General features: G+C 65.6%; 42 protein-coding genes (2 of these 42 cut by a window edge). 10 read left to right on the plus strand and 32 right to left on the minus strand.

All coding sequences use genetic code 11. From position 1 onward, the window contains the following. From I7X12_RS06340 to I7X12_RS06355, 4 genes are all read right to left on the minus strand, one after another. Positions 1–273 carry the 5' end (the start) of a lipoate--protein ligase family protein gene (locus I7X12_RS06340; protein WP_198063008.1) on the minus strand. It extends 537 nt beyond the left edge of the window, so the window shows 273 of its 810 coding nt (coding positions 1–273); the start codon lies at positions 271–273; the stop codon falls past the left edge of the window. 40 nt (positions 274–313) lie between these two features. After that, positions 314–643 (minus strand): hypothetical protein, encoded by a 330-nt coding sequence (locus tag I7X12_RS06345; protein WP_198063009.1) that lies wholly within the window; start codon positions 641–643, stop codon positions 314–316. A 258-nt stretch (positions 644–901) separates the two neighbouring features. Continuing rightward, positions 902–1,108, minus strand: coding sequence for a hypothetical protein (locus tag I7X12_RS06350; RefSeq protein WP_198063010.1), 207 nt, complete (start codon positions 1,106–1,108; stop codon positions 902–904). A gap of 839 nt (positions 1,109–1,947) precedes the next feature. After that, positions 1,948–2,613, minus strand: coding sequence for a helix-turn-helix domain-containing protein (locus I7X12_RS06355; protein WP_198063011.1), 666 nt, complete (start codon positions 2,611–2,613; stop codon positions 1,948–1,950). Positions 2,614–2,698: 85 nt separating this feature from the next. On the opposite strand from I7X12_RS06355, the gene I7X12_RS06360 reads away from it, so the two are divergent. Continuing rightward, positions 2,699–4,381, plus strand: coding sequence for an NADH-quinone oxidoreductase subunit D (locus I7X12_RS06360; protein ID WP_232343082.1), 1,683 nt, complete (start codon positions 2,699–2,701; stop codon positions 4,379–4,381). Positions 4,382–4,448: 67 nt separating this feature from the next. Here the strand turns inward: I7X12_RS06360 and I7X12_RS06365 are convergent, their stop codons facing one another. Further along, positions 4,449–4,868 carry a DoxX family protein gene (locus I7X12_RS06365; protein ID WP_198063012.1) on the minus strand — a complete coding sequence of 140 codons (420 nt, stop codon included), beginning with the start codon at positions 4,866–4,868 and terminating at the stop codon, positions 4,449–4,451. 313 nt (positions 4,869–5,181) lie between these two features. Here I7X12_RS06365 and I7X12_RS06370 point away from each other — a divergent pair, with 313 nt between their 5' ends. Next, a complete protein-coding gene (locus I7X12_RS06370) occupies positions 5,182–5,565 on the plus strand; it encodes a winged helix-turn-helix transcriptional regulator (protein WP_198063013.1) in 384 nt (127 codons plus the stop codon). A 32-nt stretch (positions 5,566–5,597) separates the two neighbouring features. Here I7X12_RS06370 and I7X12_RS06375 read toward each other — a convergent pair whose 3' ends face one another. Both I7X12_RS06375 and I7X12_RS06380 read right to left on the minus strand, forming a co-directional pair. Continuing rightward, positions 5,598–6,647 (minus strand): TrmB family transcriptional regulator, encoded by a 1,050-nt coding sequence (locus I7X12_RS06375; RefSeq protein ID WP_198063014.1) that lies wholly within the window; start codon positions 6,645–6,647, stop codon positions 5,598–5,600. 181 nt (positions 6,648–6,828) lie between these two features. Further along, positions 6,829–9,003 carry an ABC transporter substrate-binding protein gene (locus tag I7X12_RS06380; RefSeq protein WP_198063015.1) on the minus strand — a complete coding sequence of 725 codons (2,175 nt, stop codon included), beginning with the start codon at positions 9,001–9,003 and terminating at the stop codon, positions 6,829–6,831. A gap of 277 nt (positions 9,004–9,280) precedes the next feature. On the opposite strand from I7X12_RS06380, the gene I7X12_RS06385 reads away from it, so the two are divergent. The 3 genes from I7X12_RS06385 (at position 9,281) to I7X12_RS06395 (ending at position 11,471) form a co-directional block, all read left to right on the plus strand. Next, a complete protein-coding gene (locus I7X12_RS06385; RefSeq protein WP_198063016.1) occupies positions 9,281–10,189 on the plus strand; it encodes a serine/threonine-protein kinase RIO2 in 909 nt (302 codons plus the stop codon). A 363-nt stretch (positions 10,190–10,552) separates the two neighbouring features. Beyond that, on the plus strand, positions 10,553–10,879 hold the full coding sequence (locus I7X12_RS06390; RefSeq protein WP_198063017.1) for a hypothetical protein: 327 nt from the start codon (positions 10,553–10,555) through the stop codon (positions 10,877–10,879). Continuing rightward, complete coding sequence (locus I7X12_RS06395) at positions 10,869–11,471, plus strand: hypothetical protein (protein WP_198063018.1); 603 nt, start codon at positions 10,869–10,871, stop codon at positions 11,469–11,471. The genes I7X12_RS06390 and I7X12_RS06395 overlap by 11 nt, the downstream gene beginning before the upstream one ends. A gap of 847 nt (positions 11,472–12,318) precedes the next feature. Here I7X12_RS06395 and I7X12_RS06400 read toward each other — a convergent pair. Further along, positions 12,319–12,783, minus strand: a complete 465-nt coding sequence (locus tag I7X12_RS06400) for a hypothetical protein (RefSeq protein WP_198063019.1) — start codon at positions 12,781–12,783, stop codon at positions 12,319–12,321. Between the two features lie 306 nt (positions 12,784–13,089). Here I7X12_RS06400 and I7X12_RS06405 point away from each other — a divergent pair, with 306 nt between their 5' ends. Then, complete coding sequence (locus I7X12_RS06405; RefSeq protein WP_198063020.1) at positions 13,090–14,826, plus strand: transposase; 1,737 nt, start codon at positions 13,090–13,092, stop codon at positions 14,824–14,826. Between the two features lie 289 nt (positions 14,827–15,115). On the opposite strand, the gene I7X12_RS06410 is transcribed toward I7X12_RS06405, so the two are convergent. The 13 genes from I7X12_RS06410 to I7X12_RS06485 form a co-directional block, all read right to left on the minus strand. Further along, a complete protein-coding gene (locus I7X12_RS06410) occupies positions 15,116–15,679 on the minus strand; it encodes a DoxX family protein (protein WP_198063021.1) in 564 nt (187 codons plus the stop codon). A 154-nt stretch (positions 15,680–15,833) separates the two neighbouring features. Beyond that, complete coding sequence (locus I7X12_RS06415; protein ID WP_198063022.1) at positions 15,834–17,708, minus strand: glycoside hydrolase family 5 protein; 1,875 nt, start codon at positions 17,706–17,708, stop codon at positions 15,834–15,836. A 129-nt stretch (positions 17,709–17,837) separates the two neighbouring features. After that, on the minus strand, positions 17,838–19,712 hold the full coding sequence (locus I7X12_RS06420) for a hypothetical protein (protein ID WP_198063023.1): 1,875 nt from the start codon (positions 19,710–19,712) through the stop codon (positions 17,838–17,840). 190 nt (positions 19,713–19,902) lie between these two features. Then, complete coding sequence (locus I7X12_RS06425; RefSeq protein WP_198063024.1) at positions 19,903–21,510, minus strand: cellulase family glycosylhydrolase; 1,608 nt, start codon at positions 21,508–21,510, stop codon at positions 19,903–19,905. A 99-nt stretch (positions 21,511–21,609) separates the two neighbouring features. Then, the gene (locus tag I7X12_RS20570; protein ID WP_232343083.1) at positions 21,610–24,900 is read right to left on the minus strand and encodes a DUF4397 domain-containing protein; all 3,291 of its coding nucleotides are present in this window, start codon (positions 24,898–24,900) and stop codon (positions 21,610–21,612) included. Between the two features lie 33 nt (positions 24,901–24,933). Further along, the gene (locus I7X12_RS06440; RefSeq protein WP_198063025.1) at positions 24,934–27,498 is read right to left on the minus strand and encodes an endo-1,4-beta-xylanase; all 2,565 of its coding nucleotides are present in this window, start codon (positions 27,496–27,498) and stop codon (positions 24,934–24,936) included. A 28-nt stretch (positions 27,499–27,526) separates the two neighbouring features. After that, on the minus strand, positions 27,527–30,823 hold the full coding sequence (locus tag I7X12_RS06445) for a fibronectin type III domain-containing protein (protein WP_198063026.1): 3,297 nt from the start codon (positions 30,821–30,823) through the stop codon (positions 27,527–27,529). A 5-nt stretch (positions 30,824–30,828) separates the two neighbouring features. After that, the gene (locus I7X12_RS06450) at positions 30,829–32,334 is read right to left on the minus strand and encodes a GH12 family glycosyl hydrolase domain-containing protein (protein ID WP_198063027.1); all 1,506 of its coding nucleotides are present in this window, start codon (positions 32,332–32,334) and stop codon (positions 30,829–30,831) included. A 32-nt stretch (positions 32,335–32,366) separates the two neighbouring features. Then, positions 32,367–32,684 (minus strand): hypothetical protein, encoded by a 318-nt coding sequence (locus tag I7X12_RS06455; RefSeq protein ID WP_198063028.1) that lies wholly within the window; start codon positions 32,682–32,684, stop codon positions 32,367–32,369. Between the two features lie 41 nt (positions 32,685–32,725). Beyond that, positions 32,726–33,019, minus strand: a complete 294-nt coding sequence (locus tag I7X12_RS06460) for a fibronectin type III domain-containing protein (protein WP_198063029.1) — start codon at positions 33,017–33,019, stop codon at positions 32,726–32,728. 82 nt (positions 33,020–33,101) lie between these two features. Further along, positions 33,102–35,144 (minus strand): glycoside hydrolase family 5 protein, encoded by a 2,043-nt coding sequence (locus I7X12_RS06465; RefSeq protein WP_198063030.1) that lies wholly within the window; start codon positions 35,142–35,144, stop codon positions 33,102–33,104. A 31-nt stretch (positions 35,145–35,175) separates the two neighbouring features. Then, positions 35,176–37,938 carry a DUF4397 domain-containing protein gene (locus tag I7X12_RS20575; RefSeq protein WP_232343084.1) on the minus strand — a complete coding sequence of 921 codons (2,763 nt, stop codon included), beginning with the start codon at positions 37,936–37,938 and terminating at the stop codon, positions 35,176–35,178. 384 nt (positions 37,939–38,322) lie between these two features. Further along, complete coding sequence (locus I7X12_RS06485; protein ID WP_198063031.1) at positions 38,323–39,393, minus strand: TrmB family transcriptional regulator; 1,071 nt, start codon at positions 39,391–39,393, stop codon at positions 38,323–38,325. Positions 39,394–39,627: 234 nt separating this feature from the next. Between I7X12_RS06485 and I7X12_RS06490 the strand changes: the two genes are divergently transcribed. Further along, positions 39,628–40,218, plus strand: coding sequence for a 50S ribosomal protein L15e (locus I7X12_RS06490; protein WP_198063032.1), 591 nt, complete (start codon positions 39,628–39,630; stop codon positions 40,216–40,218). 122 nt (positions 40,219–40,340) lie between these two features. On the opposite strand, the gene I7X12_RS06495 is transcribed toward I7X12_RS06490, so the two are convergent. The 9 genes from I7X12_RS06495 to I7X12_RS06535 all read right to left on the minus strand — a co-directional run bounded on the left by I7X12_RS06495 (position 40,341) and on the right by I7X12_RS06535 (position 51,027). Continuing rightward, the gene (locus I7X12_RS06495) at positions 40,341–41,327 is read right to left on the minus strand and encodes a phytoene/squalene synthase family protein (RefSeq protein ID WP_198063033.1); all 987 of its coding nucleotides are present in this window, start codon (positions 41,325–41,327) and stop codon (positions 40,341–40,343) included. 221 nt (positions 41,328–41,548) lie between these two features. Next, positions 41,549–41,779, minus strand: coding sequence for a hypothetical protein (locus tag I7X12_RS06500; RefSeq protein ID WP_198063034.1), 231 nt, complete (start codon positions 41,777–41,779; stop codon positions 41,549–41,551). A gap of 214 nt (positions 41,780–41,993) precedes the next feature. Continuing rightward, positions 41,994–44,003, minus strand: a complete 2,010-nt coding sequence (locus I7X12_RS06505) for a serine hydrolase domain-containing protein (protein ID WP_198063035.1) — start codon at positions 44,001–44,003, stop codon at positions 41,994–41,996. Positions 44,004–44,186: 183 nt separating this feature from the next. After that, a complete protein-coding gene (locus I7X12_RS06510; RefSeq protein WP_198063036.1) occupies positions 44,187–45,500 on the minus strand; it encodes an RNB domain-containing ribonuclease in 1,314 nt (437 codons plus the stop codon). Between the two features lie 263 nt (positions 45,501–45,763). Next, complete coding sequence (locus tag I7X12_RS06515) at positions 45,764–46,060, minus strand: DUF7562 family protein (RefSeq protein ID WP_198063037.1); 297 nt, start codon at positions 46,058–46,060, stop codon at positions 45,764–45,766. A 259-nt stretch (positions 46,061–46,319) separates the two neighbouring features. Beyond that, on the minus strand, positions 46,320–46,742 hold the full coding sequence (locus I7X12_RS06520; RefSeq protein WP_198063038.1) for a DUF2267 domain-containing protein: 423 nt from the start codon (positions 46,740–46,742) through the stop codon (positions 46,320–46,322). A 67-nt stretch (positions 46,743–46,809) separates the two neighbouring features. Next, entirely contained in the window at positions 46,810–48,153 is a 1,344-nt protein-coding gene (locus I7X12_RS06525) for an MFS transporter (RefSeq protein WP_198063039.1), read from the minus strand. 410 nt (positions 48,154–48,563) lie between these two features. After that, positions 48,564–49,817, minus strand: a complete 1,254-nt coding sequence (locus I7X12_RS06530; protein ID WP_198063040.1) for a hypothetical protein — start codon at positions 49,815–49,817, stop codon at positions 48,564–48,566. A gap of 589 nt (positions 49,818–50,406) precedes the next feature. Beyond that, on the minus strand, positions 50,407–51,027 hold the full coding sequence (locus I7X12_RS06535) for a histidine phosphatase family protein (RefSeq protein ID WP_198063041.1): 621 nt from the start codon (positions 51,025–51,027) through the stop codon (positions 50,407–50,409). Between the two features lie 389 nt (positions 51,028–51,416). Between I7X12_RS06535 and I7X12_RS20855 the strand changes: the two genes are divergently transcribed. After that, entirely contained in the window at positions 51,417–51,938 is a 522-nt protein-coding gene (locus I7X12_RS20855) for an NUDIX hydrolase (protein ID WP_198063042.1), read from the plus strand. A 124-nt stretch (positions 51,939–52,062) separates the two neighbouring features. On the opposite strand, the gene I7X12_RS06545 is transcribed toward I7X12_RS20855, so the two are convergent. Then, positions 52,063–52,743: an HAD family hydrolase gene (locus tag I7X12_RS06545; protein ID WP_198063043.1), complete on the minus strand. Its 681-nt coding sequence runs from the start codon at positions 52,741–52,743 to the stop codon at positions 52,063–52,065. Positions 52,744–52,926: 183 nt separating this feature from the next. On the opposite strand from I7X12_RS06545, the gene I7X12_RS06550 reads away from it, so the two are divergent. Both I7X12_RS06550 and I7X12_RS06555 read left to right on the plus strand, forming a co-directional pair. Then, a complete protein-coding gene (locus I7X12_RS06550; protein WP_198063044.1) occupies positions 52,927–53,499 on the plus strand; it encodes an HD domain-containing protein in 573 nt (190 codons plus the stop codon). A gap of 306 nt (positions 53,500–53,805) precedes the next feature. After that, on the plus strand, positions 53,806–55,548 hold the full coding sequence (locus I7X12_RS06555) for a transposase (RefSeq protein ID WP_198063045.1): 1,743 nt from the start codon (positions 53,806–53,808) through the stop codon (positions 55,546–55,548). 367 nt (positions 55,549–55,915) lie between these two features. Here I7X12_RS06555 and I7X12_RS06560 read toward each other — a convergent pair whose 3' ends face one another. Then, positions 55,916–57,671: the 3' portion of an ABC transporter ATP-binding protein gene (locus I7X12_RS06560; protein ID WP_198063046.1), read on the minus strand. Its footprint extends 122 nt past the window's final position; 1,756 of the gene's 1,878 nt are visible here — the last part of the coding sequence; its start codon lies off the right edge, out of view; its stop codon occupies positions 55,916–55,918.

The following is a 57,671-nucleotide window of genomic DNA, read 5'->3' on the forward strand; positions in this document are numbered from 1 at the left end:
GATGTCGCCGAAGTCGTCGTGGTAGATGGCGCCGCCGCCGGTGGGACGGCGAGTGACCGTGATCCCCTCGCGCTCGCAAAAGTCCCAGTCGATGGTTTCGGGGTCCTGGTGATACCCCAGCGAGAGCGTGCTGGGCGCCCAGCGGTAGACTCGCAGCGTCCGGGTCCCGTCCTCGGCGGCCGACTCGGCGGCCACCTCGTCCAGCGCCATGTTCAGCGGCCCCGGTCGGGACTCCTCGGTGATCAGCCGCCAGTCCCAGTCGGCCAGACTCATGGGCGAAGTACGGACAGCGCCAGCAAATCGGTTGCGTTCGTCAGGCTCGATTGCGAGCGACCAGCGCGAGCGTCACGACGCCGGCGGCGAGCAGCGGTCCGCCGACCAGCGGACTCGTCAGCCGCGAGACGAGGAACTCGAGGAACTGGGACTGGTACGGCTGGACGACGACGAACCCGTAGCGGGCCGCGAGCGCCTCGGGCGTCCCCGCCGGGTTCGGCCACACCGGGTCGGGACCGACGCGGAGGAAGACGGCGAACAGGATCGACAGCGCCAGCAGGACGGCGCCGACGGCTCTGCCGTACGCGCGGAGGTACCAGCGACGGGGGTCCGCCGTGCCCGCTCGCGCGCCGGGCAGCTGGTGTCGCATGTGCGAGTCGACGGCCGCCCGCAGGATAAGTGTTCATCTCCCGTCAGAACGGTCCGGTGGAAGCGACGTTCGTCATGACCGCCGAGGATCGGCTGGCAGGGTTCGGGGCCGCCGTCGACGTGAAACAGAGACGCCGGCTCCTCGGCAAGCGCCATCTCCAGCGGCCCCGAACGAGACTCCTCGGCGATCAGCCGTCAGTCCCGGTCGGCCAGACTCACATCCGGGGTTGGCAGGGTGTCAGAAAACCGGTCGCGTTCGTCAGGCCCGGGCGCGGGCGTCCAGCGCGAGCGTCATGATGCCGGCGACGACGAACGGCCCGACGACCAGCGGACTCGTCAGCCGCGAGACGAGAAAGTCGGGGAACCGGAAGAGGACGGTCTGGGTCACGTCGAAGCCGAACATGCGGGCCCACTCTGCTTCGAACCCCGGCTCCAGCAGTGACACCGGCATTGCGGCCGCTACCATCCGGGAGTCGAAAGACAAGTATAGCGAAAACGTGACCGTCAGCGCGGCGAACAGTCTGGCGATCGCGCGTCCGAACGCGCGAACTGCCCAGTCGCGCCGCCCGTGTGCCTCGATCGGCGTCGCTCGGTTCATCGGTGGCGGGAACTGTCAGCCGAAGTTTATAAATGTCGGCCACCGGGGCGGCAGTGGTCAGTAGAGGTGATAGAGTGAGCGATTGCGGTTGGCGCGCGCTGTCGAGCGTGCCGAACGACAGTGAGGCCGCGAGTCGAAGCCGTGCGAGGGATGAGCGAACGAGCGCAGGCGCGTAGCGGTGCGGTCGGCGCGTGCTGTCGCGCGCTTTCATGCGCGCGACGGCACCGCGCGAGGGATGAGCGACGACAGGAGCGAATCGGCTGGGGAGGCTCGTGGTTGTCTGCGGTCGCTGGCGCGGTACGGTGGCGGTCGCTGGCGCGGTACGGTGGCGGTGCTGTGCGGTTGCGGTCCCTGGCGTCTCGGCGAACGGAGTGAGCCGAGGCTCGGAAGACGAACGCAGTGAGTCTTCCGGCGGACTGAACGGGCGAGGTGCGCGTGGCGGCGTAGCCGCCACGGACTGTGGCGGTCGGCGGAGCCGACCGCCCGCTCGCGCTTGTACAGTCGCCTGAGCGGGCACTATCCGCGCGGTGCGAGGCGCGCAGCGCCTCGACACGCGAACGGCGACCGAAGGGAGCCGTGAGCGAGCGCGCCGAGGGCTTTCACCGCCTGTTGTCGAGTGCGGTCGCTGTCGATCGACTTCCTTTCACAACTCATCCACCAGAAACCACTACTCGACTAGCACATCGAACCGAACGACGGACGACGACTCAGAATGGCCCCGTCGAGACGACGTTCGTCATAACGGAGCGCTCGGCGCGCCGGAGCAGTTCGGCGGCGGTGCCGGGCGCGCAGTCGAGGCGGTCGCCCACCTCTTCGACGCTGCCCTCGCTGGGGGTCTCGTAGTAGCCGCAGTCGACCGCGGCGAGGACGGCCTCGAACTGCCGGTCGGTCAGGTCCCCGCCGGCGTCCAGCCGGCGTGCGTCGTACTCGCCGACCTCCAGCACGTCGACGTCCATCCCCTCGGGTATCTCGTCGACGGCGGTCTGGAGCATCTCGGCCGGTCCCACCGCAGTGAGTCGGACCGTCCCGTCGGCGCGGTACTCGATGGGCATCAGACCGACCAGCCCCGGCTGAGTGAACGCGGCGACGAAGTCCTGACTGTGGTCCGGGATCCGCTCGCGCACGTAGAGGTAGAACGTGTCGTCGGGACACCGGGATATCTCGTAGGTCGAGACGTGTTCGACCTCGTCGAGGGTCGGCTCGTAGGGCTCGGGGTCGCCGTCGACGTGGAAGAGGAAGGCCGGCTCGTCGTCCAGCGCCGTGTTGTACTGGAGCAGCCGCGAGACGCTGTATCCCTCCCGCTGGACGACGAACTGGTGCATCGGGTGTCGCACCGCCGGTTCCTGGTGGACCGCGACGCGCAAGTACCGCATCGGACGATCGGTTTCACCGTACTGTCTTAAACCCTACCCACTCGTGAGGCCCAACGGCGATTGTCCGACCGCGCCAACGGCGCGTATGGACCAACGGCAGCGACAGGTGGGCGAGCCGCCCGAAAGCGCCACACCCGTTTCGGACGCCGACTCGCCGCTGGACGCCGCGCTCGCGGTCGTTCCCGACGACGCCGTCACCGACACCGAGGAGCATCTGAACGCGCCCGCGCTCGTCGTCCGCGCGGACCGCGTGCAGGCGACACTGTCGGCGCTGCGCGAGCGGGCGGGGTTCGACCACTGCGCCTGCGTCACCGGCCAGGCTTACGGCGATCGCTACGAGTCGATCTACCACCTCCGCAGCTACGACCACGCCCAGCGCGAACTCTCGGTGGTCGTCCCGACCCCCGCCGCCGACCCCACACAGGAGAGCGCGGCACCGGTGTACCCGACCGCGGACTGGCACGAACGGGAGGCCTACGATCTGGTCGGCATCGAGTACGAGGACCACCCCGACCTGCGGCGGATCCTCCTGCCCGAGACCTGGCAGGGGCATCCGCTCGATCCGGATTTCAGCGGCGAAGAACCGCAGATCGTGCCCTTCCGCGAACACGAGAACCCGCTGGCCGAGGACCATCGCGACGGCGACACCATGTACCTCAACCTCGGGCCACATCACCCGGCGACTCACGGCGTGCTCCGCGTGGGCGCCACGCTCGACGGTGAAAACGTCGCCGAGGTGACGCCCGACATCGGCTACATCCACCGCTGCGAGGAACAGATGTGCCAGCAGGGCACCTACCGCCACCAGATCATGCCCTACCCCGACCGGTGGGACTGGAGCGGCGCCGGCCTCTGCAACGAGTGGGCCTACGCCCGCGTCGCCGAGGCTCTCGCCGACATCGAGGTGCCCGAGTACGCCCAGGTCATTCGGACGATGAGCGCCGAACTGTCGCGGCTGCTCGGCCACTTCCTCGCGGTCGGCACCTACGCGCTGGACGTGATCGGCGAGTTCACCGCCTCGTTCATGTACGCCATCAAGGAGCGAGAACGCATCCAGTCGATTCTGGAGGATCTAACGGGCCAGCGCCTGATGTTCAACTACTTCCGACTCGGCGGGGTGGCGTGGGACCTCCCCGACCCCCGCTCGGACTTTTTCGCCGAGATCCGCGAGTTCGTCGACGACCTGCCCGAGCGACTCGCCGAGTACCACGACCTCCTGACCAGCAACGAGATCTTCCAGATCCGCACGGTCGAAACCGGCGAGCTATCCGCGGAGACGGTCAGGGCCTACGGCTGTACCGGCCCGGTCGCCCGCGGGTCGGGCGTCGACTACGACTTGCGCCGCGACGACCCCTACGGCTACTACCCCGAACTCGACTGGGACGTAGTCACGGAAGACGGGGGCGACAATTACGCGCGCGTGCTCGTGCGCCTGCGCGAGATAGAGCAGTCCGCCCGGATCATCGAACAGTGCGTCGACCTGCTCGAAGGGTGGCCCGAGGCCGAACGAACCGTCCAGGCGAACGTCCCCCGGACGCTACGGCCCGACCCCGATACGGAGATCTACCGCGCCGTCGAATCCGCCAAGGGCGAACTCGGCATCTACATCCGGAGCGACGGTACGGACGAGCCCGCCCGCTTCAAGATCCGCGGCCCTTCCTTCTCGAACCTCTCGGCGCTGGAGGAGGCCGCCCGCGGCGAGTACGTCGCCGACCTCATCGCCACCATCGGGAGCCTCGACCCTATCATGGGCGACGTGGACCGCTGAAGCGAGCGCCCGGCGGCCGCTCCGGACGACCGTTTCGACCATCGATCGGGACCGCCTGACGAGCGTTCTAAAAGAGTCCGACGCCGACCGCGTAGGGCCAGGCCTGCCCACCGACCGCCAGGAAGCCGAGGGCTGCGCCCGCCAGCGCGACGTTCTTCAGGAAGCCGGTCATCTCGTCTTGCGTCTGGTCCTCGGGCACCGCCCAGAAGTCGTGCATCGTCACCGCCGAGACCAGCAGGAAGGTCGCGAGCGCCCCGGCAGACAGCACCGGCGCGACACCGAGGGCGACGCCGGCCCCGCCCAGGACGAGCATGGCCCCCGAAGCGACCACCGAGAACGCCGGCGCGGGGAGACCCTTCATCTCGGCGTAGCCGGCCATCCCCTCGACGCCCGAGAAGTGATTGATCCCCATGAACGCGAGGACGCCGCCGAACAGCACTCGCGCCACCAGAAAGACCACCTCGCCGGCGGCCGACTCGACGACCATCAGGCCGTCACCCCCGTTCGAGTCGCGCCGTACTCGTCGTCCGTACTACCGTCGGGTACGCGTGCCTCTGACATCGAACACACGTACGACACCTGCACAAATATATTTTATCTGACACTCGTGTCACCGGGAGACGCGGGTGTTACCGGGCGTGGTCGGTGTCGCCGTGCCCGAGGTGGTGACTACGAGCGACCGGTCGCGGTCGAGGGTGTCGGAGGAGCGGATCCGAGTCGCACCTCGCAATCAGGTGTGTTAGTGATATCGGGTTCGTGAACGAACCGCCTAAGTAGGTGGGCGTGGTACGAAGCGATACATGGCGACGAACGCGAACTCCGAGGCGGCGAACCCCGAGGCCTGTCCGGTGGTCGACTCGCTCGAACAGATCGGCTCCCAGTGGCGGCTGGTCGTGCTGTACGACCTCCAGGACGGTGAGAAGCGATTCAACGAACTCAAGCGCTCGACCGGTGCGAGTTCGCGCACGCTCTCGCGCGTGCTCGACGACCTGCAGGAACTCGACCTGGTCGACCGCCGACTCGAGGAGGACGCCCCAGTCGCGACGTTCTACTCGCTGACGGCGAAAGGCGAATCGCTCTGCCCGGTCTTCGAGGCCATCGAGGGGTGGGCCGACGAGTGGCTCTGCGAGGACGCCGACGAGGCCGAGGCGATGGCGGCCGTCGAGGCCGTCGCCGGCGAGTAGCCTGACGACGGCGGACGCGTTCTCGCAGGTTTTCACTCCTCGACCGGACGGAGTCGGACGGACGTGCCCCGGTAGTCTTCGAGGTAGCCGCCGGACGCGCCGACGCTGACGGTTCCCTCGTCGGTGTCGAGGACGAGGCCGTTCTCCAGCGTGAACTGGTTGGTCGCGGGGTCGACCAGCGCCTGACGCACGTCGTTGACGCGGCCGACGACGCGCTCGCCGGCCTCGGTCTCGACCTCGGCACGCAGTTCGGTGCCCGTCCGTCGGTGGCGGATGGCGGTGAAGGTCGCTTTGCGGAACCACTCGAACGTCGCCGGCAGTTCGACCGGGTCGGCGACGTGGACCTCCCACGGGAACGGCCAGTAGGCACCGAGGAACGTGGCGATGACCGCACCGGTCAGCCCCCACTCGGAGACCCAGACGACGCCCTCCTCGAAGTACGCGCCGTCGAACACGTCGGGACTGCCGATCGTCGCCCGCTCGTCGTCGACCGCGTAGACGAACGCCATCTCGTCGCCCCAACAGCGCACGACCGTCGCGAGCCCCGCGTACCGCTCGGCCGCCGCGTCGATGTTCTCGACCTCGGCGACCAGCAAGAGCACGAGCGCCCCGCGCTCGCGGGCCGCCCGGAGTTGGGTCTCGATCTCGGGGACTACGTCGGCCGGCACGGAGACGAGCACCTCCGACTCGGCGCTCTCGATGTCCTCACGCAGGTTCTTGAGCGCCTTCCGCCGTGATTTGGCCATCTCGATCTCCGAGGTTCGAGGCCTGGTCTCGGTGAAGCGCTCCTCCAGTCCGGGCGTCATGGCGTCGATACGCTCGGAGATGTCGGCCATCGCCTCCCGTGGCGCGAGCGCGCGGATCGTCGTCGGCGAGACGTGGTCGTTGACTCGCACCAGCCCCCGCCCCTCGAGGCGCTCGGCGATGTTGTACACCGTCCGCCGGGTGACGCCCGCCTCTTCGGCGACAGTGCTGGTCGTCGCCTCCCCCAGCCCCAGCAGCGCCAGATACGTGTTGATCTCGTTGTCCGAGAGCCCGAACACCCGCAACTGTTCGCGCAACGCCGCGTCGTCGGTGTCCATTTGTGTCGATATCACGCTCGCGACTAATCTGTGTGACGTTCGGCGGGAGTTCGACCGGCCACCGCGACACCACGAGTGGGAGCGATGCGTGGCGTCGCGGTCGCCGGAAACCCCGTGACAAGGAGTTGGGAGCAGTACTGCGGCGATGCCACCGGCCGACGACGGCGGTGTCCCTACACGGCTATCCCTCCTCCGGCGGTTCGAACTCGGTGTCGTAGCTGGCCTGTGCGATGCCGCCGAGCACGAGCACGTTCTCGATGCCGAACGAATGCTCGTAGTCGAACGCCCGTGCCGAGGGGCCGGGCCAGTCGAAGTCGCGAACGTTACCGAACGACCCCTGCATGTACTGGTGGAACGGGAAGTGGGGAACGTAGAAGTTGTAGTACTTCGCGCAGGTGCGATACAGCTGCTGGCGCTCGGCCTCGCTGTTGCCCGGCTGTCGGATCGCGTTGACCGTCTCGACGAGGTTGACTTCGGTGGCGCCGTCGAGATCCGGCGCTTTCCCGGCCTCGTCGGGGGCCTCGAAGGCACCGGGTTCGTCGGGGATCTGCTGGACGATCGGTTTCCCCTGTGTGTCGACGGTGTCCTCGGGCTTGGCGTCGAACGGGTCCGGAGCGGTGGGACTCCCGGCGACGAGCGCCTCGTCCCACCACGCGCCGCGGTCGTGATAATATTGGAACACGTAGGGGTCGCCGTGCCAGTACAGCGACGACTCGTAGTTCAGCCCGCCGTTGGGGTCGAGGTTGTTCGACCACGTCGACCACCCCTGCGTGGAGAAGTTGACGCCGAAGCCCCAGTTGGCCAGGTTCGCCCGGATCGTCTGAGCCGCCTGCACGTGCTCGGGGATCGTCGACGTGGCGAACAGATCGATCGACGCGGCGTTGCCAGACGGGTCGACCCACTGGCCACCCTGTTTCGTGTACCCCGCACGGTTCATGTACTCCGTGGCCGTCTCCACGTTCGACCCTCGCGAGTACGTGTGCAGGCTATCGAGGAACTCCTGAGAGAATATCGCCTCCGACTGGGCGTCGAGCAGGAAGGTGTCGTTTGCGAGCGGCTGTGCGCCGCCCTGTCCCCAGCCGTTGGCCGAGACGGCGTTCCAGTCGACCGCCTCGACGAGCGCGCGGCGAACCCAGAGGTTCTGGAGGTGGGGGTTGTTCCAGTTGAACTTCCACATGTCACCGCCGGTCGCACGCAGCCAGCGGGTGAACTCCTGCATGTAGTCGGGCAGTACCTCGCGGTTCAACGACGCGCCGGGCGACACGTCCCCCACGTTCACGTCCAGCACGCCTTCGGTCTGCAGGGTCTGCGCGCGATCGCCCTCGGCCCAGTAGATCGCGAGCTTCTCGACGTTGGTGTGCTCGGCGTTGGGGTGGTCGGGGTCGAGATGGAGAACCATCCGCTCGGATCCCACGTCGTCCATCGACTCCAGCCGGTACGGTCCCGTCCCGGCGAGGTACTCGTCGGTCCCGCCGGCCAACGCGATACGGTCGAGTGAGACGCGGTCGCTCTTCAGCTCGTCGGTGACCGACGTGGCCCGGTCGCGCGAACCGGCGTCGCGGTACTGCTCCAGGTACGGCTCGGTGAACGACGGGTGCAGCGGCGGGTCACCGTCGACCGGCCCCGCGTACGTCGACAGGATGTTGCTCGCCGTCGGGTCCGGGTCCTGCTCGGGGACCGTCCCCTTGTCCGTCCACTGGTGGAGCGTCCACTGGTCCTCGGCGCGCTGGTTGAACGTGGCTTCCTCGGAGAACTTGTTCCCCGCCTGGAAGAACTCGACGTGGTTGTGTTTCTCGCGGGCGACCGCGTCGTGAGCGTCACCCGACCAGTAGGCCGACCGATCGTCGTGGTGGTCGTACCAGTCGTGTGGCGGCTCGACCTCGGTGCCCGAGATCCACGTCATGATCTCGATCTCCTCGTGGTCGGGCTTGTGCGGTGTGGGGATCGTCGTCCCACTGTAGGACAGGTTCGTGGTGTGGACGTTGCGGAGCCCGTGCAGGTCGGACATCCAGAGGTCCCCAGCGGTGTTGTCCTGGGGCGTCCACGGGTTCCAGTCGAACACGTCCGGCGAGTTGGCGTGCGCGTAGGCGATGGTATCGACCACGGGCTCGCGGTCGGTCGCCGTCGCCGTCGGCGTCGCCGTACTCTCCGCTCCGTCACTCACCGTATCGTCCGGCTCGATCGGCTCCACCGTGTCGTCGCTCGATCCCGCCGGCGTCGCCGTCGAGCCGCCCTCGCTCGGACAGCCGGCCAATCCAGCCGCGCCCAGCCCCGCGATCACCTGTGCGTACCGGCGACGCGAGACACCGCCCGCCGACTCGCCGTCCGCCTCGTTACCCTCGTGATTAACTACCATGATTCGTGCCCTACTGTGGGCCACCCCTTGAAATAATTTCTGGAAGAAATCTTTTTTCGGGATGTTTTCACCCCGCTCGTCCGAGCGTTCGAGCCTGAAAAACGGCGATTCCGCACACCGGGTTTCGGTTCCGGCTACCGCGAACGAGCGGTCGACGTGCCGTTGGCCCGTTCGTTCGGGTCGATGGGCGAGCGATTCGATATCGCGGTATGTGATTTATCGGCCGATCGTGGCCGACGCGTCGGGCTTTTCCCTATCGACGGAGTACGGGCGGGTGATGGTCCAGAACGTGGCATCCGTGATAGCCGACCTCGAACCCGAGGACTTCTATCTGCTCTCGGGGGTCGAACAGGGGATGCGCTTCTCGGAGTACGTCGACCGCGAGAAGTTGCCCGAGTACACCCGCCTGTCGGCCGAGGACGTGGACTACAGGCTGGACCGCTGTGAGGACCGCGGGCTGGTCGAACGCAAGACGATCCAGTACGAGGGCTTCAAGCTCACTTTCGAAGGCTACGACGCGCTCGCGCTGCACACGTTCGCCGAGCGGGAGACCTTCGACGGCGTCGGTGCCCCCCTCGGCGTCGGCAAGGAGAGCGACGTGTACGAGGTGCGTTCCTATCGCCCCCTGGCGTTGAAGTACCACCGCGAGGGCTACACCAACTTCCGCGAAGTGATGAAAGAGCGCGACTACACCGCCGATCGGGACCACGTCTCCTGGCAATACACCGCGCGCAAAGCCGCCGAGCGCGAGTACGACGCCCTCGAAGCGCTGTACCCCGACGTGTCCGTTCCCCAACCCGTCGACCACAACCGTCACGCGCTCGTCATGGAGAAGGTCGACGGCGTCGAGCTCTCGCGGACGAAGCTCACCGACGCGCAAGTGGTCCCCGTCATGGAGCTGATCCTCGCGGAGATGGCGACCGCCTACGCCGAGGGGTACGTCCACGCCGACATGAGCGAGTACAACGTCTTCGTCACCGAAGCGGGCGTCGTCGTCTTCGACTGGCCCCAGGCCGTCCCCACCGACCACGAGAACGCCCGCGAACTCCTCGAACGCGACGTGGAGAATCTGGTGGGCTACTTCGCCCGCAAGTACCCCAGCCACGTCGACGAGATCGACGTGCCCGGCCTCGCGGCGGCGCTAGCCGACGACTCGTTCGAGTCGGCCGCCGAATTCGCCGAATAAGGACCGTTCGCCGCCGGTTCGTCCATTTTAGACCGTTCAAAAGCGACAGAAACCTGTTGCCGTTTCCTACCCGTAAACCATATCTCGCGATACCAAATCGACTCGGCGTCGTCGTCACAAGTTCCGAATGTAGAAATCTACAAAGCACCAACCGCCCAACAATATCTAAGTCATCACCGGCTCAGAGAAGTCCGATAGCCCGGTCAGGCCCCTCATTAGTCAGAATACTGTGATACTGTATAGAGGATCGACGCCGATCACATATTGGGATGAAACTCGCGTGACTGAGACACCGAAAAGAGATGTACTACCAAGTCCTTACACGTCATAACATATAACTCCCTGCGCGGCGAACGCTTCTCTATGAGCGGTTCAAGCTACGATAAAACGATTCAGTTCCGTGCCGGGGCCGAAAAAGAGGCTGCGGAGCTCCTTGATGAGATTCATATCGGCGGCGTCAATGTGAGCGAGCTTGCCCGGACCGGGTTAATTGAGATGCTCCGCCGGTCTCTGGACGAACAAGACGAGATCGCAGTCTACGAACGATACAGCCGTGATGAGATCGATGAAGACGTGGCTCGGGTTCTCCTCGGTGAGAAAATCGACCAGATGGAAGCGGAGAAAAACGCATTCGAGTCGGCAATGGAGCGGGACACCTCAACATTCCTTGCTGATAGCGATGGCGAGTGACCCTCGCCACCCGCTCTTGGCCGATACGAGTTCCCTGATTGCCGTTGCGAACACCGACCAGTGGGACGTTCTGGCGGAGTCGCTCGCTCTCACAACCACGAACGTCTGCAAGCACGAACTCCAGAACCACGTCACCTCGAACGCGTACGCGCCGGAAGGAAGCCGTGAACAGTATCTGAAAGAAGGCAGCAAGCGCGTGCTCGATCACGTAGACGACGATTCCTCGTCGTGGTCATGCGTGACTGTCGTTCCCCGGCCACACGGGCCAGACGCGGGTGAAGAATCGCTGAAGCAGGAGCTTTCCGAACACGGTGACTCATATCAGGTCGTCTCGCTGCTCGATGGAGCCGCACGCCGGTCGATCAGGCAACTGGTTGACGACCACGGATACGATATTGACGTTGTGGGTCCGCCGTATCTGCTCTACGTTCTCTTCGACAACGAGCTCATTTCGAAGGCAGAGTTCTGCGAGGCAACAGGTGAGATGATCCGGACGGAAGGGTGGACTGGATACGAAGTCGTCAAGAACGCGTGGGCTAGTATTCCTGTGGATTGTTCCGAGTTCCTTGATGACGATATTCTCCCACCTTGAAAGCTTACCAAGTGCTATAACGCTCAACACAGAAGATTATGCAACACACTACAATCGATCGAGTTTCTCGTGAATCCAACGACGAAGTCTTGCTGTTCGGTTCCCGCAGATTCCCGGGTATCCGACAACCGCCCGTTGTGGTTCAATCGTTTCTCCCATCACTTGCCGATAATGCAGTGCGAGAGCACGATGATTACCATCCAATAGATAAGGGCTCCCCTGAGAAAATGGCCGTGATCGGTGGGCGATCACGAACCGGCCCGGCATACTCTCCGCATTGTCTCTAAGTTCTCGAATTTTCTCACGGCCTTCTTCACTGAATCCTAACTTCTTCTCCTGGAACTGTGATACCGCTTCCTCAATCGTCGGTCGGTCTCCCGGCGGGCCGAATATCGTATACGTGTCTGCAAGCGTATCAATCGGAACGTGACATTTCATCCAGCAATAGTCGAGTGATAGCAAACTACGCGCAGCGCCAGGCTTGTGTGCGAGAAGTCGCGCTTCCGCTTCGAACCTGTCCGTGTTTGATTGAATATCGAACTTCGGGGAGTGGGGCTTCTGCTGCTCTTCTTCGAGCCAGGCACGAACCACGGCCGTTTGTGTGGTCCTTCCATCGAAACTGACGTTTGACCATCGGGTTCGTGACATGAGAGGTCATGCAATTTCCGCTCGTATTTTTCTGTTGCTTTCCGGCTAATATCGAACCAGTAACTACCGAATTATTCCGCAGGTGAGAATCTAAAGTATACGCAGATATACTCAGCTATCAGTTCACCGCAATCCAATATGAAACTAACTCCTTGTGAAGTGTTCATGATACCCTCATTCGTCGGAAATAGGCTGCCCGTTAACTGTATCTCTTAGTCACCTCACGCTGGAATTCATCGTTCAGCTCCGTCGTTTTCTGCGCGAGTGTCGCCTCGAATTCCTCAAGATGGTCCTCAAATTCGGCTTCTAATTTCCAAATCTGCTTCTGAATACGGGCAAGGTCCGTCAGCTGCAACTCGTCCGCGATGACCTGGCCTTTTGCGGTTAGCGGGTGGCGCTTCTGCCCCTGACTATTATAATCCGGCTCGTCCGACACTAATCCGAGTTCTTTGGCGTCTTCCAGGCGGTTTCGAATCGTTGCTGAACTGATTTTCAGGTCCTCTCGTAGCACCACGAATCGCTTCGGTTCGGCCTGCAACTCGGCTAATAGCATCACTCCACCTTTCTTCGAGAGGAACTCTCCGATACGTTCTATCTCAATTTCATCGAACTCATCGGGGGAGGGTGCACCCGCCTCTCCCCCTGCATCATTGCGATCAGCCACTATTCACCTCGTTTGTACCAGTGCTACCATGAATCATGTGGTTCGACATAAACTAATGGTTTAGGTTGAACTCGAAGAGCGACCAGAACCAGAGTTTCGGAAATCATCTAGAATTTCGCTTACGCCATTCTAAACCCTTCAAAACCGCCTATTTCGTAGTATGTGGTGGAACGATTCGGAAGCAACACCCCATTGAATATGGTTCGAACTGAACTACTTCGGCCTGTCTCATATCAGCCCATGTCTCGGACAGTTCGAAGCACGCCACAGACTGATGACAAGGTGGGTCACCAGGAGTAACCGCTCGTGGTACGTGACGATCCCGCAGTCGCTGAGTCCATCGTTGTGCACGCAGAGTCGCTCTGCCAGCACGAGGACCACCTGTGGGACGTTATTAAACAACTTTCAATACCCGTTGCCTCCCTGACTGACGAGCGTGACCAGACCAAGGCAGATTTCGAAACCGAAGAGATGGTTAAATCCCATCTCTTCATGCGGATTCGCGGATTTTCCCAAAACGAGTTCGCTGAGCAACTCAGCACCCGCTCGAACCTGATCAAGAGTGTCGAATTCGATGTGAATAGCCTGGATGCGGCCCCGTCACAGCAGGACCTCTCGTATGCCTGGTGCAATTTCAGTGACGACACACAGAAGATCATCGAGGCCGCTGCAGAAGGCATCGGGCAAGCCGCTGTCGAGCACAACGTTATTTCCGAGGCGCTTGTCCCGGTTCTTCCTGACGAGGAAGCGGACGAGGACGACGTTCAGACTGACAAAGAATACCAGAAGCAGAAGGCGACCAAGCTGATTAGGCTCGCTCGTAGGCACGTCCTTCCGGAATTCGAGACCGGACGAGCGGTCCACCGGACCTACTCAGATGAAGCGATTCTCGATATGTTCGCGCGTATCTGCGCGAACAAGGGCAGCGCTCACTCCGAAGGCGAGTACGGCTGGCTCACCGACGATGACCTGACCTGCGATGATGAAACGTTCCTCCGTGCGATCAAGCTGATTGCCACACCTGAAGACGACGATGCACAGCCCTCACTCTCGGACTATGATGAGGCGGATGCGATGCCGAAGATTGACCGTATCCGTGATGCCCTCATGGAGTCGTTCGATGCGGCGACGGAGAACGTCATCAATTCGATTCGCGGGGATGACCCGTTCGAGGACCGGAAAACCATCGCGGCCATCGATATCACGCACGAGCAGTACCACGTCTGGCCGTGGGAGGACAAGGACGCCGGAACCCCGAAATCCGGGTTCCCGCGGATGGTCAGTGGCTACAAGAAGGATGACGAATATTTGCGCGGCTACAAGTACGCAACAATCACGTTAGTTGGCGACAACGCCCCGATAATCCTCGGTGTTGAGCCCGTCAAGGAGAACTCGAAGTGGGAGCCAGACGGGTCGCCGTCGTACTCGAAAGGCGACATTGTTGCGCGGCTTCTCGATAAGGCAGAGCGGTTCGTTGATTTCGATGAAGTACTGTTGGACCGCGGCTTCTACAGTAACGCTGTCTATGCTGAAATCGATGATCGTGACCTGCTTTACACGTCGCCTGTCCCGAAATACGAAGACGACTACACGGCGATCAAGAACATCGAAGCCCACGATGACGCGGACGCAGCTGTGAAGGACGATGTTCCGTTCGGCCAGGATGGCGAGGTCCACCACACTGCGGAGTTTCTGTACACGCCGACCACGAGTGACGATGCGGACGGGAACTACGCTGTGTTCGTGACGAATCGAGACCGTGTCGAACCGGAAGAGATCGACAAAGTCTGCAACACGTATGATCGTCGATGGGACATCGAGAGCCAGTTCAAGTCCGTGAAGGGTTTCCTGCCGAAAACGTCGTCGAAGGATTACCGGATTCGCCTCTGCAAGTTCGTGCTCGCCTCGCTCATCTATAACCTGTGGCGGCTGACCGACTACCTGCTCAAGGTGGCGATGGACGAGGATATTCGGTCGCCGCCGGTGATCACGGCCAAGACGTTCGTGCGAGCGCTCGGTGAGTTCCTGCGAGACATCGGATAATACGGCTTTCTGCGTTCCGAGCCCGAAAATCGTGAGCGGCAGCGCTGTCCAGTTCGGCTGATTTTCTTCATTTAATTACCGGATAGCTGATATTTGGGATTCGTTTCGCTTAGTCGTCCTTGTTTCAGGGCGAGATTGGGTGATGAAAATCCAGCTATTGCGAGACTCGTTTGTAGGCTTTTAACCGTTCGAAAAATGTGTCGTCGTCGGGCGCTCACAGAAGCTGCGGACGAAGGGGCTCTCGGCTACGATACCCGAAAGCAGTGGAGCGGTCGTCCCGGCCCCGGCCTCAGCCGAGGACGTAGCGCAGCCGCGGGTAGCGTTCGACCAGTGCCTCGCCACCGACCTCGTAGCGCTCGACGAGCGCGTCGAGGCCGACGATCCGACCTGCGCCGAAGGCGGCGACGGCGAGGAACACGAGCATGTAGGCGAAGTCGCCGTTGATGAGCCCGTGGGCGATCTCCCAGTTCCCGAAGTAGAACATCGCCATCATGAGCGCGCCGAACAGAGCCGCCAGGCGCACCAGCGCGCCGACGAGCAGGCCCAGCCCGATGAGGACCTCGCCCCACGGGACGGCGACGTTCGCGAAGGCGACGAACCAGTCGGTCGTCCCCATCCAGACGAACATGCTTTCGAGGGGGTTGCCGTTCGTCCCGGCCGCGTGGACCAGGTAGCCCTGAGCGGTGAACCCGCCCTCCAGGACCTTCGTCGCGCCCGAGTACAGGAACGCGTAGCCCATCATCAGCCGCAGCGCCAGCACGAACCACGCCGACAGGCTGTGAGCCTTGCCGTGGACCGTGAAACCGCCGATCTTGCTCTCGAACTCGTTGACTCCGGGGGTGGTCGTCGACATTGTAGTTGGCCTCTGTCTGGACAGACGCCGGTTCGGAGTATATATCCGGAAGGCAATTCCTCGCCGGTGAGAACCGTTCTCGGCGAGTGAGAATCGGTGGCCCGTGAACACGGATGGTGTCGGCCGCGCCGGACGCGAAAGGCTGACTGGTGGGCTACTCGAGCCGGACGCCGCCGATCCGCAGCCGGCTACTGCCGCCCTGCCAGAAGTTGAGCCGCAGCGACAGCGACGAGGACGTCCGGTCGACACCCGCCGACTCCATGTCGACCACGACCGCCGAGACCGAGGTGCCGATCGAATCGTCGGTCACGTCGGCGAGCATCCCCGACGCGCCGCCCATGCTGAAGCGAACCTCGGACTCCTCGCCCCCGTTCGCGCCGGCGACCGAGAGAACGAGCGTCGAGTAACCCGACACGTCGCGGTTGATCTGCTCCTGATACCAGCCGCCGTTGTCGTAGTCGAGCACGAGTGCGTCGCCCTCGACCTCGCCGGAACCGTTGGCGAAGCTCCCGGCCCCGCACCACTGGCCCAGATCGTTACGGTTGGCCGACCACGCCGGGTCGCCGTCGTAGTCGTTGACCACGAGGGCGTCGCCCGCGGGTGTGTCAGTCGGCGTATTCGGCGTGTCAGTGGGTGTCGGCGTCGACGTGGGCCCGCTGGGCGTCGGCGTGGCGGTGGGCGTGTCCGTGGGGGTCGGCGTCGGGGTGGGCGTCGCGGTCGGCGTCGCCGTGTCCGTCGAGGTGTCGTCGTCCGTCCCGGTGTCGACCTCGCCGGCCGGCACGTCCTCGTCGCGGTGGGCCGCGAGTTCCTCCCGCCAGAACTCGCCGTAGGGCTTGACCGACCAGTCGTGGTCGAGCATCGCCGGCCGCCACTTGCTGTCGAAACACCAGACCTGCCAGTGGACGTCGTAGTCGGCGAAGAATTCGCGGAACTCCTGGCCCTCGTCGTCGGCGGTCCCGGTGATGTAGTTCGCGCCGTGCTCGCCCCAGCCGAACTCCGTCATGAACACCGGTACCTCCTCGGCCGGCTCCCCGAAGTGCTCGGAGAGCGGCCGGAGGTTCTGGTGACCGTAGACGTGGCCGGTGTAGGCGAGGTTGTCGCCGTCGAACTCGTTTTTCGGTGCCTGGTAGGTCCACTGACTCCACCGGGGCGAGCCGATCAGGACCAGGTTCCGCGGCGCGTGCTCGCGGATGGTGTCGACCCACGGCTGGGCGGCCGCCTTCCAGGTGTTCCACGTCTCGATGGCCTCGTCGTCGGTCGGCGCCACGTCGACGTTGGGCTCGTAGTGGCCCTGATAGGGGTGGATCGGCTCGTTGTACACCTCGAAGAGGACGTTGGAGTCCTCGGCGAACTCCGGGGCCACCGTCTCCCAGAACATCTGCAGCTCCTCGTCGATGCCCTCGCTGTCGTAGGCGTGTGCCTCGTCCTGGCCGCGGTGGCGGTGGTAGTCGACGATGCAGTAGACGTTGTGCTCGGCGCAGGTGTCGACGGCCGGCCGGAGGTGGTTCTGGACGTACGATTCGAGCTGTGACTGGCTGAACCCGGGAACCGGCGGGATACCGCCGGTGTCGTGACCGCCGACGTCGGTGGGCTGGATCGGGAGACGGACGATCCGCGAGTACCACCCCTCCTCGGCGTTCGTCGCCCGCGCGATCGTCTCGTCGGCGTCCGGGCGGAACTCCTTCGCGTTCATCCGTTTGGCGTCGGGGACGTTCACTCCCCGGAGGATCACCTTGTTGTCGCTCGGGTCGCGGATCAGGTTGCCGTCGCGGTGGAGCCACGGAGTCGGGATACCGTCGGCGGCTGCGTTGCCGGTGATGCCCAGCCCGAGCGCCGTCGCGGCGCCCGCGCCCGCGGCCGTCCGCAGGAACGTGCGCCGGGAGACGGCGTCGACCCGGCGGGCGATCCCGTCGGCGTAGCCGTTCGAGGAGTCGCCGCTCGGATCGTCGGTGGATCGCTCGTCCGTCGCTACGTCGGTTCGGTCGGCTGGCGATGCGTCGGTCCGTTCGCTGGTGTGGTCGTGTGACATCTGAGGATGGAGTGAGATTCGCGGTGCAGCGCCGCCGTCAGGGGCGACGACGCCGCGGCCGCGGGCGGGGTCGTGAACCGGTCACGGTCGGTTCGGGAACTGCCGCGGTCGGTTCGGGAGCGACCGGGATCAGTTCGGGACGCGGTAGGTCAGGTCGACGGCGTCGACGATCGGGTCGTTGCGGTCGAGGTTCGTCTCCAGTTCGACGTGCAGCGAGTCGAGCATCGTGTCGACCAGGTCCTGACGTTCGGCGCTGGTCGACCACGCGCTGCCGTCCCGTGGCGTGCCGATCTCCATGGCGACGCTCTGGCCGGGATAGATGGTCCGCATGTGGTACGGTTCGTCGTGGTTGGCCAGCCGGACCGCGTACACCGACAGCTCGTCGTAGTCCGGATGGTTCACCTCGATCACGTCGCGCTGGGGGTGGCCCAGCGACGCGCTCGGGCGGTGGGGGTTGTTCCAGTGACCGTCCGAGAGGTTCGAGGCGTTGCCCGACGGGCCGAGCCACCAGATGACCGCGGCGTCCTGGAAGTAGGGCACCTCGCTGGTGTTCGTGAGCTTGAGGTACTGGTTGATGTAGCTCCCGCCGGTCTCGTGGATGCGGATCTCCGCCTCCATTGGCGCGTTGGCGGTGAAGCCGTCACCGCCCAGCGACTCGCCGGTCGCCGGGTGGACTTTCTCGGCTGCGGCGTCGAGGAGCGGGTTCGTCTCGTCGTTGTAGAACGAATCGGAGATGCTCCCTGAACTCGCCCACTCGCGGCTGTCGTCGTACTGGGGCTGGTCGTGGGCGCGGTCGCGGACGCGGACCTCCATCGGCTGGTAGGTCCGCGCGTCGGTCGGCCAGCGGTCCTGGATCAGCTGGTCGGGGTCGTTGGTGGCCGCGGTCGGCCCCGCGGTCTCGTCCCAGACGACCGACGGCTCGTCGTGGACACCCGGATCCTCCTCCTCGTCGGGCAGCAGCGCCAGCCGCGGCAGCAGCTTCACCGTCGCGTGGGCCGGGAAGTCGTTCTCCGCGAGCTGTTTCACGTACGGTAGCGCCTGCGTGCCGAGCTGGCCGAGCGTCAGCGAACCGTCGCCGACGTTGTCCTCGACGGCGCTCACGTCGTAGTCGAACTCCTCGGCCTTCTCGGTGTCCGTCCACTCCTGGAGCTTCGAGCCCGTCTCGCCGGGCAGGTAGTCCGTGAAGCTGCGCGGCACGTAGTAGGGGTCGTCGAAGCCGTCGTAGAGCTCCGCGACCGTCGTGTCCTCGGTGATCTCCGAGGCCGCCGGCAGCGAGTCGGGCGCGGGCGGTCGCTCGGGGAACGGCACGTCCCACGTGCTCCCGCCGTCGTCCGGCGCGTCGGTGGGCGTGTCGTCGTCGGGCGTATCCGTCGGCGTGTCGTCGTCGGGCGTATCCGTCGGCGTCGGCGTGTCGTCGTCGGGCGTATCCGTCGGTGTCGACGTCGGCGTCGGCGTCGCCGTCGCGGTCGACGGCGGCGCCTCGCCGTCGCTCGTGAACGCGATCCGGTCGATCTCGACGGCGCCGGAGGCGCCCTGCCAGAAGTTGAACCGCACGGCCTTCGGGTTCTCCGGGTCGCTGCCGACCGCCGAGAGGTCGACCGACACCGTCGACCACTCCGTGCCGATGGTGTCGTCGGTGAGGTTCCCAAGCAGGTCCCTCGCGCCACCCACGTCGACCAGGAAGTCGCTCTCCTCGCCGCCGGCGTCCCCCCGGACTCGCATCGTCAGCTGGCCGTGGTCGGCGACCGACTGGCGGACGTTGCTCGCGAACCAGCCAGCGTTGTCGTACTCCAGTCGGAGCGCGCCGTCGGCGACCTCCCCACTGCCGTCGCCGTTGGCGAAACTGCCCGCGCCGGCCCAGTTACCCAGGTCGTTCGACCCAGGATAGGCACCCCCATCGAAGTCGTGGACGACCAGCGCGGACTCCTGACCCAGTGCCGTCGACACCAGACCCAGGCTTCCGAATGCGATACCCCCCTTCAGTACGGTTCGTCTATCTACCATTGCAAAATACACATACGTACTATAGTTATTAAATTTAACGGATTGAAAAATAATTTTTGCAGAATCCTAACTCTACCGGGATCGGAACGAACCCCGTGGCGTGCGGACCGCACCACGCGGCACGGTCCGGAACGGGCGTGGTCGGGGCAGGAACCCCGGGGAAGGGGAATCGTGGCGGAGCGGTCGGGCCCTACTCCAGTCGCACCTCCTCGATCGTCAGTGTGCTACTGGCGCCCTGCCAGAAGTTGAACCGGACCGACGGCGACGAGCGGTCGATCCCGGCCGCTTCCATGTCGACGCGAACGTCCCCCATGCTGGTGCCGACGGAGTCGTCGGTGACGTTCGAGAGCATGGTCCGCACCCCGCCCATGTCGAACAGCACTTCCGACTCCTCGCCGCCGTTCGCGCCGCGCAGCCGGAGGACGAGCGTGTCGTAGTCGCTCACGTCGCGGTTGATCTGCGTCTGGTACCAGCCGCCGTTGTCGTACGCCAGCACCAGCGCGCCGTCCGTCTCCTCGCCGCCGCCGTTCTCGAACGACCCGGCCCCGCACCACTGCCCGAGGTCGTTCCGATGGGACGACCAGCCGGGGTCACCGTCGTAGTCGTCGACGACCAGCGCGTCGGCCGCAGGCGTGTTCGTCGGCGTATCGGTCGGCGTGTTCGGTTCGTCCGTCGGCGTGGGCGTACTCGGCTCGTCGGTCGGCGTGTTCGGTTCGTCCGTCGGCGTGGGCGTCTGGGTCCCGCCGTCGCCGAGCTTGCTGTAGACGACCGAGAAGTAGTCGCTCGTCGCGTAGCTGTCGGCCGAACAGTCGTCGCCCCAGTAGGGGTCGGCCATGTTCATCGGGTCCGCCGACCCGTCGCCGTTCCAGGCCCAGCCGACGACCGGCCAGCCCAGCTCGCTCGCGTAGTCGACGATAGCCGACCAGTCGGCGCCCGTCGAGTTCGCGTAGTTGCCGAACTCGCCGATCATGCAGGGGTAGCTCGTCTCGTCGAGCACGTCCAGATCCTCGGGGACGAGGTTCTGGCCTGTCGTCGCGTTCCACGCGCTGGGGTAGACGTGCGCCGAGAGGATCAGGTCGTCGTCGTCGATCGCCTCGACGGCGTCGGCCAGCCGGTAGGTGCCCTGGCCCCAGCCGGGCGCGTCGCAGACGATCGGCCCCGAGTAGCTCGTCTCCGAGCGGACGGTGTCGATCGCCTCGTCGTACGCGGCGGCGTACTCGTCGGCGGTCACCCGATGGTTCCCCCACTCGTTCATCATGTTGACCGTGATGTCGGTGTCGGCCGAAAGCGTCTCGTAGTGCTCCGCCCAGAACTCCGCAGCGTTCTGCAGCGCCGCGGCGCTGGCCGACCCGTTGTCGGGGTAATGGTGGTACGTAGCGATCACGTTCAGGCCGTGGGCGGCGGCCTCGTCGATCCAGCGCTTGGCGTCCTCGACGGTCGTCGCGACCTCGTTGAACGAGAACGGCTCGATCTCGATCCGGACCGTCTCGATGTCCGGATACTCGCGCATCAGGTCGTAGCCCAGGTCCTGGTCGCCGTCGCAGAAGTACGAGGGCTGGAGGTTGACGCCGTCGCCGAAGGAGGCGCCGGCCGCCGTCGTCACCGCCGCGCCGAGCGTGCCGGCCGCGCCCAGCGCGACGCCGCCGCCGAGCCCGCGCAGGACCGTCCGTCGCCGCGGGCCGCCGGTCCCGCCGTCGCTCGAAGCGTCGCCGCTCCCGCCGACCGGGCCGCGACCGTCCCCGCGGTCGCGTCGCTGTTCGCCGTCCTGTGCCTGCCGTGGTGGGTCGTCGGAATGCATGGTCGTGTCTCGTCTGGAGTCGTGTCTCGCGGGCTGTCACCGGACGGGTGCGGTGAGATACGGCCGGAGACACACCGTCCCGGCCGCCGGTCGCGGCCGTCAGGAGACGGTGATCTCCACCGTGTCGGTGGTCGAGGCGCCTTCGTTGTTCGTCGCGGTCAGTTCGACCGTGTAGGTCCCCGCCGAGTCGTAGGTCGTCTCGGCGTACCAGCCGCTTCCCGACTCGCCGTTGCCCAGACTCCAGGACAGCGAGCCGATCCAGCTGCCCGAGTCGGTGGTGTCCGTGACGCGGAAACTGACCCGGTCGCCGACCGACGCCGAGGTCGCGCTCGGGTCGATCTCCGCGATCAGGTCGCCACTGCTACCCGAGTCGCCATCGGAGCCGTCCGAACCGTCCGAACCGTCCGAACCGTCCGAGCCGTCGTCGCTACCGCCTCCGCCGGAGCCGCCGATGGTGATGCGGTCGATCTCGACGGCACCGGAGGCGCCCTGCCAGAAGTTCAGGCGGACGGACTGGGGGTTCTCCAGATCGGCGCCCATCGCTTCGAGGTCGACCGTCACGGTCGACCACTCGGTCCCGATCGTGTCGTCGGTGACGTTCGCGAGCAGGTCGCTCGCGCCGCCGACCTGAACGGTGAAGTCGCTCTCCTCGCCGCCCGAGTCGCCCCGGACGCGGAGGTGTAGCGTCGGCCGGTCGGCGACCGACTGGCTCACGTTGCTGCCGAACCAGCCGGCGTTGTCGTACGCCAGCCGCAGCGCGCCGTCGGTGACCTCCCCGCTGCCGTCGCCGTTGGCGAAGCTCCCGCCGTCGGCCCAGTTGCCCAGGTCGTTCGAGCCGGGATACGCACTCCCGTCGAACTCGTGGACGACCAGCCCGTCGCCGGCCGGTTCGTCGCTCGGCGTATCCGGCTCGCCGCCAGGGCCGCTGTCGACCGACAGCGCCAGGTCGAACGCCTCGCTCGTCGGCTCGTCGCCCGGCGAGAGGTAGCCCCCGGCGAAGCCCGTGTAGACGGTGTCGCCGGCCAGCCCCACGTCGAAGGAGGCGACCACGTCGCCGTCGTTACCGGCGGTGTCGCCGCGCACCTGCAGGGTGTAGTTACCCGCGGGCACTTCGACGTAGCCCGCCTGTCCGAAGCTCACGCCGTCGAACAGCGTCGACCCCGACGCGGTCGTCACGTCCACCGCCGGCGCGTCCGGCGAGGCGTGGAGCAGGCGGAGCCGTGCCGTGTCCTCACCGATGTCGCTGTTGTCGTCTTCCAGCACGAGCGGGCGGAACTCCGTGTCCGCGTCGAGTTCGCCCACCGCGGCGACCGTGTAGTCGCTACCGTCCGCGACGGTCACGTCGCCTTCGAAGACCGAATTGCTCGCGTCGCCGGCGGCCGTGATCTCCACGGTGTGAGTCCCGGCCGACACTTCCAGGTAGTCGCTGACCGCCCGGAAGGGCACGTCCGTGAGAACCGCCGTTCCGTCGACGTACACGTCCACGTTCGGCGCGTCCGGCGAGAAGTGCGCGACACGGAGGTTCGCGCTCCCCGAGGGTTCGGTCGTGCTCTCGTCGGTCGTCGCGGTGACCGTCGCGGCGTCGGACTCGTTGCCCGCGCCGTCGACCGCCGTGACGCCGATCGTGTAGCTCGTCTCCGCGGAGAGACCCTCGACCGTCGCGGTCGTCATCCCCGCACCGACGGTCGCGTCCTCGCTGCCGTCGACCCAGACGACGTACTCCGAGAGGCCGGCGGATCCGTTGTCGGAGACGCCGTCCCAGGTGACCGTGACCGTCGAATCGGTCGTCGCCGACACCGAGAGGGCCTCCGGCACCGAGGGGGGCTGCGTGTCGCCCGTATCGCCGCCACCGTCGCCTTCGACCGTGACGGTGACCGTCGTCGTGCCCGACGCGTCGGAGACCGAGACCGTCTCGGTCGTCTCGGCGCTGTCGGTGCCGACCGTGATCTCGTGGTCGCCGAGGAAGGCGCTGGTCGCGTACGCGCCCGAGTCGTCGGTGGTCCCGGAGTCGTCGGTCCACCACTCGTCGTAGACCAGCCCAGTCCACACGTCGTAGGCCGGTTTCTGCGACCAGTCCTGGTAGAACAGCGGCGCCTCGTTCTCCCAGTGGCGGCCGTCCCAGAAGCCCCACATGATGAAATCGTCACATCCAGGGTGGGAGAACGCGCCGCGCAGGTAGTTCTCGAGCATCTGGGCGCGCTCCTCGTCGGAGTTCCAGTCGCTGCCGTTGTACGTGTCGAACTCCGTGATCTTCAGCCGCGCGCCGTGGTCGGCCCACGTGTTCATCTCGTCGGCGACCTGACCCGCGTCGATGCGCCCGTCCGGACTGGAGTTGCTGTTGTACTCGCCCGTGCGGGCGGCGACGTGGGCCTGCAGCCCGACCGTGTCGAGCTGGACCGCGTTGCTGTTGATGTGGTCGATCTCCGACTCGTAGCGGCTGTCCGTGTAGCTGTAGGGGAACTGGTTGAAGTCGTTGAGCGCGATCCCCAGGTCGAGGTCGTTCTCGTCGATGACCGACGCGGCCTTGTCGTACCAGTCGGCCAGCAGCTGGGAGGTCCACGGAACGACCTCGCCCGTCCAGGGCTCCTCGGTGTCGATCTGGTCGCCGTAGACGCCGATCTGCATCTGGTAGACGTGCATCGCCTCGTTGACGACCTCCCACTCGGTCATGTCCTCGCCGTAGTGGGTGATGATCTCCTCGATGTGGGCCATCGAGCGCTCGCGGATCGTCTCGGCGTCGTTGTTGTCGATGGCCGTGTTGATGTCCGAGGGGATGGCCGCCACGTCCTCGCGGCCCCACAGGCAGACGTGCCCCCGCATGTCCAGCCCCTGGTCGAGGACCCAGTCGGTCGCCTCGTCGGCCAGCGCCTGCTCGTTCTCCCAGAAGTCCCACTTGTGGCGGTTCTCCATCACCGCCTTGTTGAACAGCTCCGGGATGTACTGGCGATAGTTGTCGCCTTCACTAGACTGGTTGATCAGCGTGTTGGCGTTGACCGCCGTCCCGAAACCGAACTCGTGTTCCTGCTGGGAGATCGAGACTTCGGCCCCCGAGACCACCGAGCCGTCGGGGTTCTCGACGACCACTTCGAGGTCGCCGGTCCGGTGCTCCTGGATGCGCTCGTCGACCGTCTTGGCGGTGTCGGCCGTCTCCGCGGCCGCCGTCCCGCTGGCCGCGCTTCCGAGACCCGCCATGGCCGCCGCGGCCAGCGACGCCTTCAGGTAGTCCCGCCGGTCCATCGACGCGAACGCCGCCGCGGCGTCGTCGTCGACGACCTCGGGCTCGGCGGCGTCGGTCGCCCCGGCCTCGAGGTCGGTTCCGTCGGCCGCCTCGGCCGCCGGCAGGTCTGTCCGATCGGTCTGTGCTCGCTCGTGTGTGTCGTCGTTCGTCATAGATTCCGTGTGTGTCTCGTGTTGGTTCGCGCGCTATTCGAGCCGAATCTCCTCGATAGTGAGGACGCTGCTACCGCCCTGCCAGAAGTTCAACCGCACCGAAAGTCCCCCCACAGAGCGGTCGATACCCGCTGACTCCATGTCGACGCGCACCGCGCTCGTACTCGTCCCGACGACGTCGTCGGTGACGTCGGCGAGCATCGTCCGTACCCCGCCCATGTCGAACAGGACTTCGGACTCCTCGCCCCCGTTCGTACCGCTGACCTCGAACACCAGCGTCGAGTACTCCTCGATGGACTGGTTGATCTGCTCCTGGAACCAGCCGCCGTTGTCGTACTCCAGGACGAGCGCGCCGTCTTCGACCGCGCCGCCGCCGTTCTCGAAGCTCCCGGCGCCACACCACTGGCCCAGGTCGTTGCGGTGGCTCGCCCAGCCGGGATCGCCGTCGTAGTCGTCGACCACCAGCGCGTCGGCTGGCGTCTCGCCGTCGCCGCCGTCGGCGGCGGCCGTCGTCGCCGCGACCGTCGCGGCGTCGGACTCGTTGCCTGCACCGTCGACCGCCGTGACCGCGATCTCGTAGCTGGTGTCCGCCGAGAGTCCCTCGACCGTCGTCGACGTGGTGTCCGCGTCGACCGACTCGGCTTCGCTGCCGTCGACGGAGACAGCGTACCGGTCGAGGCCGCTTCCGCCCGAGTCGGTCGACACGTCCCACGACACCTCGACCGTCGCGGTCGTCGCGGTCGTCACCGAGAGGTTCGCCGGCACCGACGGTGCGTCAGTGTCACCGTCGTCGCGGGCCGCGGTCGTCGCCGTCACGGTCGCGGCCGCGGACACGTTGCCCGCGCCGTCGACCGCCGCGACGCCGATCTCGTACGAACTACCAGCCGACAGCTCCTCGACCGTCGCGGTCGTCATCCCGGCGCCGACCGTCTGGTCTCGACCGCCGTTCACGGAGACGACGTACCCGTCGAGTCCCGACGAACCGTTGTCTGAGGCGTCGTCCCAGGTGACCGTGACCGTCGAATCGGTCGTCGCCGACACCGAGAGGGCCTCCGGCACCGAGGGGGGCTGCGTGTCGCCCGTCCCGCCACCGTCGCCTTCGACCGTGACGGTGACCGTCGTCGTGCCCGACGCGTCGGAGACCGAGACCGTCTCGGTCGTCTCGGCGCTGTCGGTGCCGACCGTGATCTCGTGGTCGCCGAGGAAGGCGCTGGTCGCGTACGCGCCCGAGTCGTCGGTGGTCCCGGAGTCGTCGGTCCACCACTCGTCGTAGACCAGCCCGGTCCACACGTCGTAGGCCGGTTTCTGCGACCAGTCCTGGTAGAACAGCGGCGCCTCGTTCTCCCAGTGGTCGCCGTCCCAGAAGCCCCAGACGACGAAGGCGTCGACGCCCGGGTGGGAGAACGCGCCGCGCAGGTAGTTCTCCGTCACGTCGGCGCGCTCCTCGTCGGAGTTCCAGTCGTCGCCGTTGTACGTGTCGAACTCCGTGATCTTCACGCGTGCGCCGTGGTCGGCCCACGTGTTGATCTCGGATACCACCTGGTCGACGTCGATGCGCCCGTCCGGGTCGCTGTTCGTGTCGAACTCGCCCTCCCGAGCGGCGATATGTGCCTGCAGGCCGACCGTGTCGACCTGCGCCCCGTTTTCGTTGATGTGGTCGATCTGCGACTCGTAGCGATTGTCCGTGTAGCTGTAAGGGAACTGGTTGAAGTCGTTGACCGCGATGCCGACGTCGAGGTCGTTCTCGTCGATGACCGAGGCCGCCTCGTCGTACCAGTCGGCCAGCAGCTGGGAGGTCCACGGAACGACCTCACCGTTCCAGGGCTCCTCGGTGTCGATCTGGTCGCCGTAGACGCCGAGCTGGAGCTGGTAGACGTGCATCGCCTCGTTGACGACGTCCCAGTCGGTGATGTCGTCGCCGTAGTGGGTGATGATCTCCTCGATGTGGGCCATCGAGCGCTCGCGGATCGTCTCGGCGTCGCGTTCCTCGATGGCTGTCTGGATATCCGAGGGGATCGCCGCCACGTCCTCGCGGCCCCACAGGCAGACGTGTCCCCGCATGTCCAGCCCCTGGTCGAGCAACCAGTTCGTCGCCTCGTCGGCGGTCTGGCGGTTGTTCTCCCAGAACCGCCACTTGTGGTGGTTCCCGAGCACCGCCGTGTTGAACAGCTCCGGGATGTACTCGCGGTAGTTGTCGCCCTCGCTGGACTGGTCGACGAGCCTGTCGGCGTTGACCGCCGTCCCGAAACCGAACTCGTGTTCTTGCTGGGAAACCGATACTTCCGCACCGGAGACCGCCGAGCCGTCGGGGTTCTCGACGACCACTTCGAGGTCGCCGGTCCGGTGCTCCTGGATGCGCTCGTCGACCGTCTTGGCGGTGTCGGCCGTCTCCGCGGCCGCCGTCCCGCTGGCCGCGCCGCCGAGCCCCGCCGCGGCCGCCGCGGCCAGCGACGCTTTCAGGTAGTCCCGCCGGTCCATCGACGCCGGTACCTCGGCGGCGTCGTCGGAGCGGTCCGGACGCCCGGCGCCCGTCTCGACGCTTCCGCTGTCGGCCGGCGCCGTCGTCGATTCGATGTCGTTCGTGTCGTCGTTTGGCATGGATGTAGATGTCGTCGCGCGTCGTTCGCTACTCGAGCCGGATCTCCTCGATGGTCAGCGTGCTACTGCCGCCCTGCCAGAAGTTCAACCGCACCGACGGCGACGAGCGGTCGATGCCCGTCGACTCCATGTCGACGCGCACCGCGCTCGTACTCGTCCCGACCGAGTCGTCGGTGACGTCGGCGAGCATCGTCCGTACCCCGCCCATGTCGAACAGGACTTCGGACTCCTCGCCCCCGTTCGCGCCGCTGACCTCGAACACCAGCGTGTCGTAGTCGCTCACGTCCCGGTTGATCTGGCTCTGGAACCAGCCGCCGTCGTCGTACTCCAGGACGAGCGCGCCGCCGGTCTCCTCGCCGCCGCCGTTGGCGAAGCTGCCGGCCCCACACCACTGGTCCAGGTCGTTGCGATGACTCGGCCAGCCCGGGTCGCCGTCGTAGTCGTCGACCACCAGCGCGTCGGCGGGCGTCTCGCCGTCGCTGCCGTCGTCTTCGCTCCCGTCGTCGTCACTCGCCGCGGTCGTCGCGGTCACGGTCGCCGCCGCGGACTCGTTGCCCGCGCCGTCGACCGCCGTGACCGCGAGGTCGTAGGCGGTCTCGATCGAGAGCCCCTGGACCGTCGCAGCCGTGGTGTCCGCGGGGACCGTCTGTTCGTCGCTGCCGTCGAGGGAAACGACGTAGTGGTCGACGCCGCTCCCGCCCGGATCGGTCGACGCGTCCCACGAGAGAGCGACCGTCGAGGTGGTCGTGTCCGTCACCGAGAGGTTCGGGGGCGCCGAGGGGGCGGTCGCGTCGCCGTCGCTCTCGTCGGTCGTCGCCGCGACGGTCACCGTCGGGGATGCGTTGCCCGCAGCGTCGACCGCGCTGGCGCCGATCTCGTAGGAACTGTCGGCGGCGAGACCGTCGACAGTGGCGGTCGTGGTGCCGGCCGGGACCGTCCCGTCCTCGCTGCCGTCGAGGGAAACGACGTAGTGGTCGACGCCGCTACCGTCGTCGGTGGCGGCGTCCCACGACACCGAGACGGAGGCGCTCGTGGTGTCCGTCACGGAGAGGTTCGCGGGTGCAGAGGGCGCGGTCGTGTCGGCGGCGGCGTCGGTCGTCGCCGAGGCGCTCGTCATCGCCGACTCGTTGCCCGCGCCGTCGACCGCCGAGACCGCGACCGAGTACCTCGTCTCCGCCGACAGATCCTCGACCGTCGCCGAGGTGGTGCCCGCGGGGACGGTCCGGACCTCGCTGCCGTCGACGTGGACGGCGTAGCTATCGAGGCCGCTCCCGCCGGTGTCGGTGACGCCGTCCCACTCGACCGAGATCGAGGAGCTCGACCGCCCGGTCACCGAGAGGTCGGCGGGCGCCGGCGGGGCGGTGGTGTCGCCGCTCCCGCTGGACTCACCGAACTCGATCCAGTCGAAGTTCCAGGCGCCCGAGTCGGCGGTGACACGGACCACGTGTTCGCCCTCGGGAAGGTCGAGGTCGCCGACGCGGATCGCCTGCCAGTTCGACCAGCCGCCGGTCTGCCACACGTCCTGCGTGGCGAGCGTCTCGCCGTCGACGGAGATCCGGAGCGTCCCGCCGCCCCCGGACCCGGCGGAGACGTTGACCCGCGTCGTGCGTGTGCCCGCCGACTCGACCTGAACCGTGTACTCCAGCCACTCGCCGGTCGAGATATACCCGACGTTGTAGCCGGACTCCGCCGACGTACCGATGTCGACGGCGGTGTCGCGGTAGGTCGCTCCGCCCTGGTTGGCGGCGCTGGTGTCGGTGTAGCTGATCCCCTGGCCGCCCTCGTCGAAGTCCTCGGCCTGGACGCGGCCGGGTAGCGTGTGGGGGCCGTCGTACGGCGACTGCTGGGCGTCCCGTGCGATGGTCTCGGCGACCACCGTCGCCGGGTCGGACTCGTTGCCGACATCGTCCTCGGCGGTGACGGCGAACTCGTAGGTGGTGCCCGGCGAGAGCCCACTGACCGTCGTCTCGGTCGCGCCGGCCAGCGCCTCGTGGACACGCTCGCCATCGAGATAGACGGTGTAATGAGAGAGGCCGGCCTCGCCCTCGTCGGTCACGCCGTCCCACGAGAGGTCGACGCTGATCTCGGTAGCGTTGGAGACCGTCGGATTCGGCGGTGCGGGTGGCGCCGTCGAGTCGTCGACGGCACTCGCCGGAACGCTGTCGGTCTTCGTCTCGTCGAGCCAGCCTTTGATATACCCCCCCATCTGGTCGTCGCCGTCCTTGAGCGTCCACGTCGAGGCGGCGCCCTCGCCGGGCGAGTCGAAGAAGGTCGGCGCCCACGAGTCGTCGAAACACCAGGATATCCAGCCCATGTTGGCGTAGTCCTCCGCCCACTGGCGGAACGGCTCCCCCCAGCCGGAGGTGGTCCCCTGGTCGACGCTGCCGCCCGCCGGGTCCCAGCCGAACTCGGTGACGACGACCGGTACGTCGTCGGCCGGCTCGCCGTAGTACTGGTCGAACTCCGAGGGCGCGCCGTTGGCCGGGTAGATGTGCGCCGCGTAGATCAGGTTCTCCCCCTCGAAGGGGTACTCCGGGGCCATGTGGGTCACGGAAGTCCATCGCGGCGAGCCGACGATGATCGGCGTCTCCGGGGCGTGTTCGCGGACGAGGTCGACCCACGGCTGGGCGGCGTCGCGCCAGGTCTGCCAGGCGCCCTCGTCGTCGCCGTACATCGCCGGCTGAGTCGGCTCGTTGAACAGCTCGTAGATGACGTGCTCGTCGTCGGCGAACTCCGGCGCGACCGCGTTCCAGAACGTCCGCATCACGTCGTCGATCGGGTCGAGCGTGTCCTCGTTCTCGCTGTTGTACGTCTCCGTCGCTCCCTGCGTGTACGGGCGGATGAGGTGGAAATCGACCAGCGCGTACACGTCGCGGGAGGCGAGGATGTCGACCGCGGGCCGGACGAACTCGGAGACGACGGTCTCGATCCCGAACTCGTTCACGCTATCCTGCGTGATCGGCAGCCGGACCACGTTCGGGTGCCAGCCCCGGTCGGTGTCGGTCGCCCACCGCAGCACCTCCTCGAAGGACTTGGGGTGATACTGACGGTAGAAGCCGGGGTCGGCCGTCGCCATCCCGCGTAGCTGTACCTCGTTGCCCTGCGGGTCGCGGATCCACTTGCCGTCGGTGTGCAGCCGCGGCGTCGGTACGCCGGCGCTCGCACGCCCGGACAGGAGCGTCCCGCCGGCCGCCGCCGCGCCGATGGTCTTCAGCGCCGTCCGCCGCGTCGCCGTCGCGGCGCCGCCTCCCGAGCGGCCGTCGCCGGATCGGCCCACGGAGACCTCGCGTCGACCGGCGTCGGTCTCGGCGTAGTCGTCGCTCATCGTGATTACTCCAGACGGATCCCCTCGATCGTCAGTGTGCTACTGCCGCCCTGCCAGAAGTTGAACCGGAGCGACGGCGACGAACGGTCGACCCCGGCCGCGTCCAGGTCGACACGGACTTCCGACGTGCTCGTCCCGATCGAGTCGTCGGTGACGTCGGCGAGCGTGGTCCGCACCCCGCCCATGTCGAACAGGAATTCGGACTCCTCGCCACCGCTGGCGCCGCTGACTTCCAACACGAGGTCGCTGTAGTCGCTCACCGACCGGTTGATCTGCTCCTGGAACCAGCCGCCGTTGTCGTACTCCAGCACGAGCGCGCCGTCTTCGACCGCGCCGCCGCCGTTCTCGAAGCTCCCGGCGCCACACCACTGGCCCAGGTCGTTGCGGTTGGCCGACCACGCGGGGTCACCGTCGTAGTCGTTGACCACGAGCGCGTCGGCCGGCGGCTCGCTGCCACCGCCGCTCCCGGGGTCCTCGGTGGGCGTGTCCGTCGGCGTATCCGTGGGCGTGTCCGTCGGCGTGTCGGTGGGCGTGTCCGTCGGCGTGTCGGTGGGCGTGTCCGTCGGCGTGTCGGTTGGCGTGTCCGTCGGCGTGTCGGTGTCGCCGCCGTTGTCGGCGGACTCGCCGGAACCGCTGGCGTACGTCGTCCCGTTGACGGTCACGTCGAAGGTCTCGTAGGTCGTCTGGCCGGTCGAGCCCGCCCAGTACTCGTTACCGAGTTCGATACCCGACAGCCACAGGTCCTCGCTGACCCCCTGTTCGTCGGTCATGTAATCGACGATCGGCTTCAGGTCGACCTTTCCGCCGTCGTGGCCGCCCTGGATGCGGAAGATGTAGAAGTCCGCGTTGGTGCCGCCGCCGGCGTAGTTGGCCCAGAGGTCGACGGTGTTGCCGTACCGGTCGGTCCAGATCGCCTCTTCGATGAGCTGGCCGTGGCTGTGCTGGTCGTTCCAGTCCAGCAGGAGCATGATCTCGTAGCGGTGCGTCGCGGTCTCCTGGCTGACGGGCTGGTCCATCAACCACCACTCCTCGGCCCAGTCCCACTCGCCGCCGGACTCCTCGTAGTCGGCCTCGACGTCGATCACCAGTTCGTCGACGTTCCGCCGGCGCACCGGGAAGTCGGCGACGCCGGTGTCCGAGCCCCACGGCTTGGTGCCGACGAGCACCTGCGGGTAGTTGATCCCGCCGCCGGTGCCCGAAGCGTCGAAGTCGTAGCCGTAGCTGCCGTCCTCGTTGAGCCAGATACACTGGTCGGCGGCGTCGTTGCCCCAGCGGTTGTCCACCAGCGAGAACCCCTCGGCCACCTCGATGGTGCCGTAGTCGGAGTTGCAGACCTCCTCGACCTTCGCCGCCGAGGCCCGGTCGCCCAGGCCGACGGCGAGGCCGCCGGCACCGAGCGCCGCGCCCGCCTTGAGGACGCTTCGTCTGCTGGCGCTGCCGGATCGCGGGGTCGCCGTGCGTTCGTCGCTCGATTCGGTCGTGTCGTCGTCCGTGTGGTCGTCTCGTGTCATGTGTAGTCTCTCCGGTCCCGTCGATCGCGCGTCTATTCGAGCCGTCGCTCCTCGATCGCGAACGTGCTCGCACCGCCCTGCCAGAAGTTGAAGCGCAGCGACGACGACGCCCGGTCGACCCCCGCGGCTTCCGGATCGACGCGCACATCCGTCGCGCTCGTGCCGATGGCGTCGTCGCTCGCGTCGCGGTCGACCTGCTCCTGAAACCCGCCGCCGTTGTCGTACTCCAGCACGAGCGCGCCGCTCCCCACGGCCTGCAGGAACCGGCGCCGGCGGGCCCCCCCGGACCGTCCGCTCGCGCCGACCCCGTCTCCCGTCGATGGGTCGTCTCGGTCGTCGTCTCGTATCATGTGTCCGTGTGTGCCGCAGGGCTGTACCCCGCTGTCGTCTGTCAGTCGTGCTGTTCGACCGCGTCGACCGAGTGGGTCGTCGCGGGCGCCAGGTCGACGAGCGTGACGCGGGTCCGCGCCGGCTCGGCCTCGGCCCGCTCGTTCCCGTCGGCGTAGACGTCGTAGTGGTCGATCCTCGCCGGTGCCGCCGTCGGCCACGAGAGCGTGGCCGTGACGGCGGTGGTACCGTCGACGGACAGCCCAGTGGGTGCGGCCCGCGCGACCGGCGCAGTACCCCCAGTACCGCGGTCGCGCGCTCCCCCGTCGCCCCCGTCGGCGTGGTCGGTTCGGTGCATGGCTGGTCCGTGTCGTGCATCCGACGGTCGCCCCCCGGCGTCCGGATCGCCCCGGACGCCGACGACCGCCGTGGTCGTCGGGTTACTCCAGGTGGATCCCGCTGATCCTGAGCGTGCTACTGCCGCCCTGCCAGAAGTTGAACCGGACCGAGGGCCGCGACCGGTCGATCCCGGCCGCCTCCATGTCGACGCGCACCTCGCTCACGCTCGTGCCGATCGAGTCGTCGGTGACGTTCGAGAGCATGGTCCGCACCCCGCCCATGTCGAACAGCACCTCGGACTCCTCGCCACCGTTCGCGCCGCGGATGGTGAACACGAGCGTGTCGTAGTCGCTGACGTCCTGGTTGATCTGCTCCTGGAACCAGCCGCCGTTGTCGTACTCTAGGATCAGCTCGCCGGCGGACTCCTCGCCGCCGCCGTTCTCGAAGGAGCCGGCGCCACACCACTGCCCGAGGTCGTTGCGGTGGTTGGCCCAGCCGGGATCGCCGTCGTAGTTGTCGACGGTCATCCCCTCGGTGGGCGTCTCCGGCGCGTCCGTCGGCGTCGGCGTGTCCGTCGGCGTCGGCGTGTTCGGCTCGTCGGTCGGCGTCGGCGTGCTCGGCTCGTCGGTCGGCGTCGGCGTCGCGGTCGGCGTCGCGGTCGGCGTCGAAGTCGGCGTCGCCGTCGCCGTCGCCGTCTCGGTGTCTTCCTCGTCGGGGTTGGGCAGGTCCTCGTTGCGGTTCTCTTCGAGGTACTCCTGCCACCACTGACCGGGACGGGACTGGTAGTCGTGGATCTCCCAGGTGCCGTCCTGGCTGGAGTCGTGCTGGAAGAAGGCGGGCTCCCAGGTGTGGTCGAAGTTCCAGCAGATCGGGTGGACCGGGTACTCGTCGATGAACGACTCGAAGTCGTCGGCGTACTCGTCGGCCGTCCCTTCGAGGAACGAGAAGTTGTCCTTGCCGCCGCCCTCGGCCCAGCCGAACTCGCTGAAGAAGACCGGGACCTCCTGGGCGGGCGTCCCGTAGTAGTCCGACAGCGGCCGGAGGCTGTCGTGGGTGTAGACGTGGCCGCTGTAACAGATGTCGTCGCCCTGGAACTCGTTCTGGGGCGCCCAGTAGGTGTACTGGCTCCAGCGGGGCGACCCGATGGTCAGGAGGTTGTCGGCGTGCTCGCGGACCGTGTCGATCCACGGCTGGGCGCGGTCGACCCACATGTCCCAGTAGCGCTTGGACTCCTGGGCCATCACGTCGGTGTCCTGACCGGCGTCCTCGCCGGCGTTGGGCTCGCGGGTCGGCGTGCCCCAGTCACCGGCGTACGGGCCGGTCGGCTCGTTGTAGACGTCGTAGATGACGTGCGTGCGGTTGCTGTAGCGGGGCGCGACGAAGTTCCAGTAGTCGTGCAGCTCCTGGTCGAGTTCGGCGGCGTACTCCTCGGTGTAGCCGTCGAGTTCGGAGGCCTGCTCCTCGGAGTTCCAGAGGACGCCGCGCTCGCCACAGAAGCCCAGGTCGTTGGGGAACGACTCGTTGCCACACTGGTAGTCGCCGATGTCCGCCTCGTTCTGGGGCTGGTGGAAGATCGGGAAGTGGCGATGGTAGTCGATCATCACGTACAGCCCCTGCTCCTCGGCAGCGTCGACGATGGGGTCGACGTACGTCGAGAAGTACGTCTCCAGGTCGGTCTCGTCGAACTGACCCGGGAGTTGGGGGCCCCAGTCGTCGCCGTGGACCATCTGGAGGTCGTTCGCCGCGCTGGCGATGTCCTGGGGCTGGGTCGGCAGTCGGATGATCCGGCTGTACCAGCCGCCCTCGTTGGATTCGTCGGTGTTGGTCGCCTTCTCGAAGACGCCCATGGAGTCCTTGCCGCGCCAGCTGCGGGCCAGTCGGGCGGGGTCGGCGATGTTGACCCCGCGGAGGATGACCTCGTTGTCGCTGGGGTCTTTGATCTTGTTGCCGTCGCGGTGCAGCTGCGGGGTGTCGATCCCGACCGCAGCGACCGATCCCGTCAGGGCCTGGGCGAAGCCGGCCGTGACCGCGGCCGCCCCCGTCGCCTTCAGGACGCTCCGACGGGAGAAACTGCCACTCGAGTCGGAGGTCGATACGTCGTCGTTCGGTTTCTGTGCGCCGTCGTGTGTGCCGTTGTCGCTCATTGGTTGGTAGGGTGTGGGTTCGGTTGTCTGTCTATTCGAGTCGGATCTCGGAGAGTTCGAGCGTGCTACTGCCGCCCTGCCAGAAGTTGAACCGCACCGAGAGGCTGGACGACGAGCGGTCGACGCCGGCGGACTCCAGGTCCACGCGGACTTCCCCCATGCTGGTGCCGATGGAGTCGTCGGTGACGTTCGAGAGCATCGTGCGGACGCCCCCCATGTCGAACAGCACCTCGGACTCCTCGCCGCCGTTCGCGCCGCTGACCTCGAAGACGAGCGTCGAGTACTCCTCGATGGACTCGTTGATCTGCTCCTGGAACCAGCCGCCGTTGTCGTACTCCAGGACGAGCGCGCCGCCGGTCTCCTCGCCACCGCCGTTGGCGAAGGACCCGGCGCCACACCACTGCCCGAGGTCGTTGCGGTGGTTCGCCCAGCCCGGGTCGCCGTCGTAGTCGTCGACCACCATCGCGTCGGCCGGCGGCTCGTCGGTGGGCGTGTCCGGTTCGTCCGTCGGCGTGTCGGCGGCCTCGGTGGTCGCGGTGACCGAGGTCTGTGCGGACTCGTTGCCCGCGTTGTCGACCGCAGCGACGCCGACCGTATAGGTGGTGTCGGCCGACAGTCCGTCGACGGTCGCCTCGGTCGTCCCCGCGGGGACCGTCTGCTCCATCGAGCCGTCGAGGTAGACGGCGTACTCGGCGAGACCGCTCCCGCCGGAATCGGAGACGCCCATCCAGTCGACGGTCACGGCGTCGGTGCTCGTCGACGCGACCGAGAGGCTGGTCGGGGCGGGCGGGGCCGTCTCGTCGGCGGGGCTGCCGCCGGGGCCGCTGTCGACCGACAGCGCCAGGTCGAACGCCTCGCTCGTCGGCTCGTCGCCCGGCGAGAGGTAGCCCCCGGCGAAGCCGGTGTAGACGGTGTCACCGGCCAGCCCCACGTCGAAGGAGGCGACCACGTCGCCGTCGTTACCGGCGGTGTCGCCGCGCACCTGCAGGGTGTAGTTACCCGCGGGCACTTCGACGTAGCCCGCCTGTCCGAAGCTCACGCCGTCGAACAGCGTCGACCCCGACGCGGTCGTCACGTCTACCGCCGGCGCGTCCGGCGAGGCGTGGAGCAGGCGGACCCGCGCCATGTCGTCGCCGATGTCGCTGTTGTCGTCTTCCAGCACGAGCGGGCGGAACTGCGTGTCCGCGTCGAGTTCGCCCACCGCGGCGACCGTGTAGTCGCTGCCGTCCGCGACGGTCACGTCGCCTTCGAAGACCGAATTGCTCGCGTCGCCGGCGGCCGTGATCTCCACGGTGTGAGTCCCGGCCGACACTTCCAGGTAGTCGCTGACCGCCCGGAAGGGCACGTCCGTGAGAACCGCCGTTCCGTCGACGTACACGTCCACGTTCGGCGCGTCCGGCGAGAAGTGCGCGACACGGAGGTTCGCGCTCCCAGCGGGCTCGTCGGTGGGCGTGTCGGGCGTGTCCGTCGGCGGCGTCACCGTGCCGTCGCCGGGGATGCCGTCGTTGCGGTACTGTTCGAGCCAGCTCTTGATGTCGTCGCCCATGCCGCCGCTGCCGGTGGTCAGCGACCACTCACACGGCAGGTCCGAGCAAGCCTCCGGGACCGTGCCGTTGTACGGGTCACCGACGGCGTCGTCGACGTTCTCGGCGAACGGTCGGTCGAACATGACCGGGCGCCAGACCGGGTCGGCACACCACGCCGTCCAGTGGATCGCCTCGCTCTTCTCCAGGAAGTCGTGGAAAGCGTCGCCGAACTCGTCGGTCCCGCCGATGTACTGGCCGCCGTTCTCCTCCCAGCCGAACTCGGTGACGAACAGCGGCGCCTGCTCGTAGACGCCGTTGACGCCCTCGCCGTTGATCGAGGCGTCCTCCCAGTTCTGCTGTCTGCTGGAGTTGTGTCCCGGGTAGATGTGGAAGGTGTAAGCGATGTCCTCGCCGTCGAACTCCTCGACGAGCGCGCCCTCGGGACTCTGGGTCCAGGAGGGCGAGCCCATGAGGATCAGGTTGTCGGCGTGGCTCCGGATGGTGTCGACCCACGGCTGGGCCATCTCCAGCCAGAGCTGCCAGATGTCGGCGACCCACTGCGTATCGGTCGGGTCCTCCCACATCCCTGGCTCGGTGGGCTCGTTGTACACCTCGTAGAGGACGTGCGAGTCCTCGCTGTACCGGGGCGCCACGATGTCCCAGAACATGTCGACCTCGTCCTGGAGTTCGGTGTTGACCGGCCCCGACTGTCCCTCCGCCCAGCTCACGTCGCGGTGGCGGTGGTAGTCGATGATGCAGTAGACGCCCCGCTCCTTGCAACGCTCGACGACCTCGTCGAGGTGGTTGGTCAGGTAGTTCTCCAGCTGGGTCTCGTCGAACGCCGGGACTGGCGGGCCCGAGCCGGGCTCGTACTCACCGATGTCGACGGGCTGGACCGGGACGCGGATCGTCCGCGGGTACCAGCCGTTGCTCGCGTCGGTGAGCATGTCGATCACCTGGACGGCGTCTTTCCCCCGAGCCGCCGACGTGACGTTGATCCGCTTGGGGTCGGCGATGTTCACCCCGCGCAGCGTCACGACGTTGCCGTCCGGATCCTTGATCAGATTGCCGTCGCGATGCAACTGAGGGGTCGGGATGCCCGCCGACGCCGATCCGACGGCGCCCGCGCCGACACCGAGCGCGACTGCGCCCGCCGCCGCCGTCCCTTTCAGGAAGGTGCGGCGGGACGGTCCCCCCTCGTCCGCGCTCGATTCGTTGGATTGCGATGCCTCTCGTCCCCCGTTCGAGGGTTGCTGCTTGTTTGTCATCTCGACCTCCGATACACACCGAGTGGTGTGTAAACTGTACATAGAACGACCGGTATAAAACGTTTTTCTAGCCCGAGAGATAATGAATTACTCAGATCCAGAATAACGATTTTCGAGACCCGAGTAGCCGTTTTTCGGCATATTAGACGGCTCGATCAGCTATGTAATAACTTTGGTAGGTCATAGTAATATTTCATACAAGTATCTAAAATGACTCGACTGGTCGAACGATGTTTCAGCGTCTAAATGTGGTACTACCGGCTGTTCTGTCGACATCTCTATCGTTTATACAGCAGTTAATACAAGTAATTTACATCCAAGCCGTAGGGTTACGTATTACATAATTAAACGACCTTTCAGCGGCCCAAACAGTGGAGAGGTGGATCACGTGAGCCACTCGACGCCGTCGACGGTGACTCGCTTGACCTCGAGGTCCTCGTGGAGCGCGCCCCAGCCGCCCACCGTGTATCGGCCCTCGGGAGTCCAGAGGACGATCGTCGCTTGTCCGGAGAGGTCGGTCATCGTGGGCCGCCGTCCGGTGCGCGCGGAGTCGGCGGAGTACTGGACGTCGGTGAGGACGCCCGAGATCGTTCGGTCGCGTCCGGAGTCCGGTTCCATCCCGCTGACCGTCAGGGAGACGACGGCGTCGTCCCACCACAGCGGGTAGACGTCCCGGATGAACTCCTCCAGACAGACGTACACCGCCGACCGTCCCCGGCAGCGCGAAATCGTCTCCCAGTTCGCCCAGAGGCAGGTCTGGAAGTACCACCGGAAGATGAAGGGGATGATGTCGTCGTCGATCACGATACCGTAGGGTTCGGGCATGCGCGTCGTCGGCGCGAGACAGGCCTTCGTTCGGTCGACGAGCGCGCAGAACGGGCCGGGGAGCGGCCGCTCGCGGATCTCGGTTATCACGTCGGTGACCGGGTGGTCCGCGATCCCCACCTCCCCCGCCGGGACGACAGACGCGCGCACTATCACGTCCGACTCGAACGCCTCCGTCAGCGCGCTCTCGTAGGCGACCAGTTGCTCGTCGGTCAGCGCCAGGTCGACCGTCGAGTCGGCCTCGCGGATCAGCCCCTCGGCGTGGTCGACGACCGTGTCGACCCGCTTGGTCACGTTCATCTTGTTGTCCCCCAGCGGCGACGCCTCCCAGCGGTCCTCGATCTCCTCGGCGACCGCCGAGAGCCGGTCGCTCTTCTCGTGGAGGTCCTGAACGAACTCCGCGGGCTCCCTCGCCCGCGCGTGCAGCGTCTCTCGGTCGAGCGTCTCCACGTATCCCATCTGCTCCAGCTCGGTCAGCACGTCGTAGATCCGCGGGACCGGGACCGAGCAGTTCCTGGCCACGTCCACGGCCGGCGATACCCCCATGTCCAGCAGCGTCAGATACGCGTCGGCCTGGTAGGAGGTCAACCCCGCGTCCTCCAGTCCCCCCAGGAGTTCGTCCCGTTCCATCGTGTTTAAGCGGATATAATACACCAGTACAATAATATTCGCATGACACCAGTTAGCCATATGATACGATCGGGCGCCGAACCGTCGCGAGTTCGGATCGCTTAAGGGTGCGAGCGGGGAACCGACGGGTAACTCGCTGGGCGGTCGGGCACCAGCGGGCGCCTGCCTGTGCAGGTCGGGATGTGATCGCCGGCGACGGCGGTTGAACCACGCAACGCCCGGCGGTGAACACCCATGGCAAAGAGCTTCTACACCTACATCCGGGACGCCTGGAAGGACCCGGACGACGGCAAGCTGGCGGAGTTGCAGTGGCAGCGCAAACAGGACTGGCGCCAGGAGGGCGCCCTCGAACGCATCGAGCGCCCGACGCGCCTCGACCGCGCGCGCTCGCTGGGCTACAAGGCCAAGCAGGGCATCGTGGTCGTCCGTGCGTCCATTCGCAAGGGCGGCGCCCGCAAGCAGCGCTTCACGGCCGGTCGCCGGTCGAAGCGTCAGGGCGTCACGCGGATCACGCGCCGCAAGAACCTCCAGCGCGTCGCCGAGGAGCGCACCACCCGCGTCTACCCGAACCTCCGCGTGCTCAACTCCTACTCGGTCGGGCAGGACGGCAGCCAGAAGTGGTTCGAAGTGATCCTCGTCGACCCCGAGCACCCCGCCATCGAGAACGACGACGACCTCTCGTGGATCTGTGAGGACCAGCACACCGACCGCGCGCTGCGCGGCCTCACCAGCGCCGGCCGCCGCAACCGCGGTCTGAACAACCGCGGCAAGGGCACCGAACGCACGCGCCCCAGCATCTCCAGCAACGAGAACCGCGGCCGGTAGTCGGACCGGATCACAGCTTTTCGCGTCGCTTCGACCCGGGAGCGGCCGCTATCGGCAGACCGTCGCTATCGGCGAAAAGAGAGACGGGAAAATCGCGAGCGAGCGCGCCGACCGGGGACGCCTCAGGCGGCGTGGCCGGCGACGCCGTCGGTCTCGACGCCGTCGCCCTCGCCGCCGGGCGAGACGGCGCTGACCGCGTAGAAGGTCGCCTCGGGGTCGCGGTGGCGCCGCCAGTGGACCCAGGTCCGCACGAGCAGGTACCCGCGTCGGAGCCGGCCGAGTTGGGGTGTCTCGGTCAGCACGTCGTAGTCGCGAGCGCGGATGAGTCGGTGGTGTTCCGCGTAGAACACCGCCGCCAGGAGCACGCCGAACTGACAGTCCTCGGGGAGCATCCGGATGCCGGCGACCCCTTCCCGGTAGCGGCGTTCGGTCCGCTGGAGCTCGTGGCGCATCGCGGCGACGAACCCGTCGGTGACGTTCGCCTCGGCGAGGTCGGACTCCTCGACGTCGAACTGCGCCAGGGTCTCCTCGGGCACGTACACCCGTCCGTAGTCGTGGACGTCCTCGCGCACGTCCCGCAGGAAGTTCGTCAGCTGGAACGCTTCGGCCAGGGCCTCGGCGTGAGACTGGGCCTGTTCGCGGTCCTCGTCGGGCATCTCCATCGCGGCCATCATCATGTTCGCGACGGCGACCGACGACCCGCGCATGTACTCCTCTAAGTCCTCGTAGACGGGGTAGCGGGCCGTCTCGATGTCCTGGACCATCGCGTCGACGAACACCTCGACCTCGCGGTCCTCGATGCCCGTCCGGTCGGCCAGCGACCGAAACGCGTCGAGGACCGCTCGCTCGTCGTCGGTCAGAACGGCCGCGTCGTCCGGGTCGAGGTCGCCCAGCGCAGCTGCCCGCATCGCTTCGAGTCGGCGTCGCTGGGCCTGGGGGTCGGGGTCGTCCGTTCGGTCCACCACCTCGTCGGCGATCCGGAAGAACGCGTAGAGGACGTACGTCGTCTCCCGGACCCGCTCGGGCAGAAGCTTCGTGGCGGCGTAGAACGTCCGGCCCGTCCGCCTGTGGATCTGCTTGCTCGTATCGACTTGGTCGCTCGCTGGCATTGTTTGATAGAGGGTCGCCGGTCGTAAGAACCCGCATGGTACCGCGGGGACCACTACTGGTCAGAGCGCCGGCAGACCGTTGGTGATAGTATGTTCGAGAGAGACTAAATAAGCAACCACCCAAACTGGTTGGGGAGGCACGGCCACGTCCGGCGAACTGCCCGCGGTCGGCGCCTGCGGGGACGCCACCAGCGACGATTCGAACGCCGCTCCCGAGGGAGTCAGCGGCCACGTCCGGGCGGATTGACGAACAGCCCGTCCGCGACGGCGAGCCCGCCGATCACCGACGCGCCCGCCACGAACACGCTCGCGGGGAGCGCCGAGACGAGCGACCCCACGAGCGCCAACAGGAACGCCGCGGGTATCACCACCAACAGGAGATCGTATCGGGAGAGCCGGCTGCCTGCTGCGCTGTGCTCCCGCGTTCGTCGAGCCCCGTCGCTGGTGGCCATTCGTTCGTCACCTCTCGCTAACACGTAGGAGTGATCCACACTAAAATGTTATGTCGAATGGAGTCTCCGAACACACTTCGATCAGTCTCTGAACCGCAGGGAAACATCTCGATATTATTTCCGTGGCTACGCAGAACCCGACACCCGTCGTTGCGTTCCGATACGAGCCGTTCGACAGTTCTCTGAAGGGCTGACCGGTGTCGTCGAACCGCCGTCACAGCGGCGGAACCAGCAGGTTCCAGTACCACAGCAGCCAGCAGGCGACGGCGAGCGACGCGGCGACCAGCGCGTAGTGGACCCGGCCGAAGCGGCCCCAGTACCCGTCGGTCCAGGCCCGAGCGGCGAACCCGAGCGCCGCGACGGTGCCCGCCAGCCCCAGCACCGGCAGGGCGAACAGCGCCGCGAACGTCAGCGAGGGTGTCGACAGCACGGCGAACGGCGCCGCGGCGAGGTGAACGAGCGCGGCGACCGGGAAGACGAGGACCGCGACGGCGGCCCCGGCGGCGACGGCGCGCGCGAGCGCCGCCGGCCGGTCGCGCCACCGGCGAGGGTCGGCGGCGAGACCGCTATCGGTGTCGTCGCCGGACCGAAACCACCCGATCGCGGCGGCCGTCGGCCACCCGAACACCGCCGACAGCAGCCCCAAAATCGACAGCACCGTCAGCGCGGCGTGCAGCGAGAGCCGGTCGACCCCTCCGACGCGCCCGTACGCCGTCGTCGGGTTCGCGCCGCGGTGGAGATACTCGATCGCCTCGCCGTCGGTCCCCGTATCGAAGGCCAGCCGTTCGCTCCCGTCGACGCGTTCGAAGACGAGCGGTTCGATCTCGACCCACCGGCGCGTCACGCTCCCGCCGGTCGTGACCAGCGCGCCGTCGTCGGCCACGCTGACCTCGACGGTGTCGGCCTGGAGCGTCGTCGTGACCCGATCGTGCCAGCTCCGAGAGTGCCGCAGCGAGCGGTACGTGCCGCCCAGGTCGTCGGTCCGCGTCGGCTGGCCGTCGGGCGAGAGCGTCCCGTCGTCACCTGCGTTTGAGCCCGGGTCGGGCAACAGCTCCGACCGGAACCCCTCCAGCACCTCCCTGGCCGCCGAACCGCCATCCGCGCCGTTGTACGCGACGAACAGCCCGAGTCCGCGCTCGGGGACCAGCAACAGGTCGCTGTAGAACGCCGGTGTCCCGCCGTTGTGCCGGAGCGTCCGGACGTCGCCGTGTTCGCTCTCGACGAACCCGAAGGCCATCCCCGGCAGCCGCTCGTGGGCGGTCGCCCACTGGCGCTGGCAGGCCGCGACCGTCTCCGGAGCGAGCACCTGCTCGCCGCCGACGACCCCGTCGTTCAGGTGCAACTGCACGAACCGCGCCATGTCGTCGGCCGTCGTCGACAGCGCACCTGCAGGCGGGATGCCGACGTACGGGAACTCCCCGTCGGTGTAGGTGTCAGCGGGCCCGTAGCCCGTCGCGTGGGCCTCGGCCAGCGAGTCGGGGAGCGGCTGGCGGAAGCTGCTGTCGGTCATTCCCAGGGGGTCGAACAGGTCGGCGGCGATAGCCTCGTGAAACGGCGCGTCGACGACGGTTCCGAGGACACTCCCCGCGACGGCGTAGCCGTAGTTCGAGTAGGCGGGCGCCTCACCGGGCGGTCGGACGCGGGCGTGGCTCCACGTCCGGAGCGCCTCGGGGAGCGGCCGCAAGTCGTCGGGGTCGGTGATCCACAGCCCCTCGTTGGACATCTCGAACCCCGCGCGGTGGGTCACCAGATCGGCGAGCGTGACCGACCCGACCGCGTCGTCGAGACTCGCGTCGAGATACGTCGAGACGGGCGCCTGGGGGTCGATGTCCCCCTGCTGGATCCGTGCCATCAGCGCCGTCGCGACGACCGGTTTCGAGACCGAGCCGACGCGAAACGGCGTGGCGGCGGGGTCGACGGGTGTCTCGCTCTCGCGGTCGGCGACGCCGTAGCCCTTCGTGAGCGCTACCTCACCGTCGGCGACGACGGCGACGGTCGCGCCCGAGGCAGTCTGGCCTTCCAGACTCGACTCGACGAGGTCGTCGAGCAGCGATTCGATATCGGTGCCCCCGTCGTCCTGCAGGACTGCTCGGCGGTCGGCGTCCGGCGGGTCGGCAGCGGGGTCGGTGGCGGGCGAGCCGGCAGCGACGCCCGCCGCCCCCGTCGTTGCGGCGGTGGCGGCGACTCCGGCGAGGAACCTGCGGCGGGTAGGCGACCGTGTCATCGGGACGACCGTTCTGCCCGTCGGGAGAAATAGATTTGGCGTAGGGATTTTCTATTCTCGATTCGACATGACGGACGCCCGGTCCGCGACGGCGACGCGGCGGGACCGCTTCGCTCGGCGGTTACGCCTCGTCGTCGTCGATAACACCGTCACTTCGCTTCGCTCGTGACGAGCGATCGAGTCCTACTCGGACTCGATCACTTCGATCCCGCGGTTGTTGACGGCGTGGGCGTCGAGGCCGACCTCTTCGAGGAACTGCTTGTACTCGCGTTCGCACTGCTCGGCGTCTTTCTGCTGGTCGGAGGCGTGCTTGCACAGCGCCTGGAGGTCCTCGGGCACGTCGTTGGTGTGGACGATCCAGTGGTTGATGAGGTCCGACAGCCGACGGATGGGCGAGGTGAAGTGGCCGTAGATCTCGAAGTTCAGCGCGTGGTGGCCGCCGAAGGGGTCGCTCATGTACTTGGCGCGGGGCATCACGAACATCACGGCCCGCTGGATCTTGTTCAGCTGGCGGCCGGGCGCGTCTTCGAGCGTCGCGTTGACGGCCTTTCGGGGGTCGTCCCACGCTTCGCCGGGGATCGAGACGCCGTCCAGATCCTGGATCTCCTGGAGCGCTTCGTCCCACTCCTGGGGGGAGGGCTGGGGGTGAACGCGGTACATCGCCTCGACGCCGCGGTCCCACATGAGTTCGTGCGTGACGGCCTTGTTGGCCTTGAGCATGCACTCCTCGATGATGGTGTGGGCCCGATCGCGAGCCGGGTTCAGGACGAGCGAGCCGTCCTCCTTGCGCTGTTCGTGCATCCGGTCGGCGAGTTCCCAGACGAGTTCGGTCTTCTCGGCCAGGTCGACGTCGGTGTCTTCGAGCAGGTCGTCGGCACTCGCCGGGTCGTCTAAAATCTCCTCGGCCTCGGAGTAGGTGAGCCGTGCGTCGGACTCGATGACGGATTTGTAGATGTCGATCTCCTCGTAGGAGAGCGTCTCCGGATCCAAGTGCATCTCGACGGTGTGGGCCAGCCGGTCCTCGTTGGGGACCAGGGAGCAGACGGTCTCGGCGAGGATCGGCGGCAGCATGTGGATGGTGTAGTCGGGGAGATAGACGGTGTTGCCCCGTTCGACCGCCTCTTCCCACATCGCGGTGTCGGGGTCGACGTAGTGGGACACGTCGGCGATGTGGACCCAGAGGACGTACTCGTCGTCGCGCTTCTCGACGGAGATGGCGTCGTCGAAGTCCTGGGCGTCGATGGGGTCGGTCGTCCAGGTCGTCATCTCGCGCAGGTCGCGGCGTTCGTCCACCTCGTCGCGGATCTCCTGCTGGACGTCCTCGGTCCGCTCTTCCGCTTCTCGCATCACTTCGGCGGGGAACTCGTCGCGGATCTCGAACTTCTCGAACAGTTCCTCGCGTTTGTTCTCGAGATGGCGGGCCATCTCCTCGTCGATCTCGACGGGGCCCTGACCCTCGATCGTGCCGGCCTGGGCCTGCTCGTCCTCGGTAGTCATGTCCCCGGCTATGACGAGGGTACTGATAGGCTTTCTGTGGTGGGCGAGGGCGAGCGGAGCGAGCCCTCGATGCGAACGGGGAGCGAAGCGACCCGTGAGCAGACGAAGCGAACGCCACGAGAACGCGAGCGGGGAACGGAGTGACCCGCGAGCCGCGTGGTGCGACCGAAGGGAGCACCACGGAGAAGCGAGCGAACGAACGCAAATACGGAACGAGCTACAGAGGCAGCGAGCCGCCGTGGCGCGGCGCGACCGGCGGGGAGCTACCGCTCTTCGACGGAGTCGGCCCGCTCGGCGAGCTCGAGGTAGGTCGCGAGGAAGGCGTCACGGTCGCGGCCGGCGGCGGCCGACTCCACGTCTTCGAGCAGGGCTTCGAGCTCGCCGCGGGGCTGGTGACAGCGCTCGCGGTCGCACGGCTTACAGAGGTGTTCGAACTCCTTGCCCTCCCGGTCCCAGCGGTCGCCGAACTTGTCGTACTCCCGGGCTTCCGAACGGGCGACCGAGTCGCCGCAGGCGATACAGGTCACCTCGTCGCGGCCCCGTTGGGAAGAGCGCCACATACTGCCGGCTTCGGACGACGCCCACTTAGCGCTTACCGCTGATCACTGAGGCCGAATTAAGTTGGCCAGTGCCGCGCCCCCGCTGGACCCGCCGTGGCCGACCGTCGCCGGCCGCCCGCTCACTCTGCCGGCCGCCCGCTCACTCTGCCGGCCGCCCGCTCACTCTGCCGGCCGCCCGCTCACTCTGCCGGCCGCCCGCTCACTCTGCCGGCCGCCCGCTCACTCTGCCGGCCGCCCGCTCACTCTGCCGGCCGTCCGGTCACTCGGCCGCCGCGCCGTCGCCGTCGACCAGTTCGAAGAGTGTGTCCCAGCCCTCGTCGGCCGGCAGTTGTGCGCGAACCTGCTCGAACTCGCCCGCAGGCGTCGCTTCGGCGACGACGGCGACGACCGTTCGGGCGTGGTGAGCCACGTCGGCCCGGTCGTCCGGTCCCGTCTGTCCCTCGCGTTCGGCGACGCGGTCGAGGAACTCGCTCCAGTCGAAATGCTGGCCGTGTTCGGTGACGGCGCCGGTGAGATAGAAGTCCACTTCCATCGGGAGCGGGGCGGCGAGATCGGTCGCCTCTCCCGCCTGGATCCGCTCGCCGAGCGCCGTCAGCGTCGCACGGGTCGCACGGACGGCTTCCCCCGTCCCGGGCAGTTCGAGTCGGTGCTGGACCGTGCCGGTGAACTCGTCGAAGTTCATGGCTTCGTGAGAGATAGGCCGAGCAGGCCCAAAAGCGCGCGACCGGCAAGTGTCGGGTCCGCCCTCGTTACTCCCCCTCGGAGTCCGACGCGACCGTCACACCGAAGGCGGCCGGGTCGGCGTCGGCGACCGGCGGGAGCCGCCGGAGTCGTGGGCGGACGAGCAGGTACAGCGCCGTGAAGCCGAACCCGAACGCGGCCAGCCCGACGGTTATCGTCGCGCCCAGCACCTGCGCGACGACGCCGCCGACCAGCGATCCGAGCGGAAGCGTCGCGCCGGAGGCGGTCCCCTTGATCGTCGAGACGCGACCGAGCAGGTCGGTCGGGAAGACGGTCTGGTTGAGCGTCGACGTGAGCACGCCGCTGGCGCCGGCGGGCACCCACGCGAGCCCGAACATAACGACGGTGAGCGCGGGCGACGGCGCGACCACCGCGCCGAGCCAGCACGCGGCCCCCGCGGCGTTGCCGACGAACAGCAGTCGGCCGTAGGCGACCCCCTCCAGGTACGGCGCGACGACCGAACCGACCAGCCGACCGACGCCGAGCGCGCCGAGCAGTGCCCCGTAGACGGCTGGACCGCCGAGCGCGTCGCCGTAGGCCGGGAGCACGGCGAGGGTCACGCCCGTCGCGAGGTTCGCCACCGCCGTCGTCAGGACGAGTTCGACGAAGACGGTGCCGCGCAGTACGCCGATCCCATCGCGCAGGTCCCCGACGTACGAGCCGAGGATCGACTCGTCGTCCCCACCCGTTTCTCCGCCGGGGTCGCCGTCCGCCGACCGCGACAGTGCGATCCCGCCGAACAGCAGGGCCGCCAGGGCGAACGTCCCCGCGTCGAAGATGAACAGCGCCGTCGCGCCGAAGACGGCGATGAAGGCGCCGCCGAGCGCGTCGAATATCATGTCCAGTCCGAGCGTGACCGTCGCGAGCGCGGAGTTTGCCCCCGATAGCTGCTCGTCTGGCACGATCCGCGGGACGACCGTCGCCTGCATCGGCGCCATCAGCAGCGTCGCGAGCGTCAACAGCGGGATGACGGCGAACAGGACGCCGACGGTCAGGTTCCCCGTCGTCGCCGCCAGCGGCAGCGCGAGGACGACGACGCCCTGCACGAGCTGGGACCCGACGAGGACGGGCCGCAGCGGGAGGCGGTCGACGACCGGGCCGGCGAGGATCTGCAGGAGCCACGGGAGCAACAGGACGGCGTTGGCGACGCCCGTGAGGACCGTCGACCCGCTCCGTTCGAAGACGAGCCACAGCACCGCGACGGTGTAGAGGCTGTCCCCGGCGTTGGTGACGAACTGCCCGGCGAAGAAGCGCCGGAAGTCGCGGTTGCGCCACAGCGACGGCTTCGCGGTGGTCTCGGCGGCGCCGGCCTCGGTGTCTCTCCCGTCGGCCGTCTCTGCCGCGGCGGTCATCGGGGACCACCCCCCAGAGACGAGTCGGAGGCGGTCAGCGGGTCAGAGGATGGTTCGAGCGACCGCGGCGGCCGCGAGCGATGCGACTGTCGTCGGCGCGATTCGTGCGTAGACGAGCCCCGGCCGGTGGCCGCGGGCTCGGCGGATGTCGGCATGTGCGTGTGTGTTCGACGGAGCGACTGCGGCTACGAGATGTAGCGAAGCGAACCCGAGTGCTGCAGCTATCGGGCCGCTCGCGCGGCGTGGAGCGGGGCGGGGTCGAACACCGGACGACCGACGATCCGGCGGGTCATAGAAGTCGTTCGGATCGTGCGGAAGCTTCCACATAGAACTAACGGCGGAGTGGTATCCGACCGCATTCCAGACGGCCAGTCCACGACCTCCGGACCGCGTCGGGCGGCTGCGATCGGTCAGCCGCGGACCGGTCCCACGTCGTGACGCAGCGCCCACCGGTCCTCGCGGGGGTCGAGCCGGTGGGGTTCGCTGCCGCGCTCGGTGAGGACACCGGCGTGGTACAGCATCGCCTTCAGCTGGAACACAGTCGGCGAGTGATAGGCGTTCCCGTCGGCCAGCGCCTCCGTCCGGAGGTCGCCGTCCTCGGTCAGCGCCCGCTCCCGGACGCCCTCGTCGCCGCGGAGGAACAGTTCGACGGTGAAGGTGGGGTGCAGTTCGTGGAGGTACTCGACGAACGCCCGGAGCGTCGGCCGGCGCTCGCCGTCGTCGTGCAGCGACTGGAGTTCGGTCACGAGCAGTTCGGTCGCGGGGTAGGCGTAGACGACGCGGCGGGCGAGCTGTCCCCACTTCGGGGCGACCTCGCAGAAGCGTTTTCGCGAGCGCTTCCAGTCCTCGAAGGTGTCGAGTGCGGCGTCGACGCTGCCGCACTCGGCGAGCGCGAAGCGAACGACTTCCCTCCCGAGCGCCGTCAGCGTCGTCCAGTTGGGCTCGACGGCGACGAGGTTCAAGAACTCGGCGCCGACGCGGGCGGCGTCGGTCGCGCCGACGACCCGCTCGGCGAGGACGGTCTCGGTGTCGCGCTCGTGGGCAACGGCGAGGGGGTAGGCGAGGTAGTTCTTGGGGTGGTTGAGCCCGAAGTTCTTGCCGGCGACGCCCTGGGTGCTGGCCTGGAAGCGGATCGAGGTGGCCGCGTCGGCGGTGCGGTTGCCGACGACCCGCGGGCGTTCGAGCGTTCGGACTGCACCGTCGTTCTCGACCGCGAGGACGCCGACGTTGCACTCTCTGGCGAGCGAACGGTCGGTCTGAGAGAGCGCCGTGGCGGGTGCGGCGAGGAAGGCGACGTTGGCCTCGCCGAGCCGATCCCTGGCTTGGACGATGCCGCGCTCGGTGTCGACGCCGCCGCCCGCGTAGCCCTTCGCTTCGACGGCGATCAGCGGCGGTTCGCCGCCGAGGCGGTCGACCGCCAGCAATTCGTCGTCGAGCGGGCGCACGCCGACGAGATCGGGGTAGCCCGAGCCAACCCGGACGTGGTTGAACGGCGCGAGCGCCTCGCGGACCGCCTCGTCGATCGTCGCCCGGTCGACCCACCGCTCCTGGGCGAACTGCGTGTCGACCACGGCGTAGGCATCGACGCCGTCCTCGGGGAACAGCCGCCGCTTCGTGTGGGCGAGCACCTGCGGTTCCGTCAGGTCACCGGCGGCCGCAGCCATGCGATCTCGACTGGCGAGCTCGCACAAAAAGGATGGTGTCGCGCTCCGCGGTGGCCGTTCGCCCGGGGCCTCCCGGCCGACGTTCGCCCACCGAACGGCTCGCCGGCCGGATCGCGCCGGAGCGACGCCACAGCCCGCGTTCGAGTCGGCACTCCGTACTCGGCTACGGTACCTATAAATCGTATGCCGCGATATAGAATCGAACGGGCGGAGGATCCAGGAGTCATCAATTGAGGTAATGGAAAAGTAGTTGGTTTCATAAATATACTGGATTGTATCTAACAAGAGAAACGCGTCTAGTAGCCATCATTCGGAACAAGTTACTAGTTGTCTTATAATAATTAGAGGTGATTCCATACTATCCCGTCCGGTGGTAGAGGGCGGATCCTCGTGTTCCCGATGTCCTACAATCTTCTCTTCTCCAAGATTGTGGGTGTCAGAAAATAGTTCTAAACACTCAAGGCGGCCACCAAATAGACGGTCAGTACAGTGTGTTGGCCAATCAGACGACCAGCCGGTTACCGATCTTACAGGGGTTACTCGTGAGGTGATGTACCATCGCCATGCCACGCAGCGAAGGAGGGGTGATTCAACAGTGTCTGGTATCGTTCTCCGAAACGATCCTCACCGCACCTGTCTCATGGTCGAACTCGAACTCGTTAATTGAGCAGTACCCCTGTGACTGTTCCATGATCGATTCGACGATATCAATGTCCTTCAGTTTCCCAAGAAGCAGGCGGATGGGGCCACCATGAGTCACGATGAGAATGGTCTCGCTTGATTCACACTCGGCCAGTGTTGTCTCCCACTGTTCAATGACACGATCGTGAACATCCATGAGACTTTCACCGCTTTCCGCTCGTCTGTGTGCTGCTTCTGAGCCAGTCTCTTCGAGATCGTGCTCAGGGAACCGCTCCGACATCTCATCGAACTGTAAGCCCTGGTAGACGCCAATGTCACGTTCGCGCCACGCCGATTCAAACGTGACGGGCGCATCGAAGTGGTCCAACAGGATTTCTACCGTCTCCTCCGTCCGATAAAGGTCCGACGACAGAACACGGTCGATATCATAGTTCTCTGTGAGGGCTGCGCCGAGTTGGTGGGCTTGCTCTCGACCGAGGTCGGTAAGTGGGGCGGGTGCCCATCCTTGCAATCGTTGCTTCCGATTCCACGTGGTCTCACCGTGCCGGGTTGCAACGATAGTTGCCATAAATTTTGACAGACCGAATGACGTTATGAGGATTCTGATTTGTCCCGCTATTCTCCTGTAACAGGCATCAGTCCTCAGCGTCAATTATTGAGTACGCAGGCACGTTGAGGAGGTGATTCAGCCACTCTCCTTTGAAATCATCTTCCCGCAATCGGTCAGTACAGACGAGTAACCGAGAGATGCGAGCAAACTCCCTCACGGAGGCGGGGCCCGACCTCCACACTTCTGATTTCACCGAAGTAACCTGTTATCGCTTGGATTAGGTTCTGACCTTGGGAGTGCTCTCTAGAAAACGCAAGCCAAGATGTCAACAACCTGCTTCGCAAGATCTTATTGGAGTGATCTGCAGGAGAATAGTTTTAATAAGGCTGCTATGTCAACTTAAAATAATGGTAAGGAAGCCTCCGAATTACTGTCCCGATTGTGGCAGCGAGTTACAGGAGAAGCACCACGATGGCCGTGAACGGGGGTATTGCCAGAATTGTAGCGAATTGTTTTTTCAAAGTCCACGCCCAACAGCATGGACAGTTGTCCATGAGGACGAGAAAGCGGTTTTTGTCAGGACTTCTAACGGACCTTGGTCTGTCCCCGGTGGATTCGTTGAGGTAGACGAATCCGCTGCGGAAGGGGCCGTCCGCGAACTCGAAAAAGAAACGAACTTGCGTGTAAGCTCCGAGCAAATCGAATTAATTCGCACTGGCTTCCACATGAACGATCCAGACGACGGTTCATTGCTCTCCATTTGCTTTGCTGTGCCTCGGTCCGAGGTCACCGGACAAATGAGACCGAAAAACGAGATCGCAGAGGTGGAATTCTGCTGCCCCGACTTGTTAGAGAAACGGGGCGAAAGAATTCGTTCGGTAGATGAACATCGACACGAGGTTGCTATACTAAAAGCCAGAAGTCTCTGAGTGACGCCTAGGCAGAACAATCGATCCAACGATTCCAAAGGTAGATTCTCTGAGAGAATATCCGATTACTTCTGGCATCCAGTATAGAACGGGTGAATAATCGAACGCACAGAAGCGTCACACGCTACCTATCTTCCCAAGGTGGTGGTAGCAGCTCTCCAAGAGACTGGATACGAAAGTCTGGCTTTGTATCGGGAGATGGATGATCATCATTCGAGAGCCAGACAGTGGTCATTCCGACATCCGCAGCACCTGTAACATCTTCTGCCACTGAATCGCCCACGAATACTGCATTCTGTGGCGATGTATTTAGTCGTGATAGCGCCTCTGAAAATGCCCTGCTATGTGGCTTGGCTGGAATATCGTTGCCAGCGAAGACGACCACATCTAGGTACTCCTCCAGTCCGATTGCTTCGATCTTGGCCTGTTGTTCGTCTTCTGGCCCGTTCGTCACAAGCCCTATGGGATAGCGTTCAGACAGTTGATTGATCACAGATTGTGCCCCGGGTCGGTAGTCGATACCCGCAGTTTCTCGCAATCGAGAGTACGTAGCAGCGGCCCTCTGTCCGACCGATGGGGGATACCCTTCAGTTTCGAGAAGGGTTACGAAGCATTTCTCACGTAGCTGACGTTTTCTGAATGTAGTAGATTCATATTGTTTCCGAACGGTAGCGTATTCCTCGGCGGAAAAGGGCTGTTCGATACCAAGGTGGTTGAACGTTCTGGCTAGAACTTCCGTGGTCGAGAGGCTCAATCGGATAATCGTCTTATCGAGGTCAAATAGAACTGTCTCGATTTGGTCCATCTTATTCTCAATTGTAGATTCCACTGAGATAAGTGAGTCGCTCTCACTGACAAGATGGATCGTTTATTACAGACGAGTGACCAAGAGGTGCGATCAACACCCTCACGGAGGCGGGGTCCGACCTCCACACTTCTATTCCAATACACGAAATGTTAAATCTCTCTCCTCATTACCTAGTCATATATGAGTGAATTGGATTGGGACGAGGAGTTTATTAGGGACAAAGAAGAGGACGAAGAGATCGAGCGAGCGATCGTCTATCTGGTTAATTCCTTCCAGAAGTCTGGCGACAACCCGAAGCCAGTCATCCTCCACAGCATTCGGGTCGGAATGGAACTGTACGATCGAGGGTACGAAGAACGTGTCGTTGTCGCTAGCATTCTACACGATTTGATAGAGGACACGGCCGTCAAGAAAGAGGACATCGCGTCGGAGTTCGGGGAGGAAGTCTCTGACATCGTGGAGGCTACCAGTTTCGATAGCGAGATAGAGGACTATACGGAGCGATACAAGGATACGCTGAACCGCTGCTTCGAAATGGGGAGAGAACCGGTGCTCATCAAGGCTGCAGATACTCTCGACAACAGTAACTACTACCACAAAGGCGACTCGGAAGAACTACGACGGAATGTGATAGAGAAGATGGAATTCTTCATCGAGAACTCTGAACCGTACATCGGAGACGAACTAATCTATCGGGATCTAAAAGAGCAATATGACCTCGTGAGAGACCGAGTTGACGTGGAGACGGACTAGTACTGCCCCGTTGGATCGTTCGACGAAGTTGGACAGCTTAGCTAACGCAGTGGTGTTTTGCCGCCGTCTACTGATGTATTGGACGTGGGTCGCGGGAGGAGAGCGGTGATCAGTTCGCAGTTCTACAACTCGGCTTTTTCATCCAAATTACGCCGAAGAAATGGGATTCCAACAGAGCCACCAAAACGGCAATCTGAGTTGCCTGTAGATCGTATACGCATTTGATCTCACAGGATGCACAAACCGGGTTCGTGGGGGATTTGCCTCGATACTCTTTTATCTCGCGTTTCAGAAATAGGGAGAAACGTGTCGGGGGACGACGAAGATTCTGAAGAGTATTGGGATATTGGAGAGTCCAAGTCCTTCAGCGAGGTTTATGACAAGAGATGCAGCTCGCAGCACCAACTCTCCGACTTCACGTATCCAGAACCAGATAGGACACCAGAGCCATACACGTCGCCGGTACCGGCGCTCATCGAGCATTACATCGACTACCTGGACTCACGTCTTGCAGCCGGCCAGAACTTCCAGAAGGCGGTTTCGGAGACGCCACTCCCGGACCACGCCTTCGAGGACCAGATCCAACGCGTTCGTTCACGCACGTTAGACTTCGAAACGGCCATCCGAGTTGTAATGTTCATCGAAGCCACGGGCATGAGCGCCCGCGACTTTGCTGCCAAATCCGAATATACGTGGTTCCGAGAGATGATCGGGATGGAGAATCCGATCAGCCACCCGACACCGGGTAATGCGAAGGATCGGCGCTTCGATTTCGAATTACGCCGATTCCTTCGGCAGTTTACGGACAAAGCGATCCGGACGGGTCACTCTCACGGGACGCACTGGAAGTTCATCGAAGAGCACCCCGACCGGGAGTTCGATGGCGATGGTGAGACGAATATCGATCCGGACGCAATTAAGGAACGAGCGTCGGACCGGGCGTGTGAACTCGTCTTCCCAAACTGGAAATGTGGACGGAGCGATTTCGAGCACCTTTGCCAGCTGCTCTACATGGGCATGGTTGATTCATCCGCCGACCAAGGACCGCGGCGCTTCCAACGGAACACAGGCCGAGGAACCGCAGCAACGCGCTTCCGTGATATCATCAAGCGCTACGGTGAAGAAGACGTGCTCGACGCGTTCCACGACTCGGTGAGTGCTGTCGTCGATGAACTCCGGGACGAAAATGAGGACCTGTTTCCCGACAATCTCCGACTCGCCATTGACGAAACCGTCTCGGACTATTACGGCGAGCCCGACCCGAACGACCGGATGGCCGAAGTCGTCCACGGAATGGCTCCGAGTCACGACTCGCCATACGCATTGAAATATGGTACCGTCACGACCACGCGGGAAGCCTCGCTCCCGATTGTGCTTGGCCTGTATCGAATGACTGCCGCATCGGAGTGGGGTGGCGAGACAACCCACAAGCACGTGATGGTCCAGGATCTCCTCGAACAGGCCGAAACGTACGGATCACCCGAGTTCTTGGTGGCTGACCGCGCGTTCGATGGTTACCAAGTCCTGGCGACGGCAATGAATCGAAATCTCGAACTGCTGACGCCGCTACGGAAGAACAAGTATCAGAAGGCGCACTGCTGGCACATGGAGATCGTTGATATTGACGTGGATGTCCCGTCGTTTATCCTCGAAACGACGGTCGAAGAGAATGGTTGGGACTTCGACCCTGACGTGGTGAACGAATTGTATGTGCCCTCGACACGCGAGAACGTACGCACGTCGGTGTTCCGGACTACGAATCCGTGGATAGCCGAGGATACGGCTGAAGAGTACGTCACCCGATACAGTAGTCGGTGGCAAATAGAGTCCGAATATCAGGTTGTCCGCCAGGAGTTCTGGCCCGATATTCGAACCCACCGCTATGCGAGTCGGCTGTTTTACTTCGCCTTCGGATGTGCCATGCAGAACGCTTGGCGGTTGGCCGACTACTGGACGCAAATGGAATTATTCGGTCGATTCGACCACGAAGATCGCGTCCTTCGAGCCGGGGAGTTCGTTGACTTCGCTACATCATTTACCGAAGATTGAACGGCGGACCCTTCGGTTTTCTAGAACTCTAGTAAAAGAATAGAGCTTTCCATGCTGTGAGTCTGGACGGACAACTGAGAGCACGACTTTATTTCACGCGCTTAGTTTTCCACGGGTCTCGATTGAGGAGTCCTGAGGATCCGGCTACGTCCGGTACAGCGAGTGAGATGCGCGATTTTGGCTGGATCGGGGACGGATCTCGGATTCTTCGACGCCAAGGCCCGGTCGTATCCGAAGATCGACCGTTCAGAAGGGGGCCGGAGAACGACGACAGGCCCTGCGGGCAGACGCTCTCTCGCTGCTTCCCGCCGAATATCGTGCCCTCGGGGATGGAGGGGCACCGGTCACGGTAGCCGATGCCGCCTCGCTAGTCGTCGGCCCCCACCCGTTCGAGGAACTCGTCGGGAAGCTGGTCTACTTCTCCGACCTGGACGCGCCAGAGGTCGGCGTAGGTCCCGTCCTCGGCGAGCAGCTCGTCGTGCGTCCCCTCCTCGACCAGCTGTCCGTCGTCGAGGACGAGGATGCGGTCGGCGTCCCGCACCGTCGAGAGCCGGTGGGCGATGACGAAGGTCGTCCGGTCGGCCGTGATCTCCGCCAGGTTCCGCCGGATGAGCACCTCCGTCTCGTTGTCGACGTGACTGGTGGCTTCGTCGAAGACCAACACCGAGGGGTCCCGGACCAGCGCCCGCGCGATCGCGACGCGCTGGCGCTGGCCGCCCGAGAGTTTCACGCCGCGCTGGCCCACGTGTGTCTCGTAGCCGTCCTCCAGATCCGCGACGAACTCGTGGGCGCCGGCCTCTCTCGCCGCCGCGACGACCTCCTCGTGGCTCACCCCTTCCTCGCCGTAGGCGACGTTCTCCGCCACCGTCCCGTCGAAGAGGAACGACTCCTGGTCGACGTAGCCGACGGCCGCCCGGAGGTCCTGTCGCGAAACGTCGGTGACGTCGCGACCGTCGAGGCGGATCACGCCGTCGTCGGGCTCGTAGAAGCGCAACAGGAGCTTGATCAGCGTCGACTTCCCGGCGCCGGTCGAACCGACGATACCGACCGTTTCACCGGGCTCGACGTCGAACGAGACCGAATCGACGACCGCCTCGTCGGTGCCGGGGTAGGAGAAGGTTACGTCCTCGTAGGCCACGTCACCGTCGACCCGTTCGACCGGCTGGGCGTCGGTGTCCTCTGTGACGCGGTCGTCGGCGTTGCGCACACCGACGATACGCGCGGCCGACGAGTTCACCCACTGATAGATGCCGACGAGCGCCGAGAGGAACTCGATGCCACCCTCCATGTTCCGCATGTAGAACAGGAACGGCACGAGTTGACCGACCGTGAGCGTTCCCGTGAAAAACAGCGGCGGGCCGTCGATGACCCACAGGCCGCCGACTATCATCACGACGACGAGCACGAGGCCGGTCACGCCCTGTACGAGCGGGGTCTGCTGGATCCGCTTGCGTGTGCCGGTCCAGGATTTGTCTCGGAGATCTCCGGAGCGCCCCGTGAACCGCTCCCGCTCGACGCCCTCCGCGGCGTTGGCCTTCACCACGTCCATCCCGCCGAGCGTGGACTCCATCCGGGCGTTGAGTCGCCCCTCGGCGCGCTGGATCGGCGGATAGAGATCGCTCAGCGCCCGCGAGAAGTGGATGTTGATGGCAGCCAGGATGGGGAGCAGCAGGAACACGACGGCCGTGAGTTGCCAGTTCAGGTAGGCCATAAAGGCCAGCGCGCTGAGGAGGGTGACCGACGTGCCCACCGCCCAGCGTGCGCTCTTCGACAGCCCGCGTTCCAGCGTGTTCACGTCGTCGTTGAGCGCGCTCATCACGTCGCCGGTCTGGTGCGTGTCGAAGAACGCGAGCTCCTGGTGCTGTGCGGAATCGAACGTCTGGACGCGGACGTCGTCGACGACGCGCTGGCCGAACAGCTCCCAGAGGACGTTCTTGCCGATAGCCACGAAGACGCCCACGGTACCGCTGACGGTCAAGAAGCCGCCGACGAACCAGAGTTGCCCCTCGGTGCTCGTGGGCACCCACGTGTCGGGCACGAGCGGGACCGTCAGCGGCTGGGAACTGAACACGCTGTCGAAGCCGACGCCGATGACGTACACCGAGAGGTTGCTGTTCACCGCC

It is taken from the genome of Halosimplex litoreum (assembly GCF_016065055.1).
GTDB classification, from domain to species: Archaea; Halobacteriota; Halobacteria; order Halobacteriales; family Haloarculaceae; genus Halosimplex; species Halosimplex litoreum.

Bases quoted from the DNA above. Each gene is read 5' to 3' on its own strand.
- I7X12_RS06500 (WP_198063034.1), bottom strand. From the start codon at position 41,779: ATGGCCACCAGCGACGGGGCTCGACGAACGCGGGAGCACAGCGCAGCA.
- I7X12_RS06410 (WP_198063021.1), bottom strand. From the start codon at position 15,679: ATGTCGACGACCACCCCCGGAGTCAACGAGTTCGAGAGCAAGATCGGC.
- I7X12_RS06545 (WP_198063043.1), bottom strand. From the start codon at position 52,743: ATGGACCAAATCGAGACAGTTCTATTTGACCTCGATAAGACGATTATC.
- I7X12_RS20575 (WP_232343084.1), bottom strand. From the start codon at position 37,938: ATGACAAACAAGCAGCAACCCTCGAACGGGGGACGAGAGGCATCGCAA.
- I7X12_RS06345 (WP_198063009.1), bottom strand. From the start codon at position 643: ATGCGACACCAGCTGCCCGGCGCGCGAGCGGGCACGGCGGACCCCCGT.
- I7X12_RS06355 (WP_198063011.1), bottom strand. From the start codon at position 2,613: ATGCGGTACTTGCGCGTCGCGGTCCACCAGGAACCGGCGGTGCGACAC.
- I7X12_RS06445 (WP_198063026.1), bottom strand. From the start codon at position 30,823: ATGAGCGACGACTACGCCGAGACCGACGCCGGTCGACGCGAGGTCTCC.
- I7X12_RS06505 (WP_198063035.1), bottom strand. From the start codon at position 44,003: ATGACACGGTCGCCTACCCGCCGCAGGTTCCTCGCCGGAGTCGCCGCC.
- I7X12_RS06350 (WP_198063010.1), bottom strand. From the start codon at position 1,108: ATGGTAGCGGCCGCAATGCCGGTGTCACTGCTGGAGCCGGGGTTCGAA.
- I7X12_RS06415 (WP_198063022.1), bottom strand. From the start codon at position 17,708: ATGTCACACGACCACACCAGCGAACGGACCGACGCATCGCCAGCCGAC.
- I7X12_RS06450 (WP_198063027.1), bottom strand. From the start codon at position 32,334: ATGACACGAGACGACCACACGGACGACGACACGACCGAATCGAGCGAC.
- I7X12_RS20570 (WP_232343083.1), bottom strand. From the start codon at position 24,900: ATGACGAACGACGACACACACGAGCGAGCACAGACCGATCGGACAGAC.
- I7X12_RS06385 (WP_198063016.1), top strand. From the start codon at position 9,281: ATGGTCCAGAACGTGGCATCCGTGATAGCCGACCTCGAACCCGAGGAC.
- I7X12_RS06440 (WP_198063025.1), bottom strand. From the start codon at position 27,498: ATGCCAAACGACGACACGAACGACATCGAATCGACGACGGCGCCGGCC.
- I7X12_RS06495 (WP_198063033.1), bottom strand. From the start codon at position 41,327: ATGCCAGCGAGCGACCAAGTCGATACGAGCAAGCAGATCCACAGGCGG.
- I7X12_RS06380 (WP_198063015.1), bottom strand. From the start codon at position 9,003: ATGGTAGTTAATCACGAGGGTAACGAGGCGGACGGCGAGTCGGCGGGC.
- I7X12_RS06485 (WP_198063031.1), bottom strand. From the start codon at position 39,393: ATGGAACGGGACGAACTCCTGGGGGGACTGGAGGACGCGGGGTTGACC.
- I7X12_RS06425 (WP_198063024.1), bottom strand. From the start codon at position 21,510: ATGCATTCCGACGACCCACCACGGCAGGCACAGGACGGCGAACAGCGA.
- I7X12_RS06510 (WP_198063036.1), bottom strand. From the start codon at position 45,500: ATGACTACCGAGGACGAGCAGGCCCAGGCCGGCACGATCGAGGGTCAG.
- I7X12_RS06535 (WP_198063041.1), bottom strand. From the start codon at position 51,027: ATGGCAACTATCGTTGCAACCCGGCACGGTGAGACCACGTGGAATCGG.
- I7X12_RS06455 (WP_198063028.1), bottom strand. From the start codon at position 32,684: ATGATACGAGACGACGACCGAGACGACCCATCGACGGGAGACGGGGTC.
- I7X12_RS06530 (WP_198063040.1), bottom strand. From the start codon at position 49,817: ATGGCTGCGGCCGCCGGTGACCTGACGGAACCGCAGGTGCTCGCCCAC.
- I7X12_RS06375 (WP_198063014.1), bottom strand. From the start codon at position 6,647: ATGGACACCGACGACGCGGCGTTGCGCGAACAGTTGCGGGTGTTCGGG.
- I7X12_RS20855 (WP_198063042.1), top strand. From the start codon at position 51,417: ATGGTAAGGAAGCCTCCGAATTACTGTCCCGATTGTGGCAGCGAGTTA.
- I7X12_RS06360 (WP_232343082.1), top strand. From the start codon at position 2,699: ATGGACCAACGGCAGCGACAGGTGGGCGAGCCGCCCGAAAGCGCCACA.
- I7X12_RS06550 (WP_198063044.1), top strand. From the start codon at position 52,927: ATGAGTGAATTGGATTGGGACGAGGAGTTTATTAGGGACAAAGAAGAG.
- I7X12_RS06390 (WP_198063017.1), top strand. From the start codon at position 10,553: ATGAGCGGTTCAAGCTACGATAAAACGATTCAGTTCCGTGCCGGGGCC.
- I7X12_RS06465 (WP_198063030.1), bottom strand. From the start codon at position 35,144: ATGAGCGACAACGGCACACACGACGGCGCACAGAAACCGAACGACGAC.
- I7X12_RS06490 (WP_198063032.1), top strand. From the start codon at position 39,628: ATGGCAAAGAGCTTCTACACCTACATCCGGGACGCCTGGAAGGACCCG.
- I7X12_RS06395 (WP_198063018.1), top strand. From the start codon at position 10,869: ATGGCGAGTGACCCTCGCCACCCGCTCTTGGCCGATACGAGTTCCCTG.
- I7X12_RS06365 (WP_198063012.1), bottom strand. From the start codon at position 4,868: ATGGTCGTCGAGTCGGCCGCCGGCGAGGTGGTCTTTCTGGTGGCGCGA.
- I7X12_RS06370 (WP_198063013.1), top strand. From the start codon at position 5,182: ATGGCGACGAACGCGAACTCCGAGGCGGCGAACCCCGAGGCCTGTCCG.
- I7X12_RS06460 (WP_198063029.1), bottom strand. From the start codon at position 33,019: ATGCACCGAACCGACCACGCCGACGGGGGCGACGGGGGAGCGCGCGAC.
- I7X12_RS06515 (WP_198063037.1), bottom strand. From the start codon at position 46,060: ATGTGGCGCTCTTCCCAACGGGGCCGCGACGAGGTGACCTGTATCGCC.
- I7X12_RS06520 (WP_198063038.1), bottom strand. From the start codon at position 46,742: ATGAACTTCGACGAGTTCACCGGCACGGTCCAGCACCGACTCGAACTG.
- I7X12_RS06420 (WP_198063023.1), bottom strand. From the start codon at position 19,712: ATGGTAGATAGACGAACCGTACTGAAGGGGGGTATCGCATTCGGAAGC.
- I7X12_RS06525 (WP_198063039.1), bottom strand. From the start codon at position 48,153: ATGACCGCCGCGGCAGAGACGGCCGACGGGAGAGACACCGAGGCCGGC.